Genomic DNA, 57,671 nt, shown 5'->3' with positions numbered 1-57,671 from the left:
ATCCATCGATATCATCCGGGCCGCCGGGGCTGAACCTGCAGGCGTGCTGATTGCTCTGGATCGCCAGGAAAAAGGCAACGGCGAACTGTCTGCCATCCAGGAAGTGGAAAAGGAATTCGGCATTCCAGTGGTGAGCATTATTCGTCTCGAGCAGGTTTTGGACTATCTTAAAGCCAACCCGGAGTTTGCCGGGCATGCCGAAAAGGTAGCCAGTTATCGGGATCGTTACGGAGTCTGATTGATGGCCAATCGTCTGACCGCACTGTCTGTTAAAACAACGGCGCTGGCGCTTGCCCTGGGGGTTTCTGCCCAGGCGGCTGCCAATATGTACCGTTACACGGATGAGAACGGCCAGATCGTAATCAGCAGCACCATCCCCCAGGAAGCCACCAAGCGGGGCTATGACATCCTGAGCAACAATGGCCGCGTGATCGAAACCATTCCACCGGCACCAACCGAAGAAGAAATTGCTGCCCGGGAAGCGGAAAAGCAGCGCCAGAAGGAACTCGCAGAACAGCGCGAGCAAGACCGCGCGCTGCTGAAACGCTTCAGCCATCCGGATCAGGCCGTGAAAGCCATGCACCGGAAAATCCGCGAGCTCGAGGGTCTTATCCAGCTCAAGCGCGGCAATATATCGGTGATATCGAGCCAGCTGGATAACGAACAGAGTCGGGCCGCCAACATGGAGCGGGCCGGTCGCGAGATTCCCGAGGGCACGCTGGAGAAGATCCGGCGGCTGGAGGCCCAGATTCGCGACATTGAGCGGGAAATTGCCTCACAGACCCAGGAAATCGACGAACTACGAAAGGCTTTTGAGGACGACATCGAACGCCTGGAAGAAGTTACCGGCGAGGCACGAACTCTGCCACTGGATCACACCAAGGCCGACAACTGATTCTGCACTGAAATTTCCGAGACCAAAAAAAAGCCACCGGTGTTAGCCGGTGGCTTTTTCATTTCACTCACCTACCGATGAGGTGCTATCCACAATTCAGGCGGATGCAGTGCTCTTCTTGGCAGTGGAAGTGGTCTTGCGCGCAGTGGTCTTGCGTGCAGCCGTCTTCTTCGGCTCAACCGTTTTTTTCGCATCCTTCGCAGCGTCAGACACGTCTTCCGCGGCTTCTGCAACTGCATCAGCGCCTTCGGCTGCTTCTTTTTCCAGCCTGGCGACCAGGTCACCAGCAAAGCTGCCAAAACGGCTGTTCAGGTTGCGCAGCTGATCGAACAGGCTGTCGCTGTAGCCGTTGTAACGCTTGCGCAGGGTCTTCACGCTGTACTCGCGCGCTTCAGACTCGAGCTTCTCGGCGTAATCGAACGGCTTGGAAGCCAGCTTCTTCTGCTGCTCTTCAGCGGCGTTGATACCCTTGTCCACGATTTCCTGGAGCTGTTCCTGATAAGACTTGAGTTTACCCATGATAAATCCCCTTGGTTTCCTGAAAGTTCCAAGGCCCTGTCGAAACCAGTGCAACGAGGGCCTTACTTCAATCTCACAACTCAAGTTACGCTCTAAAATTAGAATGTTCATACTAAAAGCAGGAAGTGAACGAATAAGGGCTTTTACGGATTATTTACTTGATCCTGAAAACCCGGCTGGCATAATGCCGAGCTGTCAAAGAAGCCCGTCTCCCCGTTTTATTCAGGCTCCATACGTTTAATCAACAAAGGCCTTGATCAGGCCCGTATGCGAGTAACCATGACCACCAGCAAAACCCGACAACCGCATTTCTCCATATTTCTGTTTCCAGTGATTGCCGCCTCTTTCCTCCTTGCTGCCTGCCAGGAAGATTCCCGCGCCGTCAGCACCAGCTCTGACAGGGCCAGTGAAATCGCAGATTCGCGGCTGAACAAGGCGACCGATGGGCTCATGACCACACTTGGGCAGACTCGGGAAACCGGATATACAGCCACTGAGCCGAAGGAGTTGACATGGACAGCTCCACTGACCCGTGAGGACGGCTCGTCACTGGCACTTGGAGAGATTGCGGAATTCAGGGTCTACTATCGGTTCAGACACCAGGACAACTTCAAGGTTATCCGCATTGAGAGTCCTGCAACCACAAGACTCTCTCTGGCGGAGATGGCGCCAGGCGCTTACGAGTTCGCCATCACCACCGTGGATATTCAGGGGTTGGAGAGCCGGCGCTCAACGCCGGTCAACGTCGATCTGATCTGACTGAGGTTTACCAGCGGAAAATCACCCAGCTAGGCACCAACATGTCGGACTCGGTTTCCCGGATCCAGCCGCCGCCATCCGCCGGCACCAGGTAATACTCCGGTCCGACTTCCGGTACAACCTTGATTTCCATCAGCTGTCCGTTGACCCGGTATTCATAGAACACTTCCTGCTCACCCGGGCGAATAACAATCTCGGGGCCCTGGCTTGCAGGCTGGTAATCCGAGATCACCACTGGCTCGTCGGGAGTTGTCACCGGCGTCTCATCCAGAGCGCCTTCTTCCTGGGCCAGAGCAGCCAAAGGCAGACAGGCGAGCAACAAAGCCGGGCAGGCGATTCGTTTCATTTTCGTGATACCCTTTCGTCCATCGATTTCAGTACAGAGTTGCATAAGCCAACCCACGCTTCAATCAGATTCCGGACCTGTTTTGACATGACCAGCAAAAACACACCACCTGTGGTTCTTGTGGACGGATCGTCCTATCTTTTCCGTGCTTATCATGCACTTCCACCACTCACCACAAGCAAGGATCATCCGACCGGAGCCATTAAAGGCGTGATCAGCATGCTCCGCCGCCTGGAGCAGGATTTTCCCGGCTCCAAGATGGTGGTGGTGTTCGACGCCAAGGGCAAAACCTTCCGGCACGATCTCTATGAAGAGTACAAGGCCAACCGACCTCCCATGCCGGAGGATCTCGCCTGCCAGATCGAGCCTATTCACGAGATCGTAAAGGCCATGGGGCTGCCGCTGCTAACGGTGACAGGTGTTGAGGCCGACGACGTGATCGGCACCCTTGCCAACGAAGCAACCAGCAAAGGCATCGATGTGGTGGTCTCCACCGGCGACAAGGACATGGCGCAGCTGGTCAGCGATCACGTTACGTTGATTAACACCATGACCGAGACCCGGATGGACCGGGACGGCGTGGTGGAGAAATTCGGCGTTACTCCGGAGCAGATTGTCGATTACCTGGCCCTGGTGGGCGATAAGGTGGACAACATCCCCGGCGTCAACAAGTGCGGACCGAAAACCGCGGTCAAATGGCTTCAGAGCTACGACAACCTGGACAACGTCATCGAACACGCCGACGAGATCAAAGGCAAGATCGGTGAATACCTGCGGGACGCAACGGAGACCCTGCCCCTGAGCCGTGAACTGGCGACCATCCGCACCGACGTGGAACTGGATTTTGGCCTGGAAGACCTGAAACTCCGGGAGCAGGACGACCAGCAATTGCTTGAGCTGTTCAGGGAGTATGAATTCCGAAGCTGGATCGCCGAACTCGAAGAGGACGAAAGTTCCTCTTCCAGCAATGCCAGAGCCGGCGATGAAAACCCCAAACCGGAAACCGGCGAAAAGGACTACAGCATCATCACCGACCAGAAAGAACTGGATCAGTGGCTGGAGCGCCTTGGGGCGGCGGAGCTGTTTGCCTTCGACACAGAGACCACCAGCCTTCGCTACATGGACGCCGAAATCGTCGGTGTCTCCTTTGCCGTAAAGCCGGGCGAAGCCGCCTATGTCCCGCTGGGGCACGACTATATGGGCGCGCCCGAGCAGCTGGACCGTGATCAGGTGCTGGACCAGCTTAAACCACTGCTGGAGAACCCCGACCTGGCAAAGGTCGGCCAGAATCTGAAGTACGACAAAAACGTACTGGCCAACCACGGCATTACTCTGGAGGGCATTGCCGAAGACACCATGCTGGAATCCTACGTTCTGAACTCTGTGGCCACGCGGCACGATATGGACAGCCTCGCCATGTACTACCTCGGCGAGAAGACCACCAGCTTCGAGTCCATTGCGGGGAAAGGCGCGAAACAGCTCACTTTCAACCAGATTGACCTTGAAAAAGCGGCGCCCTACGCCGCCGAAGATGCGGACATTACCCTGCGCCTGCATCAGACCCTGCGACCGAAGCTGAAAGAGACCGGAAAACTGGCCGCTGTGTACGAAGATATCGATTTACCCCTGGTGCCGGTACTGTCGCGAATGGAGCAGCGTGGCACCCTCATCAGCGCGAGTACTCTGCGCCAGCACAGCCAGGAACTGGCGGAGCGCATGGCGGAGCTGGAAAAAGAGGCCCATGAAGTGGCCGGGGAAACCTTCAACCTGGGCTCCACCAAGCAGCTGCAGGCGATCTTCTACGACAAGATGGGGCTGCCGGTCATCAAGAAAACCCCAAAGGGCGCGCCGTCAACAGCGGAGCCGGTGCTTCAGGAACTGGCCCACGAACACGAACTGCCGCGTCTGATTCTTGAGCACCGAAGCCTGAGCAAGCTGAAGTCGACCTACACCGACACGCTGCCGGAGCTGATTCACCATCGTACCGGCCGGGTACACACGTCCTACCATCAAGCTGTCACTGCTACCGGTCGACTGTCCTCGTCGGAACCCAACCTGCAGAATATCCCCATCAGGAGCGAACAGGGACGCCGTATACGGCAGGCCTTTATTGCGCCCGAGGGATACAAGCTCGTCGCTGCCGACTACTCTCAGATCGAGCTTCGGATCATGGCCCATCTCTCGGGAGACAAAGGACTGCTCAAAGCGTTTGAGAAGGGCGAAGACATTCACAAGGCAACGGCATCGGAAGTATTCGGGGTCAGCCTTGACGATGTGTCCTCAGACCAGCGTCGGAGCGCCAAGGCCATCAACTTCGGCCTGATCTACGGCATGTCCGCCTTTGGCCTTTCCCGGCAACTGGACGTTGAGCGCAAACTCGCCCAGGAATACATCGATCGTTATTTCGAACGCTATCCCGGCGTTCTTAAATACATGGACAACATCCGCAAACAGGCCCATGACGACGGTTTTGTGGAGACACTCTTCGGCCGGCGCCTGTACCTGCCAGAGATAAACGCCCGCAACAAACAGCTGCAGCAGGCTGCGGAGCGAACCGCTATCAACGCCCCGATGCAGGGTACTGCCGCGGATATCATCAAGCGGGCGATGGTGGATGTAGAGAACTGGCTGCTCAAAGAGCACGCCGATGAAGCTCGCATGACCATGCAGGTGCACGATGAACTGATTCTTGAGGTCAAAGAATCGGCACTCGACAAGATCCGATCAGGACTTGAGAAGCGTATGTCGGCAGCGGCCGAGCTGGACGTTCCCCTGCTGGTGGAAGCCGGCGTCGGCGACAACTGGGATGAGGCACACTGACGCTCCCCAAAACAGGGCATGGACGCCCTTGCACGCACCGAAAACGCTCATACTTGCAAACACTGAACCTGCCCTCAGCTTTCGCGGCTTGCCGCCAGGCCGCGGAGGCGCCAAGGCCGGCCGATTCTATCGCCTTTACGGCACGATATTCGCTACGATTCCAGAGTCGGCGCCGCCCCATCAGACACTCCGGGCTGCGCCATGTTGTGACACCCATCTCCGAGGCTCATACCATGACTTCTCTGGCATCTGAACGTAGCTGGCTGCTGGACCCCAGCGTGCTGAAACTGGTTCACCAGTGCCGCCGCCTGATTCACACGGAATTCGGCGTCAAACTGCACCTCACGGAAGAGCATCTGGAACAACAACTGGCCGATTACGCGCGGAAAACCCGCTCCAGTCAGCTGACTCGTGTCTGGGAAACCCTCAAAGAACGGGTTCCGCAGCTCAATATTGAGCCCGAGGAAGAAGATGACGGCCTCAAGCGCAACTACAGAGGCCAGGTCATTGCCGATGCTCCGCCCGCATCAGCGGAACAGGACGAGGAGGGACAGATCGACCCGCCACGGAAGAAAAAAGTCATCTACCGTGGCCAGGTGGTTGGCTGACCGGCCTTCAGCCGGCCAGATTCTCCGGATTTTAGAAGGACTTGCTTACTTCGAACGCAGCGCTCCAGGCGCTCAGATCGTACTCAGCAGCGTAAAGGCTTGGATCCTCAACACCAGGCGCCAGTTGCGCGATCTCGCTCGGGTTTTCATGCTGGTAATTCCGATCGTTGACTCGTGGATCGTCCGTGAACAAGAGCGTTCCAACCGCTACGTCGACCGTCCAGCCACTTTGGGCGTCAGCCCATTGGGCACCGAGAGTCAGCCAGTGACGATCACTGGAGGGAATTCGGGCGGTAACATACTGATTCACGGGCGACTCATCCCAGGCATATCCGGCTTTAAACGCCCATTCAGGCGAAGCCTGCCAGATAGCACCAGCGTTGATCTGCCAGCTGTTTTTCCATTGTTCGGTAACATGAGAAATCACAGCGCCCTCTTGCGGCGCACCACTAATGGCACCACCAGCTTCGGTGCTGACGATATCAAGCTCCTCGAATCGGCTCCAACGAGCGTAAGTTGCTCCAGCCAGAAGAGTAACGTTATCGGTAAGGCTGTGACGAAGCCCCAGGGTCGCGCTCTCAGGAATCGCCAGAGGCACCTTGATACTCTCTGAGGCGGACAGCGTCGGCCCCATCGGGTTGGACGGATTGGTTATGCCAGAGATTTCAAGGTCACCCTCCAGCTCGAGTTCCGTACCCGTCTGAAGCGTGAGGCCAATCTGAGTAGCGCTGGTCAACTCATAAAGAAAGCCAACACGGAACGTCATGCCAACATCGTCACCCTCTGCATCCGCATAAGGCTCCTCAAGCGCAAGCGCCGCTGTCCCTACTTGAGCACTGATGTCCTGGTAGCGGCTCAAGCGTCCTTCCGCGTATAGGACATTCAAACCAACACCCATTGACAGGCCCTGGCCATTGTTAAGAGAAACCGAGGGCGTGAATGCGATCGCCGTGAGCTCTGTCTTGTCAGCGAAAAAACGCCCTGCAAAGTCGTTATCGTAATCCGCCGCCAAACCATAGGGCGCATGGATTCCAAAACCGACGTCTATCGACTCGTTGATTTCGTGACTTAGATAAAAATTCGGCAGCACCGCAGGGTCTGCAATATCCCCTCCGCTACTGGCCGGGTTTACAGGCACCGAGGGATTGTTTCTGGAGGTCCGGATACTACTTTCCTTGGCCTCCGCATCAATATCCAGAACCGCAGCACCAAACGAAATATTTGTGCCCGACAACTGGCTCATACCGGCGGGGTTAAAAAGAACCGTGGTCGCATTTTCGGGGTTGGCGGCGGCACCGGCGTTAGCGGTGCCCATCGCACTGGCGCTCTGCTCATTGAGGGAGAAGCCGCCTGCCAGGGTAGAGGCAGGTGCGGCGAGCGCCGCGAGGATGGTAAGACGTACAGCTCGTGCAAGCGTTGAGGAACGGTGGTGCATGGTATCTCCTTATTGAATCGCGCGGAGTATACGCACCACCCCTTACTGGCCTCAAATGCCATCCCTAACGGTTCGGGGCCCTAACTTTCTACGACCAACGTCTTATGCTCAGCCGGTACTCAGTCATCCTGAATGGAAAGCTTGTCGACGGAAGACGAGAGCTTGTCGGCTCCCTGGGCGTCGGCACCCAGTTTGATCATCAGGCGCAGGTCGTTGGCAGAGTCTGCGTGGGCGAGGGCATCCTCGTAGGTAATCGAACCCTCCGCATACAGGTGATAAAGCGCCTGATCAAAGGTCTGCATACCGGATTCGTTGGATTTGGACATCAGCTCTTTCAGCCGATGCACCTCGCCCTTCCGGATCAGGTCCGATACCAGCGGGGTATTGATCAGCACCTCGATAACCGCCTTACGGCCCTTGCCATCTGGCGTTGGCACCAGCTGCTGAGCCACGATCGCCTTGAGGTTCAGGGACAGGTCCATCCAGATCTGGTTGTGCTGTTCCGGCGGGAAGAACTGGATGATCCGGTCCAGCGCCTGGTTGGCGTTGTTGGCGTGCAGGGTCGCCAGACACAAGTGGCCGGTCTCGGCGAACTGCACGGAATATTCCATGGTCTGCCGGGTTCGCACCTCACCAATCAGGATAACGTCCGGCGCCTGACGCAGCGTGTTCTTCAGGGCCACTTCAAAGCTCTCGGTGTCGATACCCACCTCGCGCTGCGTGACGATACAACCCTGATGCTGGTGCACGAATTCGATCGGGTCTTCGATGGAAATGATGTGGCCACGGCTGTTGCGGTTACGATGCCCGAGCATGGCCGCCAGGGACGTAGACTTACCGGTACCGGTAGCGCCCACGAACATGATCAGGCCACGCTTGGTCATGGCCAGTTCCTTGATTACCTCCGGCAACGACAGATCATCGATTTGCGGGATCTTTACCTCGATCCGACGCAGCACCATCCCGCACAGGTTGCGCTGGAAAAAGGCAGAAACACGGAAACGGCCAATGCCACGGGCACTGATAGCGAAGTTACACTCATGGGTTTCCTCGAATTCAGCGCGCTGCTTGTCGTTCATGGCGCCGTAAACGAACTCCCTGGTCTGCTCCGGCGTCAACGCGTTCTTGGTGACCGGCAAAACTTTCCCGTTCACCTTCATGCTTGGCGGCACACCCGCTGTAATAAACAGGTCCGAACCGCCCTTCTCCACCATCAGCCGTAACAGTTTTTCGAATTCCATTTTTCTACCCAATTTTCATTGTTCGGCGCCGAACGCACCGTGTCAGAAGTTATCCGGCATCTTCGCCTTAGCCCGCGCAGCTTCGCGGGAAATCAGCCCTTTCTGCAGCAGCCGCTCAAGGCACTGATCCAGCGTCTGCATGCCCAGAGAGCCACCGGTCTGAATCGACGAGTACATCTGGGCAATCTTGTCTTCCCGAATCAGGTTCCGGATCGCAGACGTACCGATCATGATCTCGTGCGCGGCAATACGGCCGCCACCCATTTTCTTCATCAGGGTCTGGGAAATAACCGCCTGCAGGGATTCAGACAGCATCGACCGCACCATGGACTTTTCCTCCGCCGGGAAAACGTCGACCACACGGTCAATGGTTTTGGCCGCGGAGGTGGTGTGCAGGGTGCCGAATACAAGGTGGCCGGTCTCAGCCGCTGTCAGCGCCAGGCGGATGGTTTCCAGATCCCGGAGCTCACCAACGAGGATGATGTCGGGGTCTTCCCGCAGGGCTGACCGCAGTGCTTCGTTGAAGCCCAAAGTATCCCGGTGCACTTCCCGCTGGTTCACCAGGCATTTCTTTGAGTCGTGTACGAATTCGATGGGGTCTTCAATCGTGAGAACGTGTTCGTAGCGGGTGTCGTTGATGTAATCGATCATCGCCGCCAGCGTGGTGGACTTACCCGAACCCGTCGGGCCGGTCACCAGTACCAGACCACGAGGCACTGAAGACACGTCCTTGAACACCTGCCCCATACCCAGATCTTCCATGGTCAGTACTTTGGAAGGGATGGTCCGGAACACGGCGCCTGCGCCACGGTTCTGGTTAAAAGCGTTAACACGGAAACGGGCGACGCCCGGAACTTCGAAGGAGAAGTCGGTTTCCAGGAATTCCTCGTAGTCCTTACGCTGCTTGTCATTCATGATGTCGTAGATGAGCCCGTGGACTTCTTTGTGCTCCATGGGCGGCAGGTTGATGCGTCGTACATCACCATCAACACGAATCATCGGGGGCAAACCGGCAGAGAGGTGCAAGTCAGACGCACCCTGTTTCGCCGAAAAGGCAAGCAGTTCAGTAATATCCATAGGAATCCTCGGAAGGCTTTTTCTTTTATCCCGGTAGCTTCCGCCCGGCGGGGCCCCGGCGCGGTTCACTTGGCATTTCAGTGACCTGCGGGTAACGTGTCACCGTACAAGTGACAGACCGAGCGTGGCATTCTCACACTATGAGCAGCATAGCAGACAACATCGGGAGCGTAACCCGACGCATACAAAAAGCAACATTGCAGGCAGGCCGTGCGCCCGAGTCTGTGCATTTGCTCGCCGTCAGCAAAACCCGACCACCGGAAGACCTGCGGGAAGCCTTCGCTGCCGGGCAGCGGGCCTTCGGTGAGAACTACCTCCAGGAGGCCCTCGAGAAGATGGAGGCGCTTGCAGATCTCAAGGGCGTCGACTGGCATTTCATCGGGCCAATCCAGTCTAACAAGACGCGACAGATGGCCTCCGCCTTTTCATGGGTGCACAGCGTCGACCGCCTCAAGATTGCCCGTCGCCTGAGCGAACAGCGCGATCCTGCGCTGCCGCCATTGAATATCTGTCTTCAGGTCAATATTAATGAGGAAGAGAGCAAATCCGGCTGCACTCTGGATGAACTGCCGGATCTGGTGGCCGAAATCGGTGAATTGCCGAACCTTAGCTTGCGAGGCCTCATGGCCATTCCGGATCCGGATCAGCCCGAAGCAGGATTGAGAGCCAGTTTCCGGAAACTTGCCAATACTCTGAAACAGCTGCGGTCAGACCATCCCGACGCCGGCCCACTCGACACACTGTCGATAGGCATGTCCGGCGACCTCGAAGTCGCGATTGCGGAAGGCGCCACCTGGGTACGGGTCGGCACCGCCCTATTCGGCAAACGCCCAGTAAAGAGCTGAACCGGCCGGTTCCTGCTATGATCAGGGCCGGACGTTTAACCGATCAACCGGGGAGTTAACCTTGAGCACATCACCAACCATTTCTTTTATTGGCGCCGGCAACATGGCCAGCGCCATCATTGGCGGTATGCTGGATAACGGCTATAAGGCCGGCAATATCTGGGTCAGCGCGCCGGATGACGCGCACCTGCAGACAATCCGCAAGCGCTTCGGCGTTAGCGTCACCACAGACAACCGGTACTGCGCCCAGCAGGCTGACATGGTAGTTCTGGCGGTGAAACCCCAGGTCATGGCCGATGTCTGTCGCGACATTGCACCAGTGGTCCAGAACACTCGCCCACTGATGGTATCCATCGCCGCCGGCCTGACAGCGGATACCCTCGACGGTTGGCTTGGTGGCGGCCTGCCGATGGTGCGGGTAATGCCCAATACACCGTCCCTGGTCGGCAAAGGGGCTGCAGGCCTGTTTGCCAACAAAGAAGTGAAAGACAAGCAGAAGAAGATGGTGGAATCGGTGTTCGAAAGCATCGGGTCAGCGCTCTGGGTTGAGGACGAAAACCTGCTGCACGCGGTTACCGCTCTCTCCGGCAGCGGCCCCGCCTATTTCTTCCTGATGCTTGAGGCGCTTGAGGAAGCGGCCACTGAGGCTGGCATTGCCGCTGGAACCGCGAGGGAACTGGCTATCCAGACCATGGCGGGAGCCGCGGAAATGGCCGGTCGAAGCGAGCACGATCCCGGCCAGCTCAAGCGTAATGTGATGTCTCCTGGCGGAACCACCGAACAGGCCATCAACACGTTCGAGGAAGGTGGTATGCGCGATCTGGTGGCCAAAGCGTACAAGGCCGCCTTCAAGCGTTCGGAAGAAATGGCCAAAGAACTGGCAGGCAAACAGTAACCGATAACGGAGACACGGCTTCATGCTGGCAGATATTCTGATTACCATCCTGCTCATCGCATCCACCTTTTACCTGACCATTGTGCTGCTTCGGTTCCTGCTTCAACTGGCCAGGGCCAACTTCTACAATCCCATCACTCAATTCGTGGTCAAGGCCACCAATCCACCGCTACGCCCGCTACAGAGGGTTATTCCTGGCCTGGGCGGTTTCGATGGAGCTTCGCTGGTTCTCGCAGTCATCATTCAGGGCATCACCTTCTTCCTGATCCTGGTGGCGCTGAACGGCGGGATTCCGGCCATAAATCCGATTACGCTGCTGGTGTGGGCGGTACTGAACGTACTGGACCTGATCGTGAAGATCTATTTCTGGTCGGTGATTGCAGTGGTGGTCGTCAGTTGGATCGCGCCGGGCAGCGGCCATCCGGCCATCCAGCTGGTCGCCCAGATCACCGAGCCGGTCATGCGCCCGGTGCGCAATATCATGCCCTCCATGGGCGGCCTGGACCTGTCACCCATCATCGTTTTCCTGATTCTGAACGTGATCTCAGTGGTGATTGAACACATGAAAATGGCCGCAGGCCTTGGCTCCATCGGGCTCGGTATGTAAACCCCGTCTCAAATATACACTTTGTAACACTTAGCCACGAAATCCATCATTCCCGAGCTGCAAAGTCATGTGACTGATTTTGCAGCTTTTTTATTGAATAATCGGCAAGTTTGGCCATTTCCTCCACTCCGGCTCAGCCACAAACTTGGAAATAACAGGATAGTATTAACGGTAATTAATCCATCACCCGTGAGCACCCCGTTCTGAGCGGGATACCAGGAAGTCGCGCAGAAGGAAAATCCGATGAACCAACAGGGAACTCTGTCGCAGCAGGTAGAGGCTTATCACAACTGGAAAAAAGAGCTGATCCGCCAGATCGGCAGGTACCGGCTGTGGCTGCAGGATAACAATCTGTTCTCCGACGATGTCAGCACCCGCATACGCCACGGGCTGGAGCTGCTGATTGAGGATGAACTGACCATTGCGTTTGTCGGCGAATACTCACGCGGTAAAACCGAACTGATCAACGCCCTGTTCTTCTCCGAGTATGGCCAGCGCATGCTGCCGTCCCAGGCGGGGCGCACGACCATGTGCCCCACGGAGCTGTTCTTCGATCGCAGCGCCAATGAAAACTACCTGCTCCTGCTCCCCATCGAGACCCGAAACGGCGAACTGTCCCTGCAGCAGTTGCGCAAGCAGCCGGAACGCTGGGTCAAACATGAGCTGGATGAGCGCGACCCTGAGATCATGCGGGAGGTGCTTGCCGAGGTTGCCCGCGTCAAGAGTGTGCCACCTGAGGAGGCCCGCGCACTCGGCTTTGACGAGGGCATGCTCGAGAATGATCGCAATAACCCGGGCAATGTACTTGTACCTGCCTGGCGGAACGCACAGATCAGCATCCGCCACCCCCTGTTCGAGCGCGGCCTGCGGATCCTCGATACGCCGGGCCTGAATGCCCTTGGCTCCGAGCCGGAGCTGACGATCAGCATGCTGCCCCGCGCCCATGCGGTGATCTTTGTGCTGAGTGCCGACACCGGTGTGACTGCCAGCGACATGACCATCTGGAAAGAGCACATCGACACCCAGCACGCCGATCATCGCGCCGGCCGCTTTGCCGTGCTGAACAAGATCGACGTGCTCTGGGATGACCTCCAGGGCGAGCGCCACACCAACGAGGCGATTGAGCGGGTGCGCGGTTACACGGCCGACCACCTGGGCATGCGACAGCACGATGTTATCCCGGTTTCTGCCAAGCAGGGGCTGGTCGCAAGGGTGAAGAAAGACAACGACCTGTTTGACCGTTCCAATATCAATCAGCTTGAGCAGCTGATTATCCAGCGCATCCTCATGCACAAGGAACAGCTGATCACCCAGAGTCTGATCAACGACCTGCTGGGCATGCTCCAGAACAGCCAGGCAGCCATGCAGTACCGCCTCGAATCCCTGGAGGAAGAACTCCAGGCGTGCGCGGGCGTTACCATGGACAAGGCAGCGCTGGGCCGCCTCGCAGAACGCGCCCAGAAAGACTACGACTTTTACTACAAGAAGCTGATCACCCTGCGCTCCAGCCGTCGCCTCATGGACTCCCAGGGCGACCTGCTGAAGAAGCTGGTGAGCGAAGACCGCTTCGAAGCCCATGCGGAACATGTACGTACCAGTATGTCGAAGAGCTGGACCACTGCCGGGATGAACCGCGCCATGGATCAGTTTTTCGAACTGCTCGAAAGCGACTTGACCAACCTTCTGAGCGAAGGGCACCTGGCCGAAAAAATGGTGGGCGCGATTTACCGTCGCTATAACGAAGACAACCGAGCCCGTCACCTTGAGCCCATCCCGCTGCGGGCCGGGCGCCATGTCATTGCCATCCGCGAGTTGCGCAAAAAAGCGAGACGCTTCCGCATCAGTCCGAAGAATCTGCTCACCGAGCAGTCGGTTCTGGTTCGCCGTTTCTTCAATGTCATGGTGGGCGAAGCCCGCACACTGCATGCCCGTGTACGCCAGGACGTTGAGCGCTGGCCATCGGAAGCCCTTCTACCGATCATGCAGTATTCCATGGAGCAGAAGCAGCTTCTGGAGCACCAGATCCGGCGCCTTCGCGATATGGTCCGCAACGACAAGGACAGCCGCACCGAGCGCCTGCGCCTGACCAACACCATTGCCGACCTGCGCAGGCAACTGGAACTGGCCGACGCGATGCAGCGCCAGATCCGCAAACCGGCCCCTACCCTGATCCAGCAAAAAGTGGTGAACATCTCCGGGGCCGTCTGAGCCCCGCAAGCGCGACCATTCAGGCGGTTGCAGCCATCACGCCCCGGCTTTAAACTGCTGGGCTGGCGATGGCTTTGTCATTGCTTTTCCAGACACTTACGGATCGAACCAGGAACCATTCGCGCCGATGCCTGATACCCTGCCTGCGGATTCTGTCGGGATTGTCTCCCCGCAGACCTATCATTTCGACGCTCCCATCGATCTGGCCTGCGGCCAGTCCCTGGAAAACTATGACCTGGTGGTGGAAACCTACGGCACCCTGAATGCCGACGCCAGCAATGCCGTTCTTATCTGCCACGCCTTGAGCGGCCATCACCACGCGGCCGGCTACCACTCTGCCGAGGACCGCAAACCCGGCTGGTGGGACAGCTGTATCGGCCCCGGAAAACCCATCGATACCGATCGTTTTTTCGTTGTCAGCCTGAACAATCTGGGCGGCTGCCACGGCAGCACCGGCCCCAACAGCATCAATCCCGAAACCGGAAAGCCGTTTGGCCCGGAGTTTCCGGTTATCACCGTGGGCGACTGGGTCAAGAGTCAGGCGCTGCTGGCAGATCGGCTCGGCATTCAATGCTGGGCGGCCGTTGTTGGCGGCTCCCTCGGCGGCATGCAGGCCCTGCAGTGGAGCCTGGACTACCCCGATCGCCTGCGGCATGCGGTGGTGATTGCGTCCACTCCGCGATTGACCGCCCAGAATATTGCCTTCAATGAAGTGGCACGCCAGGCAATAACCTCTGATCGGGAGTTTCACGACGGGCGCTATTACGACTTTGATACGGTTCCCAGGCGTGGCCTTATGCTGGCGCGGATGGTTGGCCATATCACGTATCTGTCTGATGCCTCCATGGGCGAGAAATTTGGCCGCGAACTCCGTGACCAGGCTTACAAGTTTGGTTATGACGCGGAGTTCCAGGTCGAGAGCTACCTCCGCTATCAGGGCGAACGCTTTTCCGAATCGTTTGACGCCAACACCTACCTGCTGATGACCCGTGCCCTGGACTACTTTGATCCGGCCTACGAGTTTGGCGGCGACCTCTCGAAAGCACTGGCAGCGGCCAGTTGCGAATACCTGGTGTTGTCATTTAGCACCGACTGGCGCTTCACGCCGGCCCGCTCGGAAGAAATGGTCAATGCCATGATTGGCGCGCGCAGAAAGGTCAGCTACGCCGAGGTGGACGCACCCTGGGGACACGACGCGTTTCTGATTCCGACCCCGCGGTACACTGACATCTTTAACGCCTACATGGACCGGGTAGCACGGGAGGTCGGCGCATGAGACCGGATCTCGAAATCATCCAGCAGTGGGTTCAGCCCGGCCACCATGTTCTGGACCTGGGCTGTGGCGACGGCACTCTGCTTGATTTCCTTCAGCGGGAACGGGGTGCCAGTGGCTTCGGCCTGGAGATAAACCCGGACCACATCACCGCCTGCATGGGCCGCGGAGTGGCGGTTATCGAACAGAACCTGGACACCCAGGGGCTGGGGAACTTTGAAGATGGCAGTTTCGATATTGTTCTGATGACCCAGGCGCTTCAGGCGGTCCGGCGCCCTGACAGGGTACTGGATGAAATGCTGCGGGTTGGCAGCGAAGGCATCGTGACCTTCCCCAACTTTGCCCATTGGCGATTGCGCTGGGGACTGACTTTGAGCGGTCGTATGCCCGAATCCGAGGCACTGCCGTATAAATGGTATAACACGCCCAACATAAGGTTGTGCACCTTCAAGGATTTTGAGGCACTGTGCCGTCAGAAAGGCATCAGGATCAAAAGCCGCCGGGTGGTTGACGGCCAGCACCAGAACAGCTGGCTGGCTCGTCTCTGGCCGAACTTGTTGGGCGAAATTGCCATTTACCGAATCACACGGGAGACCTAGCAATGATCGCAAAAACCTTTTCCACATTCCGTACGCTGCTGGCAATTACGCTGATTGGCCTGTTCAGCCTGCAGGCACAGGCCGGCTCGAAGGATTTCGGAGACTACAAGGTACTCTGGAGTGTCCTGCCCAGCACCTTCCTGGCTCCGGAAGTCGCCCAGGCCAATAATCTTCAGCGGAGCAAGGGCATAGGCATCGTCAATATCTCCATCATGGAGGAAAACGACGATGGCTCAATGTCCCCGGTGAGCGGCCAGGTGGAAGGCAAGGTAACCAACGATGTCCAGCAGGTGCGCTTCCTGGCGTTCCGCCGCATCCAGGAGGGCGACTCCGTGTACTTTATTGCCGAGTATCAGTATTCCTCCGGCGAACTGATGACTTTCAATATTACCGCACGCCCTACCGGACACCAGCAGGACCTGGCGGTACGGTTTGCTCACACACTGTTCAGCGATTAAGCCTCTATGACCAACCGACTTGTCATCGCCAGCAATAACAGGGGCAAAATCGCCGAGTTGACCGAGCTCCTGGCACCTCTTGGCATGACGCCGATTGCCCAGGGCGATCTGGGCGTCGGTGAAGCCGAGGAGCCGGCGGTCACCTTTGTAGAAAACGCGATTCTCAAGGCGCGCCACGCGGCCCGGGAAACCGGGCTGCCAGCACTCGCTGACGACAGTGGTCTGGCGGTGGACGCGCTTGAAGGCCGCCCGGGCGTGCGCTCTGCCCGCTTTGCCGGCGATGATGCAACCGATCAGGACAATGTGGACGCCCTGCTGGACGCCATGGCGGGCGTGCCGGACGGGCAACGGGGCGCCCAGTTTCACTGTGTGCTGGTATACCTGCGCCATGCCGAAGACCCGACCCCGATCATCTGCCATGGCCGCTGGCCGGGCTCGATCCTCAGATCCCCTCAGGGCGATGGCGGCTTCGGTTATGACCCGGTGTTCCTGGCACCAGAGCACGGCTGCAGTGCGGCGGAACTGTCCCGCGCCGAAAAGGGCAGCATCAGCCACCGCGGACGCGCCCTGAAGATTCTGCTGGATCAGTTGAAGGCCGAGGCCTGAAACAGTTGAGTAATACCAGCCCCGGGGACGATCAGCAGCCAGCGGCGGTCAGGCCGCCGCTGAGCCTCTATATTCACGTACCCTGGTGCGTGCGGAAGTGCCCCTACTGTGACTTCAACTCCCACGCTTTCACCGGGACAATCCCTGAATCCGCCTATCTGCAGGCTCTGCTCGAAGATCTCGACCAGGACCTGGCCTTTGCCACCGATCGACCAATAGAGACCGTGTTCATCGGAGGCGGCACTCCGTCCCTGATGAGCGGCGACTTCTACGATCGCCTGTTCAGGGAACTGCGGGCACGCCTTGCCTTCGCCACAAATGCCGAAATTACCCTGGAAGCCAACCCCGGCACGCTCGAAGCCGGCCGGTTCGACGCGTTCCGGGCAGCGGGCATCAACCGTCTGTCCATCGGGGTCCAGAGTTTCAATCCCGACCATCTCAAAACGCTGGGGCGCATTCACGATGCCGATGCCGCCCACCGGGCCATACGCGCCGCTCGCCGTGCCGGGTTCGATAACTTCAATATCGATCTGATGCACGGTCTGCCGGGCCAGACGCCGGGGCAGGCACTTGAGGACATCCAGACTGCCCTGGACTACCAACCACCGCATCTCTCCTGGTACCAGCTGACCCTCGAGCCCAATACCGAGTTTTACAGCCGTCCGCCAGAACTGCCCGACGACGATCATCTCTGGGACATCTATCGCCGGGGTTCCGATTACCTGCACCAACGCGGCTACGAGGATTACGAAGTCTCGGCCTGGAGCCTCCAGGGAAGGGCCTCCCGTCACAATCTGAACTACTGGACGTTCGGGGACTACCTGGCCCTCGGGGCCGGGGCCCATGGCAAGATCAGCCTGGTGGACGGGAGTATCAGGCGATACTGGAAGACCCGGCAGCCGGACGCTTATCTGAACCGGATCGGCAGCCGAACGGCCGGTTCAGATGCGATTGCCGTGGACGATCTGCCGCTGGAATTCCTGATGAACGCCCTCAGACTGAAAGAAGGAGTGGATGAAAGCCTTTTTTCTGAACGAACGGGTTTACCCCTGACAACAGTTGGAGTAAAACTTGAACAACTGCGGAATGAAAAGCTGCTGGTAAGCGATCGACTCCAGGCAACCGACCTGGGCCAGAGATACCTTAACAGCCTGTTGGAGCGTTTTCTGTAATGGACCCTGCACACGGAGTGGCAGCATTTCCCAAAAGCCTGAAAGCCAGCCTGGTGGTGGCTGCCGTGCTGCTGTTCGCTTTGCTTATGGTCAACCAGCCTCTGCAGACGGCATCAGCACCCCAGGGTATCGTGAGCTATCAGCTGGCCGGGACTGCCGATCAGGCCCACGCCATTTTTCGCAGCTGGGGAAGCGAAGGGGTTGCCTGGGCGAAGGTTTCGCTATGGCTGGACTTCCTGTTCATTCCTGCCTACATGCTGGCCCTGATTCATCTTACCCGGCACTTTACCCGTGATCGCCCCGGCATTCGCGAGCGGGTGGGTGCCCGTTGGGTACGGGCCCTGTTCGCAACTGCCGGCCTGAGCGACGGTGCAGAGAACATTCTGTTGCTGAACAATTTCAACCCGCCCACCGATGAGATGAGCCTGTCCGCAACCCTATGCGCACTCATCAAATTCACGGCGCTCACGCTCGGCATCGCCGGGCTGGTCATCATCCGGGCGTCACGGCGCCACCCGCTCGCGCATCACTGACCCCCGACCAACACCTCTTAATTGGTGCGATAGAACAACAGGTCCCAGACACCGTGACCGAGGGTTTCGCCCCGCTTTTCAAACTTGGTGATTGGACGGTCGTCAGGGCGCGGTGAATAGCCACCGGTCTCCTGGGTGTTGGCAAATCCCTCGGACTCGCTCATCACCTCGAGCATATGCTCGGCATAATTCTCCCAGTCGGTCGCCAGGTGCAGAATGCCGCCTACCCTCAACTTGTGACGAACCCTCTGGACAAACTCGTGCTGGATCAGCCGGCGCTTGTGATGCTTTTTCTTGTGCCAGGGATCGGGGAAGAACACCATCACGCGATCCAGGCACGCATCCGGAAGGCAGAGGTCAATCACATCGTTGGCATCAATACTGTAAATCCGGACGTTTTCCAGGCCACGGTCCTCGATCTCCTTGAGCAACGCGCCAACACCGGGCTGATGAACTTCAACCCCGATAAAATCCTGTTCGGGAGCGGCCTCAGCCATGTCGGCCAGGGACCGGCCCATACCGAAACCGATTTCCAGGTTCAGCATGTTGTCGCGGCCGAACACTTCCCTGGGATCAATCATTCCGTCCTCACGGGTCAGCCCGTACTTCGGCCAGCTCCGCTCGAACGCCTTTTTCTGGCCTTCCGTCATCCGGCCCTGGCGCAAAACAAAGCTGCGCACACCGCGACGGGTGGTGACCGGCGAATCGGAGGCCTCTTTGGGATCTTGCGGTTCTTTCTGGTCTGTCATCTGCAATCCTTAACCGCAGGCAGCGGGTCATGTTTAACGGGATTTGCCACTAGTTTACCAGAGTGTCCCGGCTCAGGCGGAGACCACTGAGTTACGGCCCTGCTGTCGGTCCAGCTGCCGGTAGCCCAGCGCTTCAACCAGATGGCTTTGCCGCAGTTCCTCGCAGCCTTCCAGATCCGCCAGCGTGCGGGCCACCCGAAGGATGCGATGCAACGCCCGGGCCGAAAGCCCCAGCTTCTCCATGGCACCGGTAAGCAGTTGCCCACCCTGTGCATCCAGTCGGCATGCAGCCTGTAATTCCCGACCGGACAGCGCGGCGTTCAGGCAACCCCGCTCTGACTGTCGGGCTCTGGCAGCCCGAACACGCTCCCGGACTGTGGCGCTGTCCTCGCCGTCCCCACCCTGGCGCATCAGCACGTCGCCGCCCTGCACCGGCACCTCAACGTGCAGATCAAACCTGTCGAGCAAAGGCCCGGAGATCTTCGACCGGTAGCGGGCAACCTGTTGCGGCGTACACTGACACTCGATGGTGGGATGACCGCTGTAACCGCAGGGGCACGGGTTCATCGCGCCAACAACCTGAAAGCGCGCCGGAAAATTGACCTGACGCGCCGCCCGGCTGATCGAGATCTCCCCGGTTTCCATCGGCTCCCGGAGCACTTCAAGCACCCGCCGTTCAAACTCTGGCAACTCGTCGAGAAACAGTACGCCCCGGTGCGCCAGGGAGATCTCCCCCGGCCTCGGGCTGCTGCCACCACCGACCAGCGCAACCGCTGAGGCGGTATGATGAGGGGATCTGAAAGGCGGCTGACGCCAGCCCCCGGCCCGAACCGGCAGACCCGCCACCGAATGCACGCTCGCCACTTCCATGGCCGCAGCATCATCCAGCCCGGGCAGGATTCCGGGCAAGCGACTGGCAAGCATGCTCTTGCCGGTTCCCGGGGGGCCGAAGAACAGAAGATTATGTCCACCCGCTGCCGCCACCTCCAGCGTGCGTCGCGGGACCTGCTGGCCGCGGACATCCGACAGATCGGGCACCTCACGGTTGCCGCCCGGCGCTTCGTCCAGGGGAGACCTGGGCACCGGCACAAGACGGGCTCGACCACTCAGATGTTCGCACACCGTCAGCAGGTGGCCGGCGGCCAAAAGGTCACCCTGGCTTGCCAGTGCCGCTTCCTCGGAGTTGGCGTGGGGAACCAGCAAGGCCCGACCATCCTCCCGAGCTGCCAACACGGCCGGCAGAACACCTTTCAGAGGGCGCAGTGCACCATCAAGGGACAATTCGCCAACGAATTCGCAGTCGGAAAGGCTGTCGACCGGGATCTGACCAGACGCTGCCAGAATGCCCAGAGCGATGGGAAGATCGAACCGGCCACCCTCTTTTGGCAGATCAGCGGGGGCGAGATTGATGGTAATTCTTCGGGCGGGAAATTCGAAACCGGCGTTAAGAAGCGCGCTTCGGACGCGCTCCTTGCTCTCCCTTACACCGGTTTCCGGCAACCCCACGATCGAGAGCGCGGGTAAGCCACCCGAGAGATGGACTTCAACGGTAACGGCAGGCGCAGACACGCCAATGGCGGCGCGGGAATGAACAATAGCAAGCATGACAACCATCCATGGTAATAACCGGAACTGCTTGCCCGGCATCCTGCCGGGCGTGTCCGGGGTTTATTGTTTCTGCAGGGAATTTTCCAGCTCGGCCACCCGCTTCTCGAGCGCGTCGACCTTTTCACGGGTCTTCAGCAGGACTGCCTGCTGGGCGTCAAACTCCTCCCGGGTTACCAACTCCAGGCGAGACAAAACAGCCATCACGGTGGCCCGGGCCTGGGTTTCAAAATCTTCCCGTGCAGCGCGGGCCATGTCGGGAACAAACTGGCCGAACTGGCCCTGCAGCTGGGAAAAAATATCCTGTGGACCTTTCACACGTCACCTCACAAATTCCTGAAATATCCGGCTTCGACTAAAAGACAGGGCCGGTTGCCGGTTAGCGGGAGTGTATCACACCGCAGCCCCTGCCATACTGTAGGTGGTCGACCCTATAATAAGTGGCGAAGGGCCAGGGAGCCCGCTCCAAATTGGCTCACTGGCCGGCTACCCGCTCTATTTTGGTGCACAAGTTTGCGCCATTCTGGTACGCGGATATCGTAGCCTTTTGTTTTTTAACTATTTTTTTGCGTTGGCATACACGATGCTAAAGCTCTCGTACGCAATCCGCACAATTGGTGTGCGAGGTGGCAGCATCCCGAGCTCAACAACCGGCCGACGGGCCCTCACTGTTGAGACGGCTTTACCAAGGAGAAAGCAATGAAACTTGTGACAGCGATCATCAAGCCTTTCAAATTGGATGATGTCCGTGAGGCACTATCCGAGATTGGCGTACAAGGCGTAACCGTCACTGAAGTCAAAGGCTTCGGTCGGCAAAAAGGCCACACAGAACTCTATCGTGGCGCGGAATACGTGGTGGATTTCCTGCCCAAGGTGAAGGTGGAAGTTGCTATCGGCGACAACCTTCTGGACCAGGTTATCGAGTCCATCACCAAGGCGGCCAACACCGGCAAAATCGGTGACGGCAAGATCTTCGTGACTGAACTGGCTCAAGCCATCCGGATCCGGACTGGCGAAACCGGCGAAGAAGCGGTCTGAACCAGCTCTGATTTTTCGATCAGCCAACGCAAAAAAATTTTATAACCTGAAAAGCCTCGTGCGGAGGGCTTCATATGGAAAGCAATCTTAATCACATTTTTGAACTCCAGTATGCGCTGGATACCTTTTACTTCCTGATTTGCGGTGCTCTGGTCATGTGGATGGCCGCTGGCTTTGCCATGCTGGAAGCCGGCCTGGTGCGTGCCAAGAACACCACCGAAATCCTGACCAAGAACGTGGCCCTGTTTGCGGTCGCCTGTACCATGTACCTGATTGTCGGCTACGACATCATGTACGACGGCGGTATCTTCCTGAGCGGTGTTACAACTGTTGCCGAGATGGACGACGCAGCGATTGCGGGCGTTATTGCAGCCTCCACTGAAGCCGGCTTCGGCGACATGGGCGAATACAGCGGCGCTTCTGACTTCTTCTTCCAGGTTGTCTTCGTTGCAACCGCCATGTCCATCGTCTCCGGTGCTGTGGCTGAGCGTATGAAACTCTGGGCCTTCCTGGGCTTCGCCGTTGTTATGTGTGGTTTCATCTACCCGATGCAGGGTTCCTGGACCTGGAACGGCGACGCGGTATTCGGCATGTACGAGCTGAGCTACAGCGACTACGCCGGTTCCGGTATCGTTCACATGGCCGGTGCAGCAGCAGCCCTGGCGGGTGTGATCCTGCTCGGTGCCCGTAAGGGTAAATACGGCGCCAAAGGTGAAATCCGCGCCTTCCCGGGTGCCAACCTGCCCCTGGCAACGCTTGGTACCTTCATCCTGTGGATGGGCTGGTTCGGCTTCAACGGTGGCTCAACCCTGAAGCTGGGTGGCATCGGTGTCGCCAACGAAGTGGCCAACGTGTTCCTGAACACCAACGCGGCTGCAGCCGGCGGTCTGATCGCTGCTCTGATCGTGGCACGCCTGATGTTCGGCAAGGCCGACCTGACCATGGCCCTGAACGGCGCTCTGGCTGGCCTGGTTGCGATCACTGCAGAACCGGCGGATCCGTCTCCCCTGCTGGCCACCATCATCGGTGCCATCGGTGGCACCCTGGTTGTGTTCTCCATCGTAACCATGGACAAGCTGCGCATTGACGATCCGGTCGGTGCCATCTCTGTACACGGTGTGGTTGGTATCTGGGGTATCTTTGCGGTTCTCCTGTCCGACGCAGACGCTACCTTCATGGGTCAGCTGGTCGGCATGCTCACCATCTTCATCTGGGTATTCGTCACCAGTCTGATCGTCTGGGGCATCCTGAAAGCCGTCATGGGCATTCGGGTGTCTGAAGAGGAAGAGTACGAAGGTGTGGATCTGTCCGAGTGTGGTATGGAAGCCTATCCGGAGTTTGTCAGCGGCAAGCAGTAATCGCTGACAGTGCAAGTAAAAAGGGGCGCCAGTTGGCGCCCCTTTTTTGTATGTCCGATCTTGCCTAGCCTTCTGTCGGTCTCACCTCATCCTCAAGCGCGTCGACCATGAACTGAGGCATTGCCAGCGCACCCCGATGAACACCGGCATTGTAGTAGCGGGTTACGAACGGGCGATTGTTGGCATCTTCCTCTCGGAAATACTTGATCGGATTCTCCTTGCTCGCCATGGTGCAACTCCACCAGCCCGTCGGATAAACCGGCTGCGGAAATGGCAAGGTCTGTACATGCTCAAACCCCGCCTGGCGCATATCCTCGTGAATACCTTTGATAATGCTATGGGTGTGGAGCAGCGGTGATTCGCTCTGCTGAACAATAATCCCGCCCTCGCGCAGCGCCAGCATGGCATCCCGATAAAAATCCAGGGCAAACAGGCCTTCAGCGGGGCCTACCGGATCGGTGCTGTCGATAATGATGAGGTCAACGCTGTTCGGCTCAATATCCCGCATCCACTGGATCCCGTCGCCAAAGAAGAAATTGGCGCGCGGGTCGCTGTTGGCCTCGCACAATTCCGGAAAATACTCTTCAGACACGCGGGTTACCCGTTCATCAATTTCCACCTGCCAGGCTTCCTCGATGCCCGGATGCTTGAGCACCTCTTTCAGGGTGCCACAGTCTCCGCCGCCAACAATCACCACCTTTTTCGGATCGCGGTGGGTAAACAGGGCCGGGTGCGTCATCATCTCGTGGTACAGGAAGTTATCGCGGGTGGTCAGCATCACGCAGCCATCCAGAACCATCAGGTTGCCAAAGGTCTCGGTCTCGTAGATTTCCAGTTTCTGGAACGGCGTCTGTTCCTCATGGAGCTTCTTTTTCACCTGCAGGGAGAACGCGGTTCCCTGATCCTGGAATACCTCGGTAAACCAGCCGTCATTGAGTGCTGTCATGTCTTGCCTCCCGCTGTGGGCCATGGGCTGAATTGAAAGGGCGTATTGTAGGGATGCCCTACCGTGAGCTAAAGCGATAATCGCGGTGAAATGCCATGTATTTTCCGCAGCCGATGCTTTTAGCCGGGGATGGGAATCCATACAATGGCGGCCAGTGTTTCCTGACAGGATAGCAAGCATGAGCGAAGCCAGCGCCACACCGGCCCACAAGGTCTACAACATTGCCCACTGGAGCGATGGCTACATCGGTGTCAATGACAAGGGCCAGGTGCTCATCCGCCCGGATCGTGGCCACAGCCCGGCCCGCATCAATCTGCCCGAACTGACCCGGACGCTGACCGAGTCCGGGGTCCAGTTGCCGGTACTTGTGCGCTTCGTTGACATCCTGCACGACCGCGTTAACAAACTCTGCAATGCCTTCAACAAGGTTGCAGAGGAGCACGCCTACCAGGGCGGCTACACGGCGGTTTACCCCATCAAGGTCAACCAGCAGCGCCGCGTGGTCGAAGAGCTGCTGGCTGCCGAGCCCGCCGCCTCCAACGGCCAGATCGGGCTTGAAGCAGGCAGCAAGCCAGAGCTGATGGCGGTGCTGGCAATGTCCCAGCAACCCGGATCGGTGATTGTCTGCAATGGTTACAAGGACCGGGAGTACATCCGTCTTGCCCTGATTGGGCAGACTCTCGGCCACCGGGTGTTCATCGTGGTCGAGAAGAAATCGGAATTGCCACTCATCCTGAAAGAGGCAAAAAACCTGGGCGTTTCACCGCTGATCGGAGTTCGGGCCCGGCTGGCCACCATCGGCAAAGGCAACTGGCAGAACACAGGTGGTGAAAAGTCGAAATTCGGACTGTCTGCCAGCCAGGTCCTGGATGTCGTCGACACCCTGCGCGAGGCGGGCGCCCTGGACACCCTGCAACTTTTGCACTTCCATCTTGGCTCCCAGATTGCCAACATCCGTGACATCCAGACCGGTCTCCGGGAATGTGCACGCTTCTACAGCGAGTTGCGCCAGATGGGGGCCCCAATTGGCACGGTGGACATCGGCGGTGGCCTGGGCGTGGATTACGAGGGCACTCGCTCACGCAGTAGCTGCTCCATGAACTACAGCGTTTACGAATATGCCTACAATGTCGTACATGTTCTGCAGGCAGAGTGTGATCGCCACGGTACGCCTCACCCGGATCTGATCAGCGAATCCGGCAGAGCCCTGACCGCGCATCACTCCGTGCTTGTGACCAACGTGATCGACCACGAAGCACCGGAAAACCGGACACCGCAACAACCGGGGGCCACCGCCTCTGCGCCGCTGCACGATCTCTGGCGCGACCTTGAAAGCCTGCAGGACACAAACACCCCCCGCTCACTGGCTGAGATCTACCATGACGTACTCCACGCCATGGCCGATGTTCACGCCCAGTTCGCCCACGGCGTTCTGTCGCTCCGGGAGCGGGCGGATGCTGAAACCCTGTACACCCGCTGCTGCCGACTGCTCCGGGATCAGCTGGACAGCAGCAACCGGGCTCACCGGGAAATTATCGACGAACTCAATGAGAAACTGGCTGAAAAACTCTTCGTTAATTTTTCCCTGTTCCAGTCACTGCCCGATGTCTGGGGCATTGATCAGATCTTCCCGGTTATGCCGATCAACGGCCTGGATCGCCCCCTGAACCGGCGGGCAGTTATCCAGGACATTACCTGCGATTCGGACGGGCGTATCGACCGCTACGTCGATGGCCAGGGCACCGAAACAACCCTGCCCTTACCCGAAGAAAGGTCGGGCGAGCCTTTGCTGATGGGCTTTTTCATGACCGGCGCGTATCAGGAAATTCTGGGCGATATGCACAACCTGTTCGGCGACACCCATTCCGTGGATGTCCGCCTGACGCCAGAAGGCGGTTACGAGATCAGCGCCCCCATCACCGGGGACACCGTCGCCAAGGTGTTGCGCTATGTGAACTTTGAACCCGAGGCCCTGATGGAGGCCTACAGGGGCAAGTTTGCCGCCTCCGCCCTGGCAGCGGAAACCCAGGCCGCGCTTATGGCAGAGCTGGCCGCCGGCCTGGATGGTTACACCTACCTCGAGGAATAGTTCTCGTCAGAGTTTCTGATGCTCCCGACGCCAGGCACTGGGAGAAACGCCTTCCCACTTGCGGAAGGCACGGCCAAAGTTGGAGGGGTCACTGTAGCCCAGAGCGTCGGCTATCTCATCAATGCTCAGCTCATCGCGGCGCAGCAGTTCAAGGGCTCGGCGGTGGCGAATGGAATCCTGCAGTTGCTGGAATCGCACCCCTTCGGATGCCAACTGCCTGCGCAGCGTCCTGGTGGACATTTTCAGGTGTTCCGCCACATCCTCCAGGGCCGGTAACCGCTGGCTTCGCCCCGTCTCGAGCAGGCGCACCACCCGGTCCGAAACCGATGTGGAACCCTCGATGAATCGCATTTCCTCCTGACACTGGGCCTCGGCAATCCGACGGGTCACCGGATTCGACAGTGACATGGGGGAGTTGAGAAAAACCCGTTTGAACCGTAGCTGGTTCACGCCACTGCCAAACGCAATCTGGCTTCCAAACAGCTGTCTATAGGCCGAGAGATCGTCAGGCTCAGGAAAATCCAGCAGGCATCGCCCGCCATCCAGTAGCCGATGGCCGAAAAGCAGGAGATTCACATCCATCAGTGACGCCATCACCACATCAACATTGAACCGGTAAAGGTCCTCAATGCTGTGCGCCAGGTCCAGCTGGATCACGGCCTCATGTTCCTCCACGAAGAACGAAAGGCTCATGTAGACAAAGCGGATCTGGAAATATTTGATCAGTACCGTAAGCGCCTGCTCAAGGGTATCGCAACTAATGGCTGCCTGGGCCAGCGAGCCGTGGGTCGTAAACTTTAGCCGCTTTCCAAACTCAAGCCCGAGGGCTGGATCACCACTCTGGACAAGCGTTTCGCGACACAGGGCACTGAACTGCTCGACAGTAATGAAATTGTCCGGATGACCAAGCATGGATGGGCGAATACCGGAAGCCGACAATAGCCGGGACCGCTGCAGGCCACGGTCCTCCGCCAACTGGCAGAGGATATCCGCGTAGTGCGCCCGGATAACGGGCAGGTTTCCGGTAAAGCCGGGAGCATTCATGGAGGTGTTTGTCGTCCGGAGTCGATTTATTGCTCAGACTAGACCGCTCTGCCGATTCCGGCAATCACCTGCGAGACGATCAAAAACCGTCGCTGGTGCCAGCTTTCTGTGTTTTTTTCCACACAGGCTGATCCACCTGATTCACCGATCCGTAAACCTAGACACTGACAAACCCGGGACGAGTGCATAGAATGATGACCAGAACAAGCTCAAATCATGCGACTGTCAAGGAGCGTCCGGTGACCACACTGGATCAAAAGCCAGCAAGTTCCGAGGGCCGCAAGGACCAATGGAGCCAAATGCTGCAGAAAGTGGGCAAGAACCAGGACCGCGAAGCATACCACGCGCTGTTCGAGCATTTTGGCCCACAAATCAAGTACTACGCCATGGCGAACGGTCTGGCGAGTCATGCGGAAGAGCTCGTGCAGGAAGTATTCGTGTCGATCTGGAGACGCTCATGCCTCTACGACTGGCGCAAGGCGGCGGCATCAACCTGGATTTTCACCATTGCCCGGAACCAGCGAATCGATATGCTGAGAAAGATGCAGCGTACCAGTGCTGAAATGCCAGTAGAGACAGAAGACCTTTGGCAGATTCCGGGTGAAAACGAAAACGAGCCGGTCACTTCTTTACACCGTCTCATGTCCGAACGGCGAATCAGGGAATCACTGAGTCATCTGCCGGAAGAACAGATTACGGTCATTGCCAAGGTGTACATGGAAAACAAGTCGCACCAGATGGTTGCGGACGAGTTGGACATTCCTCTTGGCACCGTGAAAAGCCGGGTTCGCCTGGCATTGAATAAACTGAAAGTGATTTTGCAGGACCAGAACGTATGACACGGCACCATCCCGACAGCCTGAGCCTGATGGAGTACAGCGCAGGTAACCTTAGCGAGCCCCATGCCCTGTGCATCAAGCTCCACCTGGACAAGTGTTCCCACTGCCGTAGCCGTGTGGACACGCTTGATAGCCTTGGGGCTGTGATGATGGAGCAGCAGCCAAAGGTGACTGTCTCTGAAAGCATGTTCGACAGCATTCTTTCAAAGATCGATAGCGAGCCGGCAGCTGAGCCTGCGGCAGCGGCTGTCCCGAGGGTCAGCGCCCTGCAGAAACTACTGGGTGAAGATCTCAACAGCTTGCCGTGGAAGCGCCAGCTGGGTGATGTGAGCGTCCTGGACATTACCGACCGGTTCCCCGGTCAGAAAGAACAGGTTGTACTCCAGAAGCTCGCTGCCGGCGGCAAAGCGCCTGCCCACACGCATCGCGGCGAGGAAACGACCATCGTCCTTCAGGGTGCGTTTGCAGACCAGAAAGGGGTGTTTAACCAGTGGGATTTCGTTGTCCTGAACGATGAGGACGAACACAAGCCCGTAGCGGTTGGTTGCGAGGACTGCATAACACTCTCCGTGTTGAGTGCTCCGGTGAAGCTCACGGGTACCTTTACCCGGATGCTCAATCCCTTTATTCGGTAACCTTCCACCGAATGACGGACACGAAAAAGGGGCGATGGAAATCGCCCCTTTTTCGTAGCCGACACCAGGGTTGCCCGAACTACCAGGGCAGCTCTGTACCATCCCAGCTCAGAAACTTTCCGTTATCGTCCTCCCCCAGTCCATCGAGCACCTCCAGAAGGTTGGTAGCCGTCTCCTCTGGAGTATGCACGTTAAGCTTGGCGAGAGATTGGCTGAACGGTTCGCTCAACGCCGATTCGGTCGTGCCAGGATGCAGGGATACGCAGGCTAGCGGCTTGCACCGGCGCGGCAACTCAATGGACAGGTTGCGAACGAGCATATTCAGCGCCGCTTTTGAACTACGATAGGCATACCAGCCGCCAAACCCGTTGTCGGTTATCGAGCCAACCTTGGCGGAAATAGCCACCACCCGTTTGAATGCCCGATGTCGCAGCCATGGCAATAGCGCCTGGGTCAGCAATCCGAAACCGGTTGCGTTGACAGCAAACGCACGCGCCATACTCTGCGGATCGAGGTCTTCAAGGCGCTTCTCCGGGAACATATCCGGCCCGTGAAGCAGCCCCGCGGCATAAATAAAGCTATCAATCCCTTCCTCCCTTTTTAGCAGCGATTCCAGTGCCTCGGCAATCGCACCGGGCGCGGCACTGCTTTCGGCATCCCAGGGCAGCAAAGTGATGCGCTGATGGCTGCGCAAAGCGTCCGGCCCATTCTCCGGATCACGGCACAACCCGATCACCCTGGTTTGGGAATCACGCTCAAGCAACCGGCTTGCCAAAGCGCCACCGATTGCGCCGGAAACCCCGGCTATCACCACTTGTTTCATTTGATACCTCCTTGGTTCAGGAGGACATACGAAAATTCTATCGTCCAGACTGCCAAAACGGTGAACCAGCGCATTAAAACGGGCGTATGAAACCAGTGTTCAAATTATCTTCGGGTCGCTGCCGAATGCTGCAGCGCTCCCGTTAAAACGGCGCACCTAGGAGAGTATCCATGCAATACCAGGCTCCGGCGAATGACCTTCGCTTTCTGTTGTTTGATGTATTGGGCGCAGACCGGCTGCATGAGCTGGAAAAATACGCCGATGCCACCCCGGATCTGATTTCCGCGGTCATCGATGAGGCTGGCAAACTGGCTGCTGAGGTTATCCAGCCCACCAACCAGGCCGGCGACCGCGAGGGCTGCACCTACGATCCTGAAACCCACTCTGTGACAACACCCGAGTGTTTCAAGGACGCCTACAAGAAGTTTGTCGAGGGCGGCTGGACCGCGCTGGACGCACCCCTTGAATACGGCGGCCAGGGCTTGCCACACACCCTGAAGTTTGTGGTGGATGAAATGGTCTGCTCCACCAACCTGTCTCTGGGCATGTACCCCGGCCTGACTCACGGCGCCATTAGCGCCCTGCACGCCCACGGCTCCGACGAACTGAAAAAGACCTACCTGGAAAAGCTGATTTCCGGTGAGTGGACCGGCACCATGTGCCTGACCGAGCCCCAGTGCGGCACCGACCTGGGCCTGATTCGCACCCGCGCAACACCGAACGACGACGGCAGCTACGCCCTCGAAGGCACCAAGATCTGGATTACCGGTGGCGAGCACGATCTGGTGGACAACATCGTGCATCTGGTTCTGGCCAAGCTGCCCGGCGCGCCGGATACCACCAAGGGCATTTCCCTGTTTGTGGTACCCAAGTTCCTGCCGGAATCCGGGGAGCGAAACCCGGCCTTCTGTGGCGGCCTTGAGCACAAAATGGGCATCAAGGGTTCAGCAACCTGCGTCATGAACTTCGAGGGCGCCAAAGGCTGGCTTGTCGGCGAGCCGAACGATGGTATGCGTGCCATGTTCACCATGATGAACGAGGCGCGCCTGATGGTTGGCATGCAGGGCCTGGGCCTGGCCGAAATGGCCTACCAGGAAAGCCTCGGCTTTGCCCGTGAGCGCCTGCAGAGCCGTTCACTGAGCGGCCCAAAGAACCCCGATGGTCCCGCTGACCCGATCATCGTGCATCCGGATGTACGTCGAATGCTGATGCGCCAGAAAGTTCTGAACGAGGGTATGCGTGCTCTGGCCCTGTTTGCTGGCCACCAACTGGACCTCTCTGTCGCCCATCCAGACGAGACCGTCCGGGAATCCGCGGACGATCTGGTTCAACTGCTTACCCCGGTGGTGAAGTCGTTCCTGACAGACGAAGGCTTCAACAACGCCAACACCGGGCTGCAGGTACTGGGTGGCTCGGGCTTCACCACCGACTGGCCGCTGGAGCAGCTGGTTCGTGACGGCCGGATCGCCAGGATCTACGAGGGCACCAACGGCATTCAGGCCATGGACCTCGTGGGCCGCAAGCTGAGTCTGAAAGGCGGTCAGTTGGTGCGCACCCTCTTTGGCACCCTGAGCGGATATCTGAAGGACAATCCGGAAGCGCCGCACCGTGAAGAGCTGAAAAACGCCATGAAGGCGCTTGAGACAGCCACCATGTGGCTGGCCAGCAACGCACCGAAAGATCCGGAGCAGGCGGGCGCCGCCGCGACACCGTATCTGCGCCTGATGGCGCTGACGGTCATCGGTTACCTCTGGTCCAGGATGGCAAACGTTGCCAACGAACAGCTTGCCGGCGGCGAAGGCAACAAGCCCCTGCTCGAGAGCAAGGTTGTCTCTGCCCGCTTCTACTTTGAAAAGCTGCTTCCGGAAGTCGACTGGCTGCTGGGTGACATTCAGAGTGGCAAGGACAGCCTGATGGCGTTCTCGGACGACCACTGGGCCGCGTGATCCGCTATCCGGCCAGTGCTCCCAAGGCCTGGCCGGAAATGACCGATCAATGACAGCTTGTGACCTTCAGGTGAATGCACTGGCCATTGATAATGATCACGTTGATTAGTGTCTCTGAACTAGTCCCGCCCAGCTCCCCGTCGGAGTGGGCACTTTGAAAGCCACGCCCTGCGTGGCTTTTTTTATGGTCCTTTTTTGTCTATGCGGTCACTGGGTTACAATTGCGATCTTTGATTCTGTCCGGTCTGCGACCGGACCTGCACGGGGACACCATGAACGCCGACGATTACGCTTTCCGCTTTGGTGGCATCGAACGACTCTACGGGCGCCGGGCCCTGGAAGCCTTTCGTCACGCCAATATTGCCGTGGTCGGTCTTGGCGGGGTCGGGTCCTGGGCCGCTGAAGCCCTGGCCCGAAGTGGCGTTGGTACCATCACCCTGATCGACATGGACGATGTCTGTGTGTCCAACACCAACCGCCAGCTCCACGCCCTGGAAGGCCAGTACGGCCGTACCAAAACCGACGCCATGGCAGACCGGTTGCGGGCGATCAACCCGGAAGCCGACATTCGGGTGCATTTCGGCTTCCTGACCACGAAGAACGTCAGCGAGCTGATCACCGAAGACATGACCGGGGTGATCGACGCCATCGACAGCGTCAAAGCCAAGGCCGCCCTGATTGCCCACTGCCAGCGCCGGAAAATTCCTCTGGTCTGTGCCGGCGGCGCAGGCGGACAGATCGACCCCACTCAGATCCAGGTGGCAGACCTCAGCAAAACAACCCAGGACCCACTGCTGGCCAAGGTTCGAAACCTTCTGCGGCGGGAATATGGCTTTTCCCGAAATCCAAAGCGGCGCTTTGGCATTGAGGCCGTATACTCCCTCGAGCAGCTGACGTATCCTGCCGGAGACGGGGAAGTGTGCCTGCAGAAACCGGCCACCGACGGTCCGGTGCGCCTGGATTGCGCCTCCGGCTTTGGCGCCGCCAGCCCGGTGACCGCCAGCTTCGGTTTATTTGCGGCTTCCCGACTCCTGAACCGGATTGCCCGGCGCGCCAACCAATAGATCAACGGAACTGAAACCATTATGCCAGTCAGCACTGTCCTGCTTCTTGCCAGCATTGGCGTTTTATCATTGTTTTGCCAGTGGCTTGCCTGGCGCGTGCGTATGCCCGCCATCCTTTTCCTGCTGGCGGGTGGCATTGCCGCCGGGCCTGTTCTGGGTTTTCTGGCACCGGAAGTGGTGTTCGGCGATCTGCTGTTTCCGGTTATTTCCCTGGCCGTTGCCATCATCCTGTTTGAGGGCAGCCTGACCCTGCGCTACGAGGAGATACGGGGCCATGGCAAAATGGTCCGCAACCTCATTCCGGTCGGTTCTATCGTCACCTGCATCATCGGCACCCTGGCTGCCCGCTGGCTTCTGGATGTCTCCTGGGCGGTCGCCCTGCTGTTTGGCGCCATCTCGATTGTCACCGGCCCGACGGTTATCGCGCCGCTGCTGCGCTCCGTGCGACCCGATTCGAAACTGGCCAACATACTGCGCTGGGAAGGCATCATCATTGACCCCGTTGGCGCTCTGCTAGCGGTTCTGGTATTCGAGGGGATTGTCTCCTGGGGCCAGGGCAACGTGTTTGGCCACTCGTTGTATATCTTTGGAAAAACCCTGGCTGTGGGTTTTGTGATCGGCGCCGTTGCCGGGTATCTCAACGGCATCGTATTGCGCAAGCACTGGATTCCGCAGTACCTGCATAACGCCGGCACACTCACCTTCATGCTCGGCGTCTATGCCATTTCGAACGAACTGGCCCATGAGTCTGGCCTGCTGACCGTGACCATCATGGGCATCTGGATGGCCAACATGAAGCAAGTGCCTATAGAGAGCATCCTCGAGTTCAAGGAATCCCTGAGCGTTCTGCTGATATCCGCCCTGTTCATTATTCTGGCGGCGCGAGTTGAGTTTGCGGCGATTGCCGAATTGGGTTGGGGCCTGGTGGCTGTGCTGGCCCTGCTGATGCTGGTAGCCCGCCCCCTGAGTATTTTCCTGTCGGCCATCGGCACCAACCTGAACTTGCGGGAAAAGCTATTTCTGAGTTGGATCGCCCCCCGGGGCATCGTCGCGGCCGCGGTGTCAGCGCTGTTCGCTTTCCAGCTGCAGAAGCTGGGTTATGAGAGTGCCGGCGCCCTGGTACCCCTGGTGTTTATGCTGATTATCGCCACCGTTACTCTGCAGAGCCTCACCGCACGGCCGGTTGCCCGCCTGTTGAAGGTCGCGGAACCAGCGGAATACGGCTTCCTGATCCTGGGCGCCAATCCGGTGGCCCGTATGATTGGCATGGCCCTGAAAAAGTATGAGGTGCCCGTGACCCTGGCGGACACCAACTGGGAAAACGTCCGTCAGGCCCGCATGGAGAACCTGCAGGTGTACTTCGGCAACCCGGTTTCCGAGCATGCATCGACCCATCTGGACCTGACAGGCATCGGCAAGCTGCTGGTGATCTCCCCGTACAAGCACATGAACTCACTGGCCACCTACCACTTCCTGGACTGGTTTGGAAACAAGTGCGTGTTCAGCCTGGCCGAAGGTGATCAGGACCAGAAGGCCCGGCATCAGACGGCTGAAAAAATACAGATGACCCGGGGCCTGTTCGATGGTGTCAGCTACGCCAAACTGGCCAGTCTGGTGAGCCAGGGCTACACCGTAAAGACCACCCAGTTGAGCGAGGAATTCGGTTACGAGGAGTTCCTGAACAAATACCAGAACCAGGCCCTGGTGCTGTTCACGTTCGACAGCAAGGAACACGTCGCCCCGGTTTGCAGCATGAAAGACCTGAAACCGGAAAACGACTGGATCCTGATCAGCCTGGTGCCGCCCCAGGCTCGCAAGGAGCGCAAGGAGAAAGAGGGAGGAGAACCATCGGCCAGCCAGGATCAACCGGCCGATCAGGAACCCTCATCGACAATCTAGCACCAGCTTGCCGCGCACGTGCCCGCCTTCCAGCAGTTCGTGGGCCTGCGCGACATCGTCCAGCGCGAACGCTTTTTCGATGTGCACCTTGACGTCTCCGTCCTCAATCAGCTCGGCAATCTCATCCAGGTGAAATACGTCGGGACGCACAGTCATGCCATGGGCGCGTAAACCCATTTCCTCGGCAGCACTGATAATTTCGTCGGCGGTAACCGTCGGGATGGTCACGAGGACTCCATTTTCGCCGAGGGTGTGCAGGGAGCGTTTGCCGGTATCACCGCCAACAAGGTCCAGTACCACGTCCAGACCATAGCACTCTTCGGCGATATCCGTGTTGCGGTAGTCAATCACCTCGTGGACCCCGAGTTCCGCCAGGAAATCCCGGTTACTGGCCGAGGCCGTTGCAATCACATGGGCACCGCGCTCCAATGCAAACTGCACCGCAAAATGGCCCACGCCACCGGCGCCGGCGTGGATCAGGATTTTCTGCCCCGACTCCAGTTTCGCCATCTCGAACAGAGCCTGCCATGCGGTCAGTGCCGCCAGGGGCAAGGCACCTGCAGACACCAGGTCCAGTTCTTCCGGCACGATGGCCAGTTCATCGGCCGCGGCCAGGGCATACTGCGCATAACCGCCACCGCCGGCCGGGAATCCGACCATGCCCATGACCCGGTCACCGGGCGCCAGGGTGGTCACGTTGGCACCCACTCCGACAACCTCTCCGGCGACATCGTAACCGGGCGTCCACGGCAACGAATTCTCGATCTGCCGCGCCGCGAAACCAAGCCCCTTCCGGGTTTTCCAGTCGATCGGATTGAGCCCGGCACCGTGCACCCTGACGAGCACCTGATCGTCTCCGGGGACTGGCACATCGGCCGAGACCACTTGCAGGACGTCACGCTCACCAAAGCGATCGTAGATCACATGGCGCATCGTGGCTTCAGCGTTCTGATCGGCAGTATTTTCCATGAAGATCTCCGGACAACAGGTTAAACGGGATTGGCTTTGAACAAGATTAGCTGAAGTAAAGCACAAAAGACCTCGGGTGACCTACAGCCCTTTGCCTCCGGCTACCACAGCGGAACCGAGAATCTCAGCGAACTCTTTGGGCGCACGGGCAGGCCGCTGGCTTTTCAGATCAACACAGGCGTGAGTGGAAACAGCCCTGACCAGCGTCTTGCCATCCGAGGGACGAACGAGCTGGAACTGCCGTGCAGACCGGAACCGACCATCATAATCGGTGAGCCAGGTCCCCAGAACCAGTTGATCGCCGGCGTTCGCCGAGGCCAGGTAATCGATTTCTGTGCGGGTAATGGCCATCGCCTTGCCGGTTTTCTCGTGCAGCTCCCAGGTCATACCCAGGCTTTCTATATGGGCCCAGCTGACGTCTTCCAGCCACCGTACGTAAACAACGTTGTTGGCGTGCCCAAGCCGATCGGTATCATCGGGCCGCACCGCTATCTCGATCGTGAAAGGCGCCGGCAGATCCCAGTCAATATCGTGTTGCTGCATCAGTTGCTGTCCCCCAGCCCCGGAATGGCCTGCAACGGTAGCCGACCAATACGATCATTGTGAAGTGAACCAAAGTACAGGTTGCCATCGTGAGGATTCACCGAGGTGATTTCCTGCAAATGGGTCCCGCGAGTGTCGTGGAGACTGGTAATAACCTCACCGTCCCGGTCGAACGCGATCACAAGACCATATTCTTGTGGCGCAGGTTTCAGGCTGCTCGGGAGTTTAGCCACCAGATCCTTGAGCCAGGGCCGGGGGTGCATGGCGTCCATCCTCGAATCTCTAAGGGTAGGAAACGCCACCCAGTAGCGCCCCTGATCATCCACCGCGAGGTTATCGGGAAAACCGGGCAGATTGTCGGCAAAGACTTCCGCCTGGCCGGCTTTGGGCCCGTGAATCCAGTATCGAAGGATGCGGTATTTCCAGGTTTCGTTAACCAGCACGTAGTCGCCCTCCGGAGATACCGCAACACCATTGGCAAAATGCAGGTTGGCCAGGAGAACCTCGGCCTTGCCGGTTTTTGGAGAGTAGCGGAGCAGGCGGCCATGGGGACGCATTTCCAGAAGATCCAGCATGTATTCCGGCTGGTGGAACTTGGAGCTGGCGTCGGTGAAATAAATGCGCCCGTCATCGGCAATGTCGACATCATCGGTGAAGCGGAACAGCGTTCCCTCCGCCTCGCGGGCCAGTACGGTGATCTCGCCCTCAGGACTGACAGACAGCAGCCCCCGCCAGGAATCTGCAACGATGAGATTGCCCTGGCTGTCAAACACCATGCCCAGGGGCCGACCATCGGTGGACAACCAGTTTTCAACCCGGCCATCCGGGAACACCCGCACGATGAAGCCATCCTGGGTGCCGGTATAAAGCACACCATCCTCGCTCACGGCTGTGTCCTCGGGGCCGTATACCTGCCCCCGGGCGATCAGGTCCGCAAGCCTCAGGCGCTCATTTGGCGCAACCTCACCGGTCAGCGGAGGTGGCGATGGCGGGTTCCAGGCTTTGCTGTCGACGGGCGACGGAGTCAGCAGGAAACTGCCAAGCAGCAGGAAGACAACCAGCAAACCCACCATCAGCCATTTCATACACTCTGCCCGCCTGTTGTTATGTCCATTCCGTATGTCAGCGATTGGCCCACCTTAGCAGACGGGCCGGTGAGCAGGAAAATGCCCTACGCAGGGCACCATCATTCATCGGCGCTGAGGAAACGGCGGCACAGGGCAGCAAAGGAGTCGGCTTTCTCAGCGTGCAGCCAGTGGCCGGTCCCCTGGATAATACGCAGCTGTGCCTGCGGGAACAGTCGCTGGATATCATCCCGGTGTTTTTCCTGGATGTAGGCCGAATCCGCGCCCTTCAGAAACAGCACAGGACCATCAAACGGGCCATCACCCTCCGGCGCCCTGGCCAGATGTTCATAGCAGGCATCGATAACCGGCAGGTTGAGCCGCCACCGGAACATTGGCCCGCCCTCCTGCTGGTCTTCGCGGGGAATCCGTTCCAGGTTTTTCAGCAGGAACTGGCGAACACCCGGCTCTTCGACAAAATCTGCCATCAGCCTGTCTGCGTCCTGACGGGAACGCACACCGGTCAGATCCATGCTGGTCAACCCTTCCAGAATAGCATCGTGCCGGGGTTTGTAGTTTACCGGGGCAATGTCGGCCACGATCAGTTTTTCCACACGCTCCGGCGCCTGGAGGGCAACCTGCATCGCCACCTTGCCACCCATGGAATGACCCAGCAGGCTCACCTTGTCCAGGGCCTGGGCGTCCATGTAGGCAATGACGTCGGCGGCCATGGCCGGATAGTCCATGGTATCCGCGTGGGGCGAACTCCCGTGGTTGCGCTCGTCCAGTGCGTGAATCTGCCACTGGTCTTCCAGGCGGCGGGCGATACCCCCCAGGTTGTCCAGGGAGCCGAACAGCCCGTGCAGCAGTATCAGGGGCGGGCCTTCGCCGGTAATACGGTGGTTCAGCGCAACAGTCATGGGCAGTCAGTCTCCGGATTGGTCTGCGTTCTCAGACCGGATACATTACCACTGCCAGTCTTGCGAGCAAGTGCCGGTATTAGCGGTCATTTTCCGTGGACGAAAAAAAGCCGGGCAAAGCCCGGCTTGAAGGTCATAGACGTGACGTCTGAAGGATCAGCAGTAGAAGATGCTGTTCAGATACTCGGCAAGCTCAATCACGTTTTTACGCTCAAGCTCGGTATGAGGTACGAAGATTTCCTGTTCCATAAAACACCTCCTGATTGCTTTTCCATTGCTTCAACCTGATACCCTGATGCTATCGTTAAAGCCACGGGTAACCCTTGACAGGCGGTTGCACCCACTTGACATTTTGTATCAGTCATCATGACAGGTCGTTAACTATCAACGTGACATCTGCCCAATCAGACTCCACCAGCGCACCCCTGGTCGCTGCCTCCAGCACGCTGGCGCTGGTTCACTATCTGGAACGCCAGGGTGTTCTCAATGCGCCACGGGTGGAACAGCTGACCGGGCTGGCCATGTCGGAGCTCACCGACCCGGACCGGCGCGTGCCCGCCGATGCCCATTACCGGCTGTGGGAACACGCCGAGCTGGTAACGGGCGATCCGGCTGTCGGGCTGCACGCCGGAAAAGTGGTGGATCCCGAGCGGATGGGACTGGTCGGGCATGTGTTTTTCAACTGTGACACCCTGGGTGAAGCCGTTACCCAATACGTGCGACTGCATCGGCTGATCAACGAGTCGGTATTCCTGAGCTTCGAACAGACCGCCGACCAGGCCATTCTCTGCTGGCAACCGGACATGGCCGAACATTACTGCCGGCAGGATATGGACCGGACCCTGGCTGCGGCCATCACCCGCACCCGCCACTTCATTCATCCGGGCATCCGCGCGGAATGGGTGGAGATCGCCCATCAGGCGCCGGTGTACGCCGACGAGTACGAAAAGCTGCTCGGTGGTCCGGTGCGGTTTGACTGCGGTATCACCCGGCTGGCGTTCAACAGCCGGCATCTGGGGCACCCGATACCACGCCGCAATCCCTACGTGTATTCGGCAGTACTGAAGCAGGTCAATACGCTGCTGGCGAGGCTTCAGAGCCGCCGCTCGTTCGGCCGCAGGATTCGCCGACTGATCTCGAAGCAGATGGCGACCGAAAGAATCGATGCTGACAGCCTTGCCCGGCAATGCCATATGAGCCGCCAGACGCTCTACCGCAAGCTCAAGAAGGAAGGCCTGAGCTTCCATGGCCTGGTTGAGCAGGTTCGCCAGGACAAGGCGCTCAGGTATGTTGCGGCCGACCAGTACGCTCTGGGTGAGATTGCTTTTCTGCTGGGTTTTTCAGAACTCAGCGCCTTCAGCCGGGCGTTCAAGCGCTGGACCGGCACCTCACCGGCAGAATACCGGGCAAGGCATCTGGCCACATCGGGGCCCTACGGCCACCGGGCAGATGAGGGAGCGCAATGATGGACGAACTGTCTCTCGTTGCACTGGTGGTCGGGGCCGTTTACCTGGGCGCATTTGCCTGTATTTACCGTATTCTTCTGACCTATCGGACGACACAGGGCGCCATTGCCTGGGTCATTGCCCTGATCGGCCTGCCCTACCTGGCCGTGCCCATGTTCGTGCTGTTCGGGCGGCATCGGTTTGGCGGCTACGTGAAAGCCCGACGGCTTGGCGACGAATCCCTGACCAATCTGCTGAACCGGTTCGAGCAGCAAACAACCTCCATACCCATCCCCGCCAGCGAACGGTTCACCGACGAACTTCAGGTGCTCTGCCGACTGGGCCGGCAGCCGTTCACCGATGGCAACCGATGTACCCTGCTCAGGGACGGTGAGGCCACGTTCGAGGCCCTGTTCGAAGCCATGGAAGACGCCGAGCACTATATCCTGCTGGAATTCTACATCGTGCGGTCAGACCGGGTGGGCCGCCGGATCAAGTCAATTCTCGAGCGCAAACTGGCTCAGGGTGTGGAAGTCTGGTTTCTGTATGACGACATTGGCAGCGTCTGGCTGCCGCGCAAGTACCTGAACCAGCTCGCCGCCGCCGGCGCCCGCGTGGCCTCGTTCGGTAACGGCAACATCCGCCGGAGGCGGTTCCAGATCAATTTCCGGAACCACCGGAAACTGCTGGTCTGCGACGGCAAGATCGGCTTTGTGGGTGGCATCAACCTGGGGGACGAATACCTGGGCACTGCCATGGACCAGGAACCCTGGCGCGATACCCACTGCCGGATCGAGGGTCCGGCCGTCACCGGCCTGCAGCTGGCATGGCTGGAAGACTGGAACTGGGCCAGCAACGATTTTCCCAGCCTCGACTGGGCGCCGGTCAACAACCAGCCCGGCGACGACGAGGTGCTGATGCTGCCAACAGGACCCGCGGACAGCTGGGAAACCTGTACGCTGTTTTTCCTCAATTGCATCAATAATGCCCGCACCCGGCTCTGGATCGCCTCGCCCTATTTTGTTCCGGATTTCCAGATCATGAACGCCCTTCAGTTGGCGGCGCTCCGGGGCGTGGACGTACGAATCCTGATTCCGGAGAAATCGGACAGCCGCCTGATTGGCCTGGCGGCTTACTCTTACCTCGTCCAGGCCTGCAAGACCGGCATCGGCATCTATCGCTACCAGCCTGGCTTCATGCATCAGAAAGTGATCCTGGTGGATGATCGATACGCGGCGGTGGGAACCGCCAACATGGACAACCGCTCGATGCGACTAAATTTCGAGATCACCGCCATAACCACCGCAAGGCATTTCATCCGGAGTGTGGAATCCATGCTGGAACACGATCTGGACAATTCCCGCCTGATGATCGAGAGCGACTACAAGGATCGGTCGATCCTGTTCCGCCTGTGTTGCCGGGCCGTCCGCCTGCTGGCGCCACTGCTATAGGCCATCCGTCCACTGGCTCCGGAATGGCCGATGTGCGACTATGCCAGGACGATTCAGCCAGTATGCAGTAGCGACAGATCACCATGAATGCCTTCAAGCCCAGAGAAACACTGACCGAACAGGTCGCACGCCACATCGAAAACCTGATTGCCTTTGGCCAGCTGCGCTCCGGTGAACGGATCTACGAGGGCGCCATGGCGAAACAGATGGACGTCAGTCATGGATCCATACGAGAGGGCTTGCTGCTGCTGGAGAAGCGGCATCTGGTCCGCAACGTACCCCGCAAAGGCGCGTTCGTGACCCCGCTGGATGAATACTTCGTGCGCAGCCTGTACGAGACCCTGGAGCTCTACCTCACCCACACCGGTCGCAAGCTGGTGCGTCACTGGCAGCCCGAGGATATGGCCCGGCTGGAGAGCCTGTATGAGCAGATGCAGGCCTGCTACAGGAAAAACGATCTGATGGCGTTTCTGGAGCTGGGTATTGAGTACACCAAGGCATCGCTGGCCTATGCCGACAACTACTTCATTGTCTCTGCCATTGATGACCTCTGGCCTTCGGCAAAGCGCTGTGCCTTCGTCGCCTTCCAGGAAGGAGGCAATCGTGTCATTGAGGACAACCTGTCCCACATGGAACAGTCAATCAGTGCCATCAAGGATCGGGATGAGGATCGCCTGGCAGACATCCTGCACCGCTATGCCCTGCAACAATGCCAGCAAGTTCTCACTGCCATTGAAAAGACCGGCAGCAGAACGGCCTGACGGCACTCAGTAAAAGAGCTGGGTGAACGAGAAACCAATGTTCAGGTAGGCCGTCCAGTTGTCTTCGTTGTTGTACGCCGCGGCCACCTGAACGGGGCCGAGGAAGGTATCCACGCCGGCGAATACGCTGGACGATTTCACCGAACTGTCCCAGCTCGCCTCATCCAGAGAGGGCCAGGCATTACCCGCCTCGAATCCGGCGCCAACAAACCAGGGCAGCAGCGGGCCGCCAAAGGTCTGGCTGGCATAGGCTGAAACCATTAACGCGTTGTCGCCGGTGATCTCACCCGGCGCGTATGCCGATAGCCGGCGGAATCCACCCAGGCGAACGGCATTTTCAATTCCGGGGGTGCCCCGGGTTACCGCATGGCCGAAGACCAGTCCGGTCAGGGTCAGGCCTTTCCAGCTTCCGGTTCCCAGCGCCAAGCCGGTTACCGAATCGAACTCCCGGTCGGATCCCAGGCCCTCCCGTTCAAAACGTCCACGAAGGCCGGCAAAGCCACCGTCGCGGGGATAGAAAGTATCGTCCAGAGAGTCGTGTACCAGTTGCACGGCCAGCCCACCCTGGTGCACAGACCCCTCCGGCGCTACCGGTTGCCCGATCTGCTCGTCAACCGTGGCATAGCCCCGCGCATAGATCAGGCGAACTTCGGCATTGCCGCCGATTTCCATGCCCAGTGCCAGATCCGCTTTCCGGAAGGTCACATCCACCTCCGTAACGCGGGTTCCGGCGGCATCAAACAGGCTGAAGGTATCCCGGGAGTACTCGCCACCGAGCACCAGAAACCGCTCATAGCCGTAATCCAGCGGCTGATACCACTGGCTGCGAACCCAGGGCTCGGTGCCCAGCTGAACACCGGTCTGCCACTCCCCACCCAGGGCATTGAGCTCGGTCATTCGAAGGGAAGAGGCAAGATTGAACCGGGTTTCCCCGTCAAAGTTATCCTCATAACTCAAACCGAAAGACAGGTAGTTCGGCCCCCAGCTCTTCTCCTGAACGCGGATGGTCAGAACGGTTCCCTCGGGCAAAGACGAGGTCGAATAAGACACAATCTCGTAATAGCCAAGCCCGTAGATCCGTTTGAGGTCGGCTTCCAGGCGGGCGGTGTCCAGTGGCTCTCCGATTCTCTGCCTGATTCGTTCCTTGAGGAAGTCCCGGGCCAACCGACGACTGTCTTCGATCTCGATGCGTGACACGATACGCGCACCCGCGTCCTGCGCTGACACGCTGTCGCGCCAATCGGCCCAGGCCTTGCGGGATAATGCCAACGGACGCAGTTCGACGCCGTGTTCCCGGGCCGAGCTGGCGCCCAGCTCAAACAGAACCGGCGCATCGTAAAAATCAGCGGAGGTGTAGCCTTCAAGGTCGGGACGGATCAGAACATCGTCTTCGGCGAGCAGATCCAGCTGCTGGTCGGTGTTCCGACGGGTCATGATGGTTGTGAGTTGACCGACAACGGAAAACGCGCCCCGCAGCTCGTCGGTTTCCATCAGACTGTCGGTAATATCCACTGCGATGATGATGTCGGCGCCCAAATCCCTGGCAACGCTGATGGGCAGGTTGTTGGCGACGCCCCCATCCACCAGCAACTGGCCATCACGTTCCACCGGCGCGTATACCCCGGGAATACTCATGCTGGCACGGATGGCCTCGGACAGGTTACCGTCACCGATGACCACCTGCTCACCGGTCTCGAGATCGGTGGCAACCGCCCGGAAGGGAATGGGGAGCCGGTCGAAGTCTTCAACCAGGGCGGCGTTGTGGGTCAGCTCGTTGAGGATAAAACCTAGATTCTGCCCGGCAATCAGCCCGCCGCCGACACGCAGGCCATCGGCGCGAACACCGATGCCCGGGACCACCGGAAACCGCCAGTCATCCTGCTTGCGCCGAACCGGCTTGTAGACCCGGCCGGGATCGTCGCGAAAGCTGGAAAGCCAGTCCATCTCGATAAAGCGCTGCTCGATGTCACTGACCGGCATACCACTGGCATACAGGGCACCGACTGCGGAACCCGCGCTGGTGCCCACCACCAGATCAACAGGAACCCGCATTTCCTCCAGAACCCGCAGCACGCCAACATGGGCCATACCCTTGGCGCCGCCGCCACTCAGAACCAGCCCTACCTTGGGACGCTCCTCAGCCGAAGCCAGTGGTGCCAGGAGAATCATGATGACGGCGATCAGTCGAGGGGCATTCCGGCCCCAGGGGTTGCACTGGCTCACAATTGGGTTATTTCCGCTCGGAGGAGTCGTCGTCCGCCAGTGACAGGTGGGATACGTCAGGTATCATCGGCGGCGGCAGGTCACGCTCGACACCCAGATCACTGCCAGCCGGAGCCAGGCTCCACTCGTCCAGATGCTGGAACATTGGTGGCTCCACTTCGGTCTTCTCTGTCAGGTTGACCCCGACCGGATCCAGACTCAGACCGGAGCCGGAAAGTATCGTATCCACCTTCTCGCCCGCCACCGGCAAACGATCGCCAGGCTCGGTTGCAGGAACCCCACGGCGCTGCTCATCCGCCGGCGGCGCAGAGGGTGTCGGCTGCGGACGGGCCTGACTTGCGGGAGCCGACGGGGCTGGCTGTGGTGCCGCACTGGCAGCAGGCCGGGCGTCAGCCATCGGCTGGACATAAGCTACCATGCCGTGCTTTTTCAATACCGCCCGGTATTTTTCAGCCTGAACCTCTTCCAGCTTGTTGCGAATAACCACCGGCTGACCACTGAACATGCGATCAACCTGATCAAGAGAAGCCTTGAACAGGGTTCTGGCATTGTTGCGCGCCGTTTCCAGATCCGTTCCGGGAACGCATTCCCCTTTAAAGACAAGCTGAAACATGCGTTTTCCTCTCTGAGTCCGTCTTACCCACATCATAGTTGATCGTGCATCGGACCGGGAGCCCGAAAGCCCGGTCGTCACTGTATCGGGACTGCAAACAATTGAAAAATTAATGTCACATATCACGCAAAATGCGACAGACTCTGCAATAATCAACGGTAACCAAACTTTACACTTGGTTACAGATTAACCGGAATGTCACCAGGGAGTGGCCTCCAATGACGATCACACGCTCACTTCGCCTCGCTGCCACAGCCCTTTTGCTGTCGGCACAGCTTGTTCATGCCGAAAATCTTGATGTACTCATGAGCCAGGTGTTTCCGGAAGCCCAGGCGACCTATATCGGGTACGAGAGCGTTGAACGGCAGGATATCCCCGCCAGCGCGGCGGTCGAGCGCAAATACCTGATTGTGGATTTCCGCCTGGCTTCTAACGACATGGCATCTGAACAGCTTCAGGCCAGCGTGCACAAGGTCTGCATGACTCTGCTGAAAGACCGCGACCTGATCCGCCAACTCTCGGATTCCGGTTACGACATGGTCTCGGTCGCTTTCGACCGTCGCTCTCAGTTCGATTGTCTGTAACCCACCCGGCTCTTACTCTTCGCGGCCGAGCAGCTTCGGGAAGGCCTCAAGAGCACTGTTGACCGCGTCCAGGTTGAATGCCTCGACATCCGCAAGCAGCTTCTCCCCGTAACGGGTAACGGAGCGTGACCGGAATCGCTGGCCCCAGGCCAGCACCCGGCGTGCAAAGTCTTTCATCTGCTCCGGATCGCCACTCTCTCTCACAGCTTCCCACTCGTCACCAAAGTCCGCCGCGAGCTGTTCCCTGAGCCAGCCCCGCTCCTGCATGCTGAGAGTCTGGGCCAGCAGCCGGTCGGATTCCTTGGGAACGCCCTCGTCTTCCGCCTGTTCCACCGTCGCCTCAACCCGGGGCAAGGTCACCGTAAAGACCGATCCGGAACCTTGCTCACTCTCAACTTCCAGCTCACCGCCCATCATGCGGGCCAGCTTCCGGCTGATGGCCAACCCGAGACCGGTTCCACCATAGCGCCGCGTATTCTGCCCCTCCTGCTGCTCAAAGGCATCGAAAATACGCTCCACCTGATCCGGCGGGATACCGATACCGCTATCGCTGACCGTGACGATCAGCTTGTAATACTGGCGTTCCGACGCTTCCGGGTTCTGTTCCGCTTCTGCCGACCGCTTCTTGAGCGGCTTCGCGGTTGCCCGAACTGTTACACCACCGTCGTGGGTGAACTTGATGGCGTTGCCGACCAGATTGAACAGAACCTGCCGAAGCCGGGTTTCATCCAGCATCATGGCGCCGGGCATTCGCGAGTCGACACTCACTTCCAGGGTTATGCCCTGCTCCCGGGCCCGCAGATCGAAAATGTGGCGAACATCATCCAGGAGACGACGGACCGATACGGCGGAATAGTCCAAACGCATTTTTCCCGCCTCGATTCGGGACAGGTCCAGAATGTCGTTGATCAGCATCAGCAGACTTCGACTTCCCGCCCGGATGGCGTCCAGGTAATTGCGCTGCTGCGGGTCGGTAACACTGTTGCTGAGCAGATCGCTGTAGCCGATCACTGCGTTCATCGGCGTTCGTATTTCGTGGGACATATTGGCCAGGAACTCACTCTTGGCCAGGCTGGCGGCCTCCGCCTCCCGGGCCAACCTCTCGGCTTCGAGCTTGGCGGCCCGCAACTCGTCTTCGCTCCTGCGCAGGGCATTCTCCGAACGGATACGCTCATCCACCTCCCGCGACAACTTGCGGTTCCAGTACAGAAAGATCAGCACCACCAAGATGGCGATCAGCACCACCCGCCGCACCACGGTGTAATCGGTCTCCTGCTCGATATCCAGGTGAATCCACCTGTTGTAGATGGACTCTGTCTCGCTGGCTTCGAGGCTGCCCAGCGCCTTGTTCAGCACCCGGTGCAGCTCAGGGTTGTCCTTGCGTACGGCCAGTCGCAGATCGTACTGGTAGGGAGTGATGCTCGTAATTCTTAGGTTCGACAGCCCCAGCCTGGCCACCGTGTAACTGACCGCCGGAATATGGGTAACCATGACATCCAGGTCGCCGTTGGATAGCGCCAGAAGCCCCTCCTCCACCGTATCCATCGGGTAAAGATCCAGGTTCGGATGATTGATCAACAGGTAATCGTGGGCCGCATGCCGGTTCACCACACCCACCCGTTCCGTGCGGAGTTCCCGGAGATCGCCGATAAAGCGACCGTCGTCCCGGATGGCAAGGGCGATGGGCACGGTCAGATAGGCCCGGGTAAACAGAAAGGCCTCTTCGGTGCGCGGCGTCCGGGACAACCCGGGAAGAATATCCACCTCGCCCGAACGCAGCTTTTCCTCAGCATCCATGCGGCTTCCAGCGACAGTGCGCGTAAACCGCACGTTCAGCTCGGTTTCCAGCCGGGTCAGCAAATCCGGAACCAGGCCGGTGGGCCGGCCGTCCTGGGTGTATTCAAACGGCGGCCAGTCCGCGCGAAACGCGACTTTCAGATCCGGATGCTGCTTGAGCCACTCCATATCCGATCCGGACAATTCCAGGCCACTTCGTTCGAGGGACGGCTGATCGGCCTGAAGCCACGACTGGCGGATGGTGCGGTGTTCGTTATGGCCGATTGCGGCAATGGCCTTGTTCAGCACCTGGTAAAGCAGGTCCCGATCGGTATCCACCCGTAACACCACATCTACCGGGCTGTTATCGAGCAGTACCGACAGACCAATACCATTCACCATCGCTGACTGGAGGTAATCGGACACCACGGGCACCGGCGCCAGAAACGCATCGGCCTGCCCCGAGAGAATCTGGCCGACGGCTTCGCTGACGTTGCTGACCGGCACCGGCGTAAACTCCTCGACGGGGTCCAGCATGGGATACTGGTTGGGGTCACCGGCAATAACCGCAATCCGGCTGCCCTCAAGATCGGCAAGGGTGCGGATGGCCGCATCGCCGGCGCTGACGAACACGCCATAGGTAAGAGACATCAGGGGATCGGTGAAACGCTTGCCGGGCACCACCGGCATCCCCGGCATTCTGGTGGTCAGAACCGCATCGGTTGCCAGCTCACTCCTGACCGGGCCGCTATCCTGCCCGGTTTCAAGGACGATGGGCTCCATGGCGACGCCCAGTTTGTCGGAGAGCCGGGCAAGGTAGTCAATGTAGGTGCCTGCAAGCACGCCATTGCCGGTATCGAAAACCAGCGGCACCTGATCGCTGCGAAGACCGATACGAAACCGGTCCTGCCCCTCCAGCCAGGTCAGTTCCTCTTTGCCTAGCACGGGGGCCGGCGATGCTTGCGGCGGTTCCGCCCGCAGGGGGGATTGAAACAGCGCCAACAGGCAGCATAGTAGAAAGGCAAGGGTAACCTTCACTGGATATCCTTAAGGGTTCCGCTACATTTCAGGGAACAATACCTGCAAACGCCATTGATTTCATTCAGGCAAACGGCCAACGGGAGACGAATGTCCATGGACACCAGCAAACACACCCTCAGTACTCTGTTCGAGCAACTAGGCTTGGCGTCCGACGCCAAAAGCATTGAGGATTTTGTCGCCAGGTACTCGCCCCTGCCGAGCGAAGTTGCCATCCAGGATGCTCCCATCTGGTCCGAAAGCCAGTCTCACTTCCTGGAAGAAGGCCTGGAGGAAGACAGCGACTGGGCGGAGGTGATCGACGAGCTGGACGCAATGATGCGTCACTAAACGTCGGCACTGTCGCTGATTATCACCTGGTCCCGGCCGGCGTCCTTGGCCTGATAGAGGGCCCGGTCGGCCCGGTCAAACACCGACTCCTCGGTGTCGCCGGCAATGAATCCCGCGAGGCCGGCTGAGAAGGTCACAGTGACCGGCTCGCCGCGGAAGTGGAACGGCAGCTTGCCGACATGTTCCCGCAACTTGTCCACCACGGCTCGCGCGTCCGAAGGTTCGGTTTCCGGGAACAACACCACGAATTCCTCGCCGCCAAAACGAGCCACAAAGTCCGTGGTGCGCAAGCGATCCCTGAACTCCCTCGCAACCAGCTGCAACACCCTGTCGCCGGCCTTGTGACCATAGGAGTCGTTGATCCGTTTGAAAAGATCGATATCCAGCACTCCGATGGTCAACGGATGGCTGTAGCGTTGCCAGCGGTTGTACTCGAATGACAGTCGCTCCTGCCAGGCTTCACGGTTGGGCAACTCGGTAAGCAGGTCGGTCATGGCCCGGAGCCGCTCCTTACGGACCTGTTCCTGCATCTGCTCGGAGTGGGCCTCCATGGCCGCCACTTTCTCCTGCATGGCCTCAAGCTGCTCGGAGAGCGCACGCTCGCGCTCGGATTCCTGGGTACGGAAACGGCCTACCGCCTGACCAATGGACTCAAGATGGCGACTGACCGACTGTTTTAGGTCCTGAAGGTCATCGCTCTCCTGCAAACGTTGCCCGACCCGCTCAATTTCCTCGCGGATCTCGCGATCAAGGTGCTCTGAGGCATCCAGTCGGCCGCACTGGGCCGAGGACTGAGCCGAGAAGTGTTCTTTCAACAGCTCCAGACGTTCATCAAGGCGTTTGAGAAAGGCTTCGAATTCTCGCTTGCTCCGGGTAACCGCAGCGATGACCAGCTCAGCCACGTGGTTCAGGCCTTCGCGCAATTCGTTCCAGTCGTTACTGGCGAGCAGAGATTGCTGCAGCGCCCGGGCCCGGGCCTCGGCGGCGGGCTCAAGGGAGACCTGGGTAAGCATCTGACCCAACAACTGGCCCACACGGCGGGCAATGCGCAACCGCTGGACGTTGTCCTCGATATCCTGTTCATTACCCGGGAGGGACTCCGGCTGCTCGCTGCTTTCCGGTAAAGGTTCCGCGCTGACCTGTTGCTGCTGTTGCTGGGGCTCTTGCTCTGGCTCTCGCGCCAGACGGGAGAACAAGGAAGGCTTCCTGTCGCTGGCCGACTGGCGCTCATCGAGCAGGGCGACCTGGCGATCAATCTGATCCTGCAAGTCCTTCCAGGCGTCCACATCTACCCGGTTCTTCCGCAGGTCCTTCCGGATGCGAGCCAGCAACCGATCCAGCTCCGGGGTCTGGCCTTCGGAGGCGAGGCTGGTGCGCACCAGCATGCGTTCAAGGGTATTCCGCTCCGCCTTCCACTGCTTTTCCCGATTGTCTGCAGACTCGAGTTCCTGAAGGTATTTTTCCTTCCAGGACTGATCCGATGCCATGGAGCGCTCCCGCCTATCCTTGCTGTACTGTTGATGTGTGAAAAACCCCTAGATGACCCGTGCTGGCCTCAGGAACTCTCGTCACTGGTTTTACCATGATACCGATCGCGTCGTGCTCTGGGGTGACTCTGGTCATAAACCCGAGCCAAATGTTGAAAATCAAGATGAGTATAGACCTGGGTCGTGGCAATGTCGGCATGGCCCAGAAGTTCCTGTACGGCACGAAGGTCACCACTGGATTCAAGCATGTGGCTGGCAAACGAGTGTCGCAGCAGGTGCGGATGGAGCTTCTGGTCGGCACCGCGGCTGATTCCCCAGCGGCTCAGGCGGGCCTGGATACTTCGGTGGCTGAGTCGTTCGCCCCGCTGGCTGACGAACAGAGCAGCCTCACCGTCATTGGCCAGCGCCGCTCTGTACGGTAGCCAGGCCTGTATGGCTGCAATGGCTTTTCGTCCGACGGGCAGCAGCCGTTCCTTGCCACCCTTACCCATCACGCGAACCTCACCACTGCGCAGATCGACGGTATCCAGATCCAGGCTTGCCAGCTCCGCCAGCCGCAACCCGGAAGAATACATCAGTTCGAACATACATAGATCCCGCACTTCCAGGGGATCGTCCGGCTGTCCGTCCAGTAGATGATTCAGTTGATCCACATCTGCAACGCGAGGCAGACGGCGGCCACTCTTGGGGGCCCGGATATCCAGCGCTGGATTATCCGATGCCAGCTTCTCCCTGAGCAGGAACTGGTAGAAACGGCGGGTCGCCGAGAGATGTCTGGCAATGCTCCGTCCTGACAACCCCTCCCGGCTGAGCGTCGCGACGTAGCGGCGCAGGTCGTGGTTGGTCACCCGTTGCCAGGCAACGAATCCACTGCGGCCCAGCCAGTCCGCCAGACGCAAAAGGTCGCGCTGGTAGCTGTCGCAGGTTCTCGGAGAATGGCGTTTTTCAGAAGCCAGGTGCCGGATAAATTCCGCCAGCGGCCCGGTCAGCTCATTGGGCACTGCCGGACTCTCCGGGGCTTCTGACACGTTAGCGGGACTCCGTCGCCATGTCGGTGACCGGAGCAGCCGCTGTGTGGCGCTGCACCATGGGCGGCAGCAGGCGGCTTAGTGTGTCGCTGATGTAGCTCAGAAACAGGGAACCCATGCTCTGGTCAAAGTACCCCGGCTGGCAGCTACCGACCGCAAACACGCCCACCAGCTCGTCATGCCTCAGCGGCACCAAGGCGACCGAGGCAATGGGTTCTTCACGGTCCGGAAACAGGAACTCCCGTTCGCTTTCACGGAACTGACCGCACACAGCCCTCTCGCCTTCCAGCAGGCTGCCCAGGCGCTCACGGGCCGCAGAAGGACTGACGACATGCAGGGCGCCTTGAGAGGCCTCAGGCAGCTCGACATCGGTAAACAACAACACGGAAGCGGCGTCGAGACCGAAATCACCACGGATACTGTCATCAATGGCAGCAGCCATATCGTTGAGCGTCCGCGCTTCAATCACCTGCATCAGCAAACGCTTGCTCTTCTCGAACAACCGGTCGTTATGGCGGGCAATGGATACGAGCTCTACCAACTCCCTGCGCAGGGTGTCCCGCTGCTCCCGGAACAGATGCACCTGGCGTTCGACCAGCGAAATGGCCCGGCCACTGTCGTGGGGCAGGGTCAGGCTGCGCAGCAGCTCGTCCTGGTCGATGAAGAAATCGGGGTTGGCGCGCAGGTAATCCGCCACCTCTTCCCGGGTGAGCTCACCGGCCTTCTGGCGGGCCGTTTGTTCTGTCATGGAGTACTCCTGGCTGTCAGGATCGTTGTTTATGGGGGCGAGCGCTCCTGCGTCGACGACCACCAGAATCACCCGGCAGCCTCAACTGCCCCTCAAATACGCTGGTTGCAGGCCCTTCCATCATAACAGGGGTCCCTTCACCCTGCCATTCAATGACCAGAGGGCCACCCCGCAATTCCACTTCCACGCGGGCATCCAGCAGGCCTCGCAGGCAGCCGGCCACCACGGCGGCACAGGCACCACTACCGCAGGCGAGGGTCTCGCCCGAGCCACGCTCAAACACCCGCAGGCGGACATGGGTGCGATCCAGAATCTGGAGAAACCCGATGTTGGCCCGTGCCGGGAAGCGGGGATGCCGCTCGAGCTTGGGCCCCAGCGTTTCTACCGGCGCCTGGTCTACATCCTCAACCAGCAGCACACCATGGGGGTTACCCATGGACAAGGCGCTCAGCTCCACTGTCTGGCCGTCCACATCCACGGTGTAGACATCCTTTCGACGGTCGGCGGCGAACGGAATGGCCGGCGGGTTGAACTCGGGCACGCCCATATTGACCATCACCATGCCTTCCCGGCCGACACGGAGCTCGATCACGCCCTTGGCAGTCTGGACGCGGATGACCTTTTTATTGGTCAGGCGCTGGTCCCGGACAAACCGGGCGAAGCAGCGGGCACCGTTGCCGCACTGCTCCACCTCGGACCCGTCCGCATTGAAAATGCGGTAGCGGAAATCGACATCCGGCAGCCCGGGCGGCTCCACCACCAGCAACTGATCGAAGCCAATTCCGAAATTCCGGTTGGCCAGTTCGCGGATCATCTCGGGGCGCAGACGAAAAGGCTGGCTGATGGCATCCACCACCATAAAATCATTACCCAGCCCATGCATCTTGGTGAATCGAAGCATGGGGCCCTGGGTCCGGCGTTGCTGTGTCATCTCCTCGCTCCCGCTCATTCCGGAAGGCAGCTCTCGGGTGCGAGCTGGTCTTCGAGAGTTTCACGGCGGCGGACCACATGCACCTGGTCGCCATCGACCATGAGTTCCGGCGGCCGGTTCCGCGTGTTGTAGTTTGAGCTCATGACAAAGCCATAGGCTCCGGCAGAGCGAACCGCCAGCAGATCCCCGGCCTGCAGGCGCAGGTGACGGTCCTTGCCCAGGAAATCGCCGGTTTCACAGACCGGACCAACCAGATCCCAGGCCTTTTCCTCACCATTCTGATGTGGCTTGACCGGGATAATCGCCTGCCAGGCGCTGTACAGGGCCGGCCGGATCAGATCATTCATGGCGGCATCAATGATGGCAAAGTTCCGGTGCTCGGTGCACTTCAGGAATTCGACTCTGGTAACCAGGATGCCAGCGTTGGCGGCAATGGATCGGCCGGGCTCCAGAATCAGCTCCAGTTTGCGGTCACCCAGGCGCTCGGCCAGCGCTTTCACGTAATCCGACGGCTGTGGTGGCTGCTCCTGGTTGTAGGTGACGCCCAGGCCACCGCCCATATCCAGGTGATGAATGTGGATTCCCTGGTCCGCCAGGGAATCAATCAGGGCCAGCACCCGGTCCAGTGCGTCGAGGAACGGTGACACGCTCGTCAGCTGTGAGCCGATGTGACAATCCACACCCTTCACGTCGAGATTCGGCATACCTGCCGCACGGGCATAGACCTGCGGCGCTTCGGCAATATCAATCCCGAACTTGTTCTCTTTCAGACCCGTGGAAATATAGGGATGGGTACCGGCATCAACATCCGGGTTCACCCGCAGAGAGATCGGCGCCTTTACGCCGAGCTCTCCCGCCACCGCATTGAGCCTGTCCAGTTCGGTATCGGATTCGACGTTGAAGCAGCGCACACCCACTTCAAGGGCCCGCTTCATTTCCCACTCCTGCTTGCCAACGCCGGAGAAGACCACCCGCGACGGATCACCACCGGCCCGCAGTACCCGCTCCAGCTCGCCGGCCGACACGATATCAAAGCCGGCACCGAGCCGCGCAAGAACGTTCAGCACCGCCAGATTGCTATTGGCTTTAACGGCGTAGCACACCAGGTGCGGGTGATCCCGAAGGGCGTCATCATAGGCCCGGTAATGTCGCTCAAGCGTGGCGCGCGAATACACGTAGGCCGGTGTGCCAAAACGATCGGCAATGGCAGAGACAGGGATATCCTCGGCGTACAGCTCGCCGTCGCGGTAGTTGAAATGATCCATGAGTTTCCTGATTCGTTTAACGGGGCCGGGAGGCCATGGCGCTAGTCGCGGGTTTCTTCGCGATCGGGCTCCTCCTGGGCCGAATCCGGCCCGGACGTTATAGAAGCGGCCTGACTGTCACGGTACAACGGACCTTTCTGACCGCAACCGCTCACAACCAGAGCCAGCATCAACGTCATGATCGACAGAGTCCACGCTCGCATATCGGCTACCTACCCCTGAGTTCACTATGGGCGCAGTATACCTGACACCCGCCCCGGGCCGCGAGGTCAGCGAGTCCTCGCGAGATGGCGGTTCAGGGAATCTTCCAGCACAGACCGGTAATACAGGTATTGGCTGGTCTGGATATCCTGCTGATACACCCGGGGGTCGAGGTCGTGGGGCAGGTGGATATCGGTCAGGTACACCGGGTAGACCTCATCGCTATGTCGGAGGGAGCGGATGTAGTGGGCCACTGCCGGAATCAACTGGTCGCCGTACTCCTGGACGCTGAATTCCTGGTCACCACAGAAAATGTCGAAGCGCAGGCGACTGTCACCCTCGTGGATGCCCACGGCCTGCACCTCAAATCCGGGGAGAGGCACTCCCGAATCCGACTCCGGCCGGTACTCGGCCCGCCAGGCCCCATCCCGCCGGACAATCTCGTAGCACTGGACACCGGCAACAACGCCGGCGGAATCGGTATGGCGCAGCAATCGCCGCTCGATCAGGTTATCCAGGAAACGCAGTACCGGCACCAGCAAATGCCGTCGACTGGTCACCGCCTGTTCCCAGCTGAACACAGAACCCAGTTCGTCTACGACCCAGAGCCGGGCCTGATCGCCGAGAATACGATAAAAAACCTGGATGTTGCCCGGTTCGCTGGCCAGGCAAACCGCCCGCAAGGCCGGCTCCTCCTGCAACGCGTAGCGATCGAACACCACCGGCAGGTACCGCTCCTGGGGCAGCGCCAGATGCTCCATCAGCGCCTCAAAGCTGTCGAGTGCCACAAACCCCGGTTCCAGGCCGTTGAACTGGAGCAGGAAGTAGCGACGATCCATTTCAATCACATAGCGCAGCGGATGCGGACCGGTACCTCCGGCAAAAAAGGGCCGGAGGACATCGGCAAACAGCTCCTGAACCCGGCGGGCAATGGCAGAGCCATGACCACGATTGTGGCAGTGAACCTGAACGGCCGGCAATTCGTCGGGATTGGCTGCCACCGAGGCGAGAACATTCTTCAGGCACTGAATCAGTGTATCGCCCGCTGCGTAATGCTGGAGACTGACTTCATGCCAGCTGTTGAAGGTAATCTGGTCGATGCTGATGACCAGATTCTCCCGCCCGCCGCTAAAGCCCAGAGAATCGTGCCGGGAACTGAGCTTGTGAAGGCCCTTTTCCGTGAGGTGGGCCTGAGGGTCAATGCCGACGTTCACCAACAGCAGATTCCTCAATGGCCGGACACCCCGGGACAACGCTTCCCGTTCCGCCGGTGCAATCGGAAATGGCAGGAACGCAGACAGGGCATCAAGCATTTCACGCAACTCGCTGACGGAGGCAATACTGGTGCCCGACCGCACATTCAGTCGAGTCGAGCGGGTCAGCAGACCGTTGCAATAGCACCAGACCATCAGTTCAGCCAGATTTCCGGAGCGACGGATAACCGGCTGCCAGAAAGCGTCTGCCGGGTCTTCGAGGTCCCGGTACAGCAGCCAGCCGTCGGCGTCGCCGCCCTGCTCCGACTGGTGATGAAATGCCAGGTTTTCCTCCGCCAGCGACGGGGCCAGCCCGGGATTGATCTGCTCGATCTTGCCCGCCTTGCGCTGAAACGCGGCATAAAGCTTGCGGCCGAGGAGATTGATATCGTTGGCGCTGATGGCGGCGCGTTGGCCATGCTCCCTGGCCATTTTCGACAGCAGGCGGTAACCGTGGGTCAATTCGTTGACGATGGTGCGACGCAGGGTGGTGACATCCTCTGCCCGCCAGCGTTGACGATCATCCAGCTCCGCCAGCGTGTTTTCACTCCAGCCCCAACCTGTCACCATCTGGCGCAGCAGGCGGGCACGCCACTGCTCACCGGAGACCTCTGACCGCGTCAGTGGCAATCCGGCTTTCAGATACAGGCTCCGGCGAACCAGGTCCAGCCTCGACGCCACTTCCGGCCCGGTCAGCCAGCCCTCCAGCCGATTGTAAAGCATGACGTAAGGGTCCAGACGGTCGGCATCGGTTTCGCCGCGGAAAACGGCCCGCTTGAACTGGCTGGACAACAGAGCCTCACCGGTGGTCCGCGCATAACATTCGATCAGAAGCAGTTTCAGAATCGATTTCCAGGGCGCATCAATCCCCTTGTACAACTGCCAGACGCCCGCACCAAGGAATTCTTCCTCGGGAATCGCCGGCACCGGGCCAAAATCGATGTAGTCCTCGGCGCGCACAAACCGGTAGTCCACCAGCTTGCGCATGCAGTCATCGTAGGTTTCCTCCCGCTCCGCAGGAATCAGCCACCACATGGGCCAGGCACCGGCCAGATGGATGCTGGTCCGGTAGAACTCGTCCAGCAGCAGGAAATGCTGGGCGCTGCCACAGTTCTCGCCGGTCACCTCTACCCGTTGCCGACCGGCACGCCAATCCGAAGCACAGAAGACGAATACGTGCAGTTCGACACCGAAAGATTCCGCCCAGCGGGCCAGCTTCGCGGCTTTGCGCTCAAGACAGCGGATGCCCCGCTCGGGCAGGTCACTGCGGTGACAGAGCCAGACGTCGAGGTCACTGGCTACGGAATGGCCAAGGGTTCCCGGGCTGCCCATCAGGAACATGGCGTCCAGATCCGGTTTGCGCTTGCCTTCATCCTTCAGCGAAAAAGTCCGGGCCAGCCGACGAGCCGCATTGATGGTGGCCGGTGACGGCTGATAGTTGCTCAGGCCATAGGGGCAATCGCTGTCCAGGTAACCGGGCAGGGCCGGATGGTTGAGATGAAAAACCAGAGGCAGAATCTCCAGCACCATTTGCTGGCGATAGGACAGGGCCGAGTGGGCACGATTCCAGCGCTGCTGATTGACCAGCAGAAACCGGTCCCTCAGGCGACGGAGGGTCTTGCGATCTATTCCCTCCTCAAAGTCGAGGGAAATCGGGGCAACATGGGCGGTCAAGGCGGCTCCGCAGAGAGGTTCTTTTCAGCATCAGTATGAGTATGATGTCGGCATCGTGGCAAAACCTTTAAAAAAATAAAAGCTGCAGGACACGCGAGGCCCACCCGCTGTGAAAGAATTCATCATTCGCCGCTACCGTTCGGACCAGTCCGAGACCTCCGGGCGCCAAACCGTTTTACGCATCGACGATGAAGGAAAAGTACTGTTCGCTGACCAACGGGCCGAGGCGGTGCTCGGCTATGAGAGCAGTGAACTGGAAGGCCAGCCGGTGCACCGGATCCTGGCATCTCGCCAGGATGATCCCTTTGCACCGGCAAACCGCCACCGGATCGAGCGTGGCCAGAACGTCCTGGTGACCTTCCGGCACAAGGAAGGTTTCTTCTACACCGCCTGCCTGAGCCTGCGACTCGACGTTCGGGATTCTGACAAGGCGGCG

Annotated in this window: 54 protein-coding genes (2 of these 54 running past the window's edge); 29 read left to right on the top strand and 25 right to left on the bottom strand. The window is 59.1% G+C overall.

Annotated elements, in window-relative coordinates; genetic code table 11:
• Both pyrE and EDB94_RS00520 read left to right on the top strand, forming a co-directional pair.
• Positions 1–238: the final stretch of an orotate phosphoribosyltransferase gene (pyrE, locus tag EDB94_RS00525; RefSeq protein WP_008174208.1), read on the top strand. The gene continues 401 nt to the left of window position 1, outside the view; the window shows 238 of its 639 coding nt (coding positions 402–639); its start codon lies off the left edge, out of view; the stop codon is at positions 236–238.
• Positions 239–241: 3 nt separating this feature from the next.
• Entirely contained in the window at positions 242–895 is a 654-nt protein-coding gene (locus tag EDB94_RS00520; RefSeq protein WP_108019565.1) for a DUF4124 domain-containing protein, read from the top strand.
• Positions 896–991: 96 nt separating this feature from the next.
• Here EDB94_RS00520 and EDB94_RS00515 read toward each other — a convergent pair whose 3' ends face one another.
• Positions 992–1,414, bottom strand: a complete 423-nt coding sequence (locus EDB94_RS00515) for a hypothetical protein (RefSeq protein ID WP_108019563.1) — start codon at positions 1,412–1,414, stop codon at positions 992–994.
• Between the two features lie 279 nt (positions 1,415–1,693).
• Between EDB94_RS00515 and EDB94_RS00510 the strand changes: the two genes are divergently transcribed.
• A complete protein-coding gene (locus EDB94_RS00510) occupies positions 1,694–2,173 on the top strand; it encodes a fibronectin type III domain-containing protein (protein WP_260312490.1) in 480 nt (159 codons plus the stop codon).
• Between the two features lie 7 nt (positions 2,174–2,180).
• On the opposite strand, the gene EDB94_RS00505 is transcribed toward EDB94_RS00510, so the two are convergent.
• On the bottom strand, positions 2,181–2,519 hold the full coding sequence (locus EDB94_RS00505; protein ID WP_008174197.1) for a DUF2782 domain-containing protein: 339 nt from the start codon (positions 2,517–2,519) through the stop codon (positions 2,181–2,183).
• Positions 2,520–2,606: 87 nt separating this feature from the next.
• Between EDB94_RS00505 and polA the strand changes: the two genes are divergently transcribed.
• Positions 2,607–5,339, top strand: coding sequence for a DNA polymerase I (gene polA, locus EDB94_RS00500; protein ID WP_108019558.1), 2,733 nt, complete (start codon positions 2,607–2,609; stop codon positions 5,337–5,339).
• Positions 5,340–5,572: 233 nt separating this feature from the next.
• Positions 5,573–5,947: a hypothetical protein gene (locus EDB94_RS00495; RefSeq protein WP_008174194.1), complete on the top strand. Its 375-nt coding sequence runs from the start codon at positions 5,573–5,575 to the stop codon at positions 5,945–5,947.
• Positions 5,948–5,978: 31 nt separating this feature from the next.
• Here EDB94_RS00495 and EDB94_RS00490 read toward each other — a convergent pair whose 3' ends face one another.
• The 3 genes from EDB94_RS00490 to EDB94_RS00480 form a co-directional block, all read right to left on the bottom strand.
• On the bottom strand, positions 5,979–7,262 hold the full coding sequence (locus tag EDB94_RS00490; RefSeq protein WP_260312491.1) for an OmpP1/FadL family transporter: 1,284 nt from the start codon (positions 7,260–7,262) through the stop codon (positions 5,979–5,981).
• Positions 7,263–7,501: 239 nt separating this feature from the next.
• Positions 7,502–8,623 (bottom strand): PilT/PilU family type 4a pilus ATPase, encoded by a 1,122-nt coding sequence (locus EDB94_RS00485; protein ID WP_014575888.1) that lies wholly within the window; start codon positions 8,621–8,623, stop codon positions 7,502–7,504.
• 42 nt (positions 8,624–8,665) lie between these two features.
• Positions 8,666–9,700: a type IV pilus twitching motility protein PilT gene (locus EDB94_RS00480; RefSeq protein WP_008174189.1), complete on the bottom strand. Its 1,035-nt coding sequence runs from the start codon at positions 9,698–9,700 to the stop codon at positions 8,666–8,668.
• Positions 9,701–9,840: 140 nt separating this feature from the next.
• Between EDB94_RS00480 and EDB94_RS00475 the strand changes: the two genes are divergently transcribed.
• The 10 genes from EDB94_RS00475 to EDB94_RS00430 all read left to right on the top strand — a co-directional run bounded on the left by EDB94_RS00475 (position 9,841) and on the right by EDB94_RS00430 (position 18,896).
• Positions 9,841–10,545, top strand: a complete 705-nt coding sequence (locus EDB94_RS00475) for a YggS family pyridoxal phosphate-dependent enzyme (RefSeq protein ID WP_108019556.1) — start codon at positions 9,841–9,843, stop codon at positions 10,543–10,545.
• A 61-nt stretch (positions 10,546–10,606) separates the two neighbouring features.
• Positions 10,607–11,440, top strand: coding sequence for a pyrroline-5-carboxylate reductase (proC, locus tag EDB94_RS00470; protein WP_014575886.1), 834 nt, complete (start codon positions 10,607–10,609; stop codon positions 11,438–11,440).
• A 22-nt stretch (positions 11,441–11,462) separates the two neighbouring features.
• Positions 11,463–12,047 (top strand): YggT family protein, encoded by a 585-nt coding sequence (locus EDB94_RS00465; protein ID WP_108019555.1) that lies wholly within the window; start codon positions 11,463–11,465, stop codon positions 12,045–12,047.
• 243 nt (positions 12,048–12,290) lie between these two features.
• Positions 12,291–14,255: a dynamin family protein gene (locus tag EDB94_RS00460; RefSeq protein ID WP_008174181.1), complete on the top strand. Its 1,965-nt coding sequence runs from the start codon at positions 12,291–12,293 to the stop codon at positions 14,253–14,255.
• A 127-nt stretch (positions 14,256–14,382) separates the two neighbouring features.
• Positions 14,383–15,531, top strand: a complete 1,149-nt coding sequence (locus EDB94_RS00455; protein WP_008174179.1) for a homoserine O-acetyltransferase — start codon at positions 14,383–14,385, stop codon at positions 15,529–15,531.
• Entirely contained in the window at positions 15,528–16,127 is a 600-nt protein-coding gene (metW, locus tag EDB94_RS00450; protein ID WP_008174176.1) for a methionine biosynthesis protein MetW, read from the top strand. The genes EDB94_RS00455 and metW overlap by 4 nt, the downstream gene beginning before the upstream one ends.
• Before the next feature lie 2 nt (positions 16,128–16,129).
• Entirely contained in the window at positions 16,130–16,585 is a 456-nt protein-coding gene (locus tag EDB94_RS00445) for a DUF4426 domain-containing protein (protein ID WP_008174175.1), read from the top strand.
• Between the two features lie 6 nt (positions 16,586–16,591).
• A complete protein-coding gene (gene rdgB / locus EDB94_RS00440) occupies positions 16,592–17,191 on the top strand; it encodes an RdgB/HAM1 family non-canonical purine NTP pyrophosphatase (RefSeq protein ID WP_014575885.1) in 600 nt (199 codons plus the stop codon).
• Between the two features lie 5 nt (positions 17,192–17,196).
• Positions 17,197–18,363, top strand: coding sequence for a radical SAM family heme chaperone HemW (hemW, locus tag EDB94_RS00435; RefSeq protein WP_108019552.1), 1,167 nt, complete (start codon positions 17,197–17,199; stop codon positions 18,361–18,363).
• Entirely contained in the window at positions 18,363–18,896 is a 534-nt protein-coding gene (locus EDB94_RS00430) for a hypothetical protein (RefSeq protein WP_008174168.1), read from the top strand. The genes hemW and EDB94_RS00430 overlap by 1 nt, the downstream gene beginning before the upstream one ends.
• Before the next feature lie 17 nt (positions 18,897–18,913).
• Here the strand turns inward: EDB94_RS00430 and trmB are convergent, their stop codons facing one another.
• From trmB to EDB94_RS00415, 3 genes are all read right to left on the bottom strand, one after another.
• Positions 18,914–19,645, bottom strand: a complete 732-nt coding sequence (gene trmB / locus EDB94_RS00425) for a tRNA (guanosine(46)-N7)-methyltransferase TrmB (RefSeq protein ID WP_108019550.1) — start codon at positions 19,643–19,645, stop codon at positions 18,914–18,916.
• A 72-nt stretch (positions 19,646–19,717) separates the two neighbouring features.
• The gene (locus tag EDB94_RS00420; RefSeq protein WP_108019617.1) at positions 19,718–21,250 is read right to left on the bottom strand and encodes a YifB family Mg chelatase-like AAA ATPase; all 1,533 of its coding nucleotides are present in this window, start codon (positions 21,248–21,250) and stop codon (positions 19,718–19,720) included.
• 63 nt (positions 21,251–21,313) lie between these two features.
• Complete coding sequence (locus EDB94_RS00415) at positions 21,314–21,568, bottom strand: accessory factor UbiK family protein (RefSeq protein ID WP_014575880.1); 255 nt, start codon at positions 21,566–21,568, stop codon at positions 21,314–21,316.
• Between the two features lie 381 nt (positions 21,569–21,949).
• Between EDB94_RS00415 and glnK the strand changes: the two genes are divergently transcribed.
• A complete protein-coding gene (gene glnK / locus EDB94_RS00410) occupies positions 21,950–22,288 on the top strand; it encodes a P-II family nitrogen regulator (RefSeq protein WP_008173268.1) in 339 nt (112 codons plus the stop codon).
• Between the two features lie 74 nt (positions 22,289–22,362).
• Positions 22,363–23,646 carry an ammonium transporter gene (locus EDB94_RS00405; protein ID WP_014575879.1) on the top strand — a complete coding sequence of 428 codons (1,284 nt, stop codon included), beginning with the start codon at positions 22,363–22,365 and terminating at the stop codon, positions 23,644–23,646.
• 64 nt (positions 23,647–23,710) lie between these two features.
• On the opposite strand, the gene speE is transcribed toward EDB94_RS00405, so the two are convergent.
• Complete coding sequence (gene speE, locus EDB94_RS00400) at positions 23,711–24,592, bottom strand: polyamine aminopropyltransferase (RefSeq protein WP_014575878.1); 882 nt, start codon at positions 24,590–24,592, stop codon at positions 23,711–23,713.
• A gap of 178 nt (positions 24,593–24,770) precedes the next feature.
• On the opposite strand from speE, the gene speA reads away from it, so the two are divergent.
• Positions 24,771–26,681 carry a biosynthetic arginine decarboxylase gene (gene speA, locus EDB94_RS00395; protein WP_108019548.1) on the top strand — a complete coding sequence of 637 codons (1,911 nt, stop codon included), beginning with the start codon at positions 24,771–24,773 and terminating at the stop codon, positions 26,679–26,681.
• A gap of 6 nt (positions 26,682–26,687) precedes the next feature.
• Here the strand turns inward: speA and EDB94_RS00390 are convergent, their stop codons facing one another.
• Positions 26,688–27,725: an AraC family transcriptional regulator gene (locus tag EDB94_RS00390; protein WP_108019546.1), complete on the bottom strand. Its 1,038-nt coding sequence runs from the start codon at positions 27,723–27,725 to the stop codon at positions 26,688–26,690.
• 239 nt (positions 27,726–27,964) lie between these two features.
• Between EDB94_RS00390 and EDB94_RS00385 the strand changes: the two genes are divergently transcribed.
• A complete protein-coding gene (locus EDB94_RS00385) occupies positions 27,965–28,564 on the top strand; it encodes a sigma-70 family RNA polymerase sigma factor (protein ID WP_039881993.1) in 600 nt (199 codons plus the stop codon).
• Entirely contained in the window at positions 28,561–29,199 is a 639-nt protein-coding gene (locus EDB94_RS00380; RefSeq protein ID WP_014575874.1) for a ChrR family anti-sigma-E factor, read from the top strand. The genes EDB94_RS00385 and EDB94_RS00380 overlap by 4 nt, the downstream gene beginning before the upstream one ends.
• 79 nt (positions 29,200–29,278) lie before the next feature.
• Here EDB94_RS00380 and EDB94_RS00375 read toward each other — a convergent pair whose 3' ends face one another.
• Positions 29,279–30,022, bottom strand: a complete 744-nt coding sequence (locus EDB94_RS00375) for an SDR family oxidoreductase (protein WP_108019544.1) — start codon at positions 30,020–30,022, stop codon at positions 29,279–29,281.
• Positions 30,023–30,192: 170 nt separating this feature from the next.
• Between EDB94_RS00375 and EDB94_RS00370 the strand changes: the two genes are divergently transcribed.
• The 3 genes from EDB94_RS00370 (at position 30,193) to EDB94_RS00360 (ending at position 34,931) form a co-directional block, all read left to right on the top strand.
• On the top strand, positions 30,193–31,968 hold the full coding sequence (locus EDB94_RS00370) for an acyl-CoA dehydrogenase C-terminal domain-containing protein (protein WP_108019542.1): 1,776 nt from the start codon (positions 30,193–30,195) through the stop codon (positions 31,966–31,968).
• A 272-nt stretch (positions 31,969–32,240) separates the two neighbouring features.
• The gene (gene tcdA, locus EDB94_RS00365) at positions 32,241–33,032 is read left to right on the top strand and encodes a tRNA cyclic N6-threonylcarbamoyladenosine(37) synthase TcdA (RefSeq protein ID WP_169702126.1); all 792 of its coding nucleotides are present in this window, start codon (positions 32,241–32,243) and stop codon (positions 33,030–33,032) included.
• Positions 33,033–33,053: 21 nt separating this feature from the next.
• Positions 33,054–34,931: a sodium:proton antiporter gene (locus EDB94_RS00360; protein ID WP_053114176.1), complete on the top strand. Its 1,878-nt coding sequence runs from the start codon at positions 33,054–33,056 to the stop codon at positions 34,929–34,931.
• On the opposite strand, the gene EDB94_RS00355 is transcribed toward EDB94_RS00360, so the two are convergent.
• The 4 genes from EDB94_RS00355 to EDB94_RS00340 form a co-directional block, all read right to left on the bottom strand.
• Entirely contained in the window at positions 34,917–35,900 is a 984-nt protein-coding gene (locus EDB94_RS00355; protein WP_108019540.1) for an NADP-dependent oxidoreductase, read from the bottom strand. The genes EDB94_RS00360 and EDB94_RS00355 overlap by 15 nt on opposite strands.
• 81 nt (positions 35,901–35,981) lie before the next feature.
• On the bottom strand, positions 35,982–36,443 hold the full coding sequence (locus tag EDB94_RS00350; protein ID WP_108019538.1) for a thioesterase family protein: 462 nt from the start codon (positions 36,441–36,443) through the stop codon (positions 35,982–35,984).
• Positions 36,443–37,528, bottom strand: coding sequence for an SMP-30/gluconolactonase/LRE family protein (locus EDB94_RS00345; RefSeq protein WP_108019536.1), 1,086 nt, complete (start codon positions 37,526–37,528; stop codon positions 36,443–36,445). The genes EDB94_RS00350 and EDB94_RS00345 overlap by 1 nt, the downstream gene beginning before the upstream one ends.
• Positions 37,529–37,629: 101 nt before the next feature.
• Positions 37,630–38,427, bottom strand: a complete 798-nt coding sequence (locus EDB94_RS00340; protein ID WP_108019534.1) for an alpha/beta fold hydrolase — start codon at positions 38,425–38,427, stop codon at positions 37,630–37,632.
• A 389-nt stretch (positions 38,428–38,816) separates the two neighbouring features.
• Here EDB94_RS00340 and EDB94_RS00335 point away from each other — a divergent pair, with 389 nt between their 5' ends.
• The 3 genes from EDB94_RS00335 to EDB94_RS00325 all read left to right on the top strand — a co-directional run bounded on the left by EDB94_RS00335 (position 38,817) and on the right by EDB94_RS00325 (position 42,084).
• Positions 38,817–39,893: an AraC family transcriptional regulator gene (locus EDB94_RS00335; protein ID WP_108019532.1), complete on the top strand. Its 1,077-nt coding sequence runs from the start codon at positions 38,817–38,819 to the stop codon at positions 39,891–39,893.
• Positions 39,893–41,323, top strand: a complete 1,431-nt coding sequence (gene cls, locus EDB94_RS00330; protein ID WP_108019530.1) for a cardiolipin synthase — start codon at positions 39,893–39,895, stop codon at positions 41,321–41,323. Before EDB94_RS00335 ends, cls begins: the two co-directional genes overlap by 1 nt.
• A gap of 83 nt (positions 41,324–41,406) precedes the next feature.
• Entirely contained in the window at positions 41,407–42,084 is a 678-nt protein-coding gene (locus EDB94_RS00325; RefSeq protein WP_008173234.1) for a GntR family transcriptional regulator, read from the top strand.
• Between the two features lie 6 nt (positions 42,085–42,090).
• Here the strand turns inward: EDB94_RS00325 and EDB94_RS00320 are convergent, their stop codons facing one another.
• Both EDB94_RS00320 and EDB94_RS00315 read right to left on the bottom strand, forming a co-directional pair.
• A complete protein-coding gene (locus EDB94_RS00320; RefSeq protein ID WP_053114170.1) occupies positions 42,091–44,307 on the bottom strand; it encodes a patatin-like phospholipase family protein in 2,217 nt (738 codons plus the stop codon).
• Between the two features lie 7 nt (positions 44,308–44,314).
• Complete coding sequence (locus EDB94_RS00315) at positions 44,315–44,920, bottom strand: hypothetical protein (protein ID WP_108019528.1); 606 nt, start codon at positions 44,918–44,920, stop codon at positions 44,315–44,317.
• Positions 44,921–45,138: 218 nt separating this feature from the next.
• Between EDB94_RS00315 and EDB94_RS00310 the strand changes: the two genes are divergently transcribed.
• Positions 45,139–45,504, top strand: a complete 366-nt coding sequence (locus EDB94_RS00310) for a hypothetical protein (protein WP_108019526.1) — start codon at positions 45,139–45,141, stop codon at positions 45,502–45,504.
• 12 nt (positions 45,505–45,516) lie between these two features.
• Here EDB94_RS00310 and EDB94_RS00305 read toward each other — a convergent pair whose 3' ends face one another.
• Positions 45,517–48,318 (bottom strand): ATP-binding protein, encoded by a 2,802-nt coding sequence (locus EDB94_RS00305; RefSeq protein ID WP_108019524.1) that lies wholly within the window; start codon positions 48,316–48,318, stop codon positions 45,517–45,519.
• Between the two features lie 96 nt (positions 48,319–48,414).
• On the opposite strand from EDB94_RS00305, the gene EDB94_RS00300 reads away from it, so the two are divergent.
• Positions 48,415–48,648, top strand: a complete 234-nt coding sequence (locus tag EDB94_RS00300; RefSeq protein WP_008173223.1) for a DUF2789 domain-containing protein — start codon at positions 48,415–48,417, stop codon at positions 48,646–48,648.
• On the opposite strand, the gene EDB94_RS00295 is transcribed toward EDB94_RS00300, so the two are convergent.
• From EDB94_RS00295 to EDB94_RS00265, 7 genes are all read right to left on the bottom strand, one after another.
• Positions 48,645–50,135 (bottom strand): GGDEF domain-containing protein, encoded by a 1,491-nt coding sequence (locus EDB94_RS00295; protein WP_108019522.1) that lies wholly within the window; start codon positions 50,133–50,135, stop codon positions 48,645–48,647. The genes EDB94_RS00300 and EDB94_RS00295 overlap by 4 nt on opposite strands.
• Positions 50,136–50,203: 68 nt before the next feature.
• Complete coding sequence (xerC, locus tag EDB94_RS00290) at positions 50,204–51,136, bottom strand: tyrosine recombinase XerC (protein ID WP_062783982.1); 933 nt, start codon at positions 51,134–51,136, stop codon at positions 50,204–50,206.
• A 28-nt stretch (positions 51,137–51,164) separates the two neighbouring features.
• Positions 51,165–51,911 carry a DUF484 family protein gene (locus EDB94_RS00285; protein ID WP_008173212.1) on the bottom strand — a complete coding sequence of 249 codons (747 nt, stop codon included), beginning with the start codon at positions 51,909–51,911 and terminating at the stop codon, positions 51,165–51,167.
• Between the two features lie 16 nt (positions 51,912–51,927).
• Positions 51,928–52,842: a diaminopimelate epimerase gene (dapF, locus tag EDB94_RS00280; RefSeq protein ID WP_008173211.1), complete on the bottom strand. Its 915-nt coding sequence runs from the start codon at positions 52,840–52,842 to the stop codon at positions 51,928–51,930.
• Positions 52,843–52,856: 14 nt separating this feature from the next.
• Complete coding sequence (lysA, locus tag EDB94_RS00275) at positions 52,857–54,107, bottom strand: diaminopimelate decarboxylase (protein WP_062782859.1); 1,251 nt, start codon at positions 54,105–54,107, stop codon at positions 52,857–52,859.
• A 41-nt stretch (positions 54,108–54,148) separates the two neighbouring features.
• Positions 54,149–54,310, bottom strand: coding sequence for an LPS translocon maturation chaperone LptM (locus tag EDB94_RS00270; RefSeq protein ID WP_260312489.1), 162 nt, complete (start codon positions 54,308–54,310; stop codon positions 54,149–54,151).
• A 66-nt stretch (positions 54,311–54,376) separates the two neighbouring features.
• On the bottom strand, positions 54,377–57,235 hold the full coding sequence (locus EDB94_RS00265; RefSeq protein WP_108019520.1) for a class I adenylate cyclase: 2,859 nt from the start codon (positions 57,233–57,235) through the stop codon (positions 54,377–54,379).
• A gap of 109 nt (positions 57,236–57,344) precedes the next feature.
• Between EDB94_RS00265 and EDB94_RS00260 the strand changes: the two genes are divergently transcribed.
• Positions 57,345–57,671 carry the start of an EAL domain-containing protein gene (locus tag EDB94_RS00260; protein WP_108019519.1) on the top strand. Its footprint extends 2,118 nt past the window's final position, so 327 of the gene's 2,445 nt are visible here — the first part of the coding sequence; its start codon is at positions 57,345–57,347; the stop codon falls past the right edge of the window.

This window comes from Marinobacter sp. 3-2, assembly GCF_003751355.1.
Taxonomy (GTDB): Bacteria; Pseudomonadota; Gammaproteobacteria; order Pseudomonadales; family Oleiphilaceae; genus Marinobacter; species Marinobacter adhaerens.
This window is presented reverse-complemented; position numbering and strand designations above follow the sequence as displayed.

Excerpts from the sequence above, each read along its gene's own strand:
- EDB94_RS00520 (WP_108019565.1), top strand. The coding sequence starts at position 242 with ATGGCCAATCGTCTGACCGCACTGTCTGTTAAAACAACGGCGCTGGCG.
- EDB94_RS00515 (WP_108019563.1), bottom strand. The coding sequence starts at position 1,414 with ATGGGTAAACTCAAGTCTTATCAGGAACAGCTCCAGGAAATCGTGGAC.
- EDB94_RS00510 (WP_260312490.1), top strand. The coding sequence starts at position 1,694 with ATGACCACCAGCAAAACCCGACAACCGCATTTCTCCATATTTCTGTTT.
- EDB94_RS00505 (WP_008174197.1), bottom strand. The coding sequence starts at position 2,519 with ATGAAACGAATCGCCTGCCCGGCTTTGTTGCTCGCCTGTCTGCCTTTG.
- polA (WP_108019558.1), top strand. The coding sequence starts at position 2,607 with ATGACCAGCAAAAACACACCACCTGTGGTTCTTGTGGACGGATCGTCC.
- EDB94_RS00495 (WP_008174194.1), top strand. The coding sequence starts at position 5,573 with ATGACTTCTCTGGCATCTGAACGTAGCTGGCTGCTGGACCCCAGCGTG.
- EDB94_RS00490 (WP_260312491.1), bottom strand. The coding sequence starts at position 7,262 with ATGGGCACCGCTAACGCCGGTGCCGCCGCCAACCCCGAAAATGCGACC.
- EDB94_RS00485 (WP_014575888.1), bottom strand. The coding sequence starts at position 8,623 with ATGGAATTCGAAAAACTGTTACGGCTGATGGTGGAGAAGGGCGGTTCG.
- EDB94_RS00480 (WP_008174189.1), bottom strand. The coding sequence starts at position 9,700 with ATGGATATTACTGAACTGCTTGCCTTTTCGGCGAAACAGGGTGCGTCT.
- EDB94_RS00475 (WP_108019556.1), top strand. The coding sequence starts at position 9,841 with ATGAGCAGCATAGCAGACAACATCGGGAGCGTAACCCGACGCATACAA.
- EDB94_RS00465 (WP_108019555.1), top strand. The coding sequence starts at position 11,463 with ATGCTGGCAGATATTCTGATTACCATCCTGCTCATCGCATCCACCTTT.
- EDB94_RS00460 (WP_008174181.1), top strand. The coding sequence starts at position 12,291 with ATGAACCAACAGGGAACTCTGTCGCAGCAGGTAGAGGCTTATCACAAC.
- EDB94_RS00455 (WP_008174179.1), top strand. The coding sequence starts at position 14,383 with ATGCCTGATACCCTGCCTGCGGATTCTGTCGGGATTGTCTCCCCGCAG.
- metW (WP_008174176.1), top strand. The coding sequence starts at position 15,528 with ATGAGACCGGATCTCGAAATCATCCAGCAGTGGGTTCAGCCCGGCCAC.
- EDB94_RS00445 (WP_008174175.1), top strand. The coding sequence starts at position 16,130 with ATGATCGCAAAAACCTTTTCCACATTCCGTACGCTGCTGGCAATTACG.
- rdgB (WP_014575885.1), top strand. The coding sequence starts at position 16,592 with ATGACCAACCGACTTGTCATCGCCAGCAATAACAGGGGCAAAATCGCC.
- EDB94_RS00430 (WP_008174168.1), top strand. The coding sequence starts at position 18,363 with ATGGACCCTGCACACGGAGTGGCAGCATTTCCCAAAAGCCTGAAAGCC.
- trmB (WP_108019550.1), bottom strand. The coding sequence starts at position 19,645 with ATGACAGACCAGAAAGAACCGCAAGATCCCAAAGAGGCCTCCGATTCG.
- EDB94_RS00420 (WP_108019617.1), bottom strand. The coding sequence starts at position 21,250 with ATGCTTGCTATTGTTCATTCCCGCGCCGCCATTGGCGTGTCTGCGCCT.
- glnK (WP_008173268.1), top strand. The coding sequence starts at position 21,950 with ATGAAACTTGTGACAGCGATCATCAAGCCTTTCAAATTGGATGATGTC.
- EDB94_RS00405 (WP_014575879.1), top strand. The coding sequence starts at position 22,363 with ATGGAAAGCAATCTTAATCACATTTTTGAACTCCAGTATGCGCTGGAT.
- speE (WP_014575878.1), bottom strand. The coding sequence starts at position 24,592 with ATGACAGCACTCAATGACGGCTGGTTTACCGAGGTATTCCAGGATCAG.
- speA (WP_108019548.1), top strand. The coding sequence starts at position 24,771 with ATGAGCGAAGCCAGCGCCACACCGGCCCACAAGGTCTACAACATTGCC.
- EDB94_RS00390 (WP_108019546.1), bottom strand. The coding sequence starts at position 27,725 with ATGAATGCTCCCGGCTTTACCGGAAACCTGCCCGTTATCCGGGCGCAC.
- EDB94_RS00380 (WP_014575874.1), top strand. The coding sequence starts at position 28,561 with ATGACACGGCACCATCCCGACAGCCTGAGCCTGATGGAGTACAGCGCA.
- EDB94_RS00375 (WP_108019544.1), bottom strand. The coding sequence starts at position 30,022 with ATGAAACAAGTGGTGATAGCCGGGGTTTCCGGCGCAATCGGTGGCGCT.
- EDB94_RS00370 (WP_108019542.1), top strand. The coding sequence starts at position 30,193 with ATGCAATACCAGGCTCCGGCGAATGACCTTCGCTTTCTGTTGTTTGAT.
- tcdA (WP_169702126.1), top strand. The coding sequence starts at position 32,241 with ATGAACGCCGACGATTACGCTTTCCGCTTTGGTGGCATCGAACGACTC.
- EDB94_RS00360 (WP_053114176.1), top strand. The coding sequence starts at position 33,054 with ATGCCAGTCAGCACTGTCCTGCTTCTTGCCAGCATTGGCGTTTTATCA.
- EDB94_RS00355 (WP_108019540.1), bottom strand. The coding sequence starts at position 35,900 with ATGGAAAATACTGCCGATCAGAACGCTGAAGCCACGATGCGCCATGTG.
- EDB94_RS00350 (WP_108019538.1), bottom strand. The coding sequence starts at position 36,443 with ATGCAGCAACACGATATTGACTGGGATCTGCCGGCGCCTTTCACGATC.
- EDB94_RS00345 (WP_108019536.1), bottom strand. The coding sequence starts at position 37,528 with ATGAAATGGCTGATGGTGGGTTTGCTGGTTGTCTTCCTGCTGCTTGGC.
- EDB94_RS00340 (WP_108019534.1), bottom strand. The coding sequence starts at position 38,427 with ATGACTGTTGCGCTGAACCACCGTATTACCGGCGAAGGCCCGCCCCTG.
- cls (WP_108019530.1), top strand. The coding sequence starts at position 39,893 with ATGGACGAACTGTCTCTCGTTGCACTGGTGGTCGGGGCCGTTTACCTG.
- EDB94_RS00325 (WP_008173234.1), top strand. The coding sequence starts at position 41,407 with ATGAATGCCTTCAAGCCCAGAGAAACACTGACCGAACAGGTCGCACGC.
- EDB94_RS00315 (WP_108019528.1), bottom strand. The coding sequence starts at position 44,920 with ATGTTTCAGCTTGTCTTTAAAGGGGAATGCGTTCCCGGAACGGATCTG.
- EDB94_RS00310 (WP_108019526.1), top strand. The coding sequence starts at position 45,139 with ATGACGATCACACGCTCACTTCGCCTCGCTGCCACAGCCCTTTTGCTG.
- EDB94_RS00300 (WP_008173223.1), top strand. The coding sequence starts at position 48,415 with ATGGACACCAGCAAACACACCCTCAGTACTCTGTTCGAGCAACTAGGC.
- EDB94_RS00295 (WP_108019522.1), bottom strand. The coding sequence starts at position 50,135 with ATGGCATCGGATCAGTCCTGGAAGGAAAAATACCTTCAGGAACTCGAG.
- EDB94_RS00285 (WP_008173212.1), bottom strand. The coding sequence starts at position 51,911 with ATGACAGAACAAACGGCCCGCCAGAAGGCCGGTGAGCTCACCCGGGAA.
- dapF (WP_008173211.1), bottom strand. The coding sequence starts at position 52,842 with ATGACACAGCAACGCCGGACCCAGGGCCCCATGCTTCGATTCACCAAG.
- lysA (WP_062782859.1), bottom strand. The coding sequence starts at position 54,107 with ATGGATCATTTCAACTACCGCGACGGCGAGCTGTACGCCGAGGATATC.
- EDB94_RS00270 (WP_260312489.1), bottom strand. The coding sequence starts at position 54,310 with ATGCGAGCGTGGACTCTGTCGATCATGACGTTGATGCTGGCTCTGGTT.